A 57,671-nucleotide genomic window follows, 5' to 3' on the forward strand; every position below is an offset into this window, starting at 1 on the left:
TGTGCTTTGTACTCAACAAAAAACTTGGTAATCCGCCTCTTCAGTTTGATTTGCTTATTTCAAGTTGAGAGTGGGGTAAGTTTATATTGTTGTACGTTGTTGTCTATTGTAACGTGTTACCGACCAGTTTTAATTGCATCTAGTCGAGCCACTATAAAATAAACATAGTACTACTGGGATGAATTTTTCGTCGCCTCTGTCAGCTTAGACACAGCAAGTAAGGAAAATTTATACCAGTGGCGCATTATAATACTTATACTCATTTTATTTGGGACTGACTATATTGCCGTTTGACTACCGTGAAAAATAAAGGATGCTGTCAAGCAACAGGCAAATTCTGCGCAAAGAGTGGGTTCGTGTCTGCTAGCGATTCAGGTATAATCGCCCATAATATCGTTGCACCTGACACGACTATAGGGTTAAAGTGCTATCTAATAATGACCACAGTTAGCATAAAACGGAGTGATAACAATCGTTCCCAGTGGTGCATCGGGGTGAGGTGCGCTCAGCAATTAATAGTCAAATACTGGGCTAATTATAGCAATTTTACCACCCTAAAGTAGACAAGCAGACAGACGGTCAAACCTAAATATATTGAGCACAAATGAAATTTTTAGTTAGTAATGATGATGGGGTACATGCGCCAGGATTGTTAGCGCTGGCGCAAGCTTTATCAAAGGTTGGTGAGGTGAAGGTGGTCGCACCTAACAATGAGCAGAGCGGCTGCAGTAGCGCCTTGAGCATCTCTCAGCCGTTGTATACTCAGCAGTTGCCGTCGGGGTTTATCGCGGTCAATGGTTCGCCTGCGGATTGTGTTTATTTGGCGTTACACGAGCTGTATCAAGACACGCGCTTTGACTGCGTGATTACTGGTATCAATTCAGGGGCCAACTTGGGACAAGATGTATTGTTTTCGGGTACTTTTGGCGCGGCATTGACCGCCCAACTCTTTGGCTTACCGGCGATTGCGACTTCTCTGGTAGGGGCGAGAATAAAAGGCGACGAGCAAGACCAAGCGCACCGCTATCAAATGGCCGCCGATGAAATAGTCAAACTGTTGACCGAAACATCTATAGTAGAGGCATTCAAAAGTTTGCCCTATCATGTATTAAACGTTAATATCCCTGATGTAAATGATGCTGATGATATTAAAGGTCGAAAAATCACCTGTCTGGGACATAGTCAGATAGCACGGCCTGTACATCATGTGGTAGATCCACGCGGGAGAGATGCCTATTGGCTATCGCTACGTAAGCGGCAACATGAATCGTCACTAGAAACTGAAGATATTCAGTCATCGGCCATGAACATGACGGATGACCAAGCGGTGGCAGCGGGTTATATTAGTCTATCTCCAGTGCGCCTGCATCATACGCCAGCTGACACCCTTAATACGTTGTCGGCGTTAATGCTATAATTTGGTGCTGCCAAATCCTAGCTGCCAAATACTAAACGGTATAAAAGTTAGCAAAATGCTTGTGATTAGCACAAGGAGTTTGTGAGTAACATAAAGAATAGGAAATCTTGTATGAAGAAGCTTATTGCTGGATCGCGCTTGGCAACAGTAGCATTGATAGGAACGTTGACAGCAGCATCGTTAACGATAGTAGGCTGTGCGACGAAGCCTACTTACCAATCAGCTAACCAAGTGGGACCTAAGATTATTACCAATGCGCAAGGCGTTCCTAACTATCATCGCGTGCAGCGTGGCGATACGGTCAGTCAAATCGCTGAACGCTATCGCTTGAGCTATCGTCAAATTGGGGCGATGAACGGTTTGGATAGTAAATATACCATCTATAGCGGTCAGTGGTTGAAGCTATGGGAAGGCGCGCCAGTAACGGCAGCTAGCAACAATCGCTATAATACTTATAATGGTGCTAATACTTCTGCTCCGTCACAGCCGACTTATACCCCTCCTGTCACCAGCACGCCAACGCCAGCATATGAAGTAACGGCCAACGCGACATCGGGCTATGATTATCCAAGTCGTAACCAAGTGGTTCGCAACTTTGATGCGGCAGCCGGTAACATGGGCATGTGGTTCGCTGGTAACGAAGGTGATCCTGTGCTTGCCAGCCAATCTGGTACTGTATTGTATTCGGGCAATGGTCTACCAGAGTATGGTAACCTCATCATGATTCGCCACAGCGATAATTACATCACCGCCTACGCTCACAATAGTCAATTACTGGTTAAAGAAGGCGAGCAGGTACAACTTGGTCAACGTATTGCCAGTATGGGTAGCAGTGGTCAAACCAACCAAGTCGGTCTAGAATTTCAAGTTCGCTTGAATGGCAATCCTATCGATCCACGGGCTGTACTCGGACGTTAAATGCTTTGATTTTAAATGCTTAGACGTTAAATTTGATGAACGGCTGCTAATTGTTGCCGCTAATCGCTAAGTTACTTATCCATACTTGAGAGTTTTTATGATGTTAAAAAAACAGTACATTGCCCTTTTCCCTGCCTTAGTAATGGTCGGTTGTACCAGTCAACAGGCGATGCAAAAACCCAGCAAGCCTGTGCGTCAAGGTAATGTACAGATTACCCAGACCCAAACCATTCAAGTAAAGCCAACACCGGCACCGGTCGTCAAGCCGCAGCCAGTGGCAAAACCAAGTTACAACAGCTTTTCTGATTGGAAGTCTGACTTCTCCATGCGCGCGCTGTCATCAGGCTATGATGCCTCAACGATTCGACGTCTGATGGATTCTGCTTACTTAAATCAGCAGGTCATCTCGCTTGACTCAGGACAGCCAGAGTTTTCAAAAATGCCGTGGGAATATGTTGATTCTGCGGTATCAGATGGGCGTGTGAGTACGGGTAAGCGCAAGTTTGCTGAGCAACGGGCATTTTTGTCACAATTAGAATCGCAGTATGGGGTAAGTGCAGAAACCATCGCCGCGATTTGGGGCATGGAGTCGTCATACGGCGTGGTGACTGGCAATAGCGATTTACCAAGCGCGCTCTCTAGCCTTGCTTATGACGGTCGTCGCCAAGAGTTCGCCGAAACGCAGTTACTATCATTAGCGACGCTATTGCAGCGTGGTGACGTGTCGTGGTCACAGTTAGAAGGCTCTTGGGCTGGCGGCATGGGACAAACGCAGTTCATCCCAGGTACTTGGTCAGAGCATGGTGTCGATGGTGATGGTAATGGTCACCGCAACCCATGGTCAACAGGCGATGCCTTAGCCTCTACGGCCAATTATCTCAGCAACTCAGGCTGGGTTCGCGGTCTGGCGCCTTTTTATGAGGTAACGGTTCCATCTTCATTTGATTATTCAGTGGTCGGTAGCAAGCAACCTGCAGCCAGATGGGCGGCGCTTGGCGTTGATACCATAGATGATGTGTATCTCGATGCCAATACGCAAATGGAGCTATGGCTACCAGCGGGTAAAGATGGCCCAGTGCTATTGTTAAGCCCAAATTTTGATGTGATCAAGGTTTATAACAACTCATCGAGCTATGCGCTGGGTGTGAGCTTGCTGGGTAAAGCACTGGCTGGGCAAAGTGGTCTACGAAAATCATGGCCGCGCTATGAAAACCCATTATCGACTTCTCAAGTGACCAGATTGCAGCAGCGCTTAACCAGTGCAGGTTATGATACCAAAGGCACGGATGGTATTATCGGTACCAACACGCGCAAAGCATTCCAGCGTTGGCAAGCCGATAACGGGCAAACGCCAGATGGTTTTATCAGTCAGCGGAGTGCTTCTTCATTGACATCATGGTGAAGTTGGTTGCTGGCGCTATTATGTAATAATCAACGCCACCGTTTTTGACGACTGTGTTCATAATTTTTTATAGTGATGACTCTAAAAAAGCACCTAGATTAAGGTGCTTTTTTATGCCCTATCTAAAGGCATTGATTTACAGGTAGCAGCTTACTTAAAAGGTACTGAGTTAAAAGGCTCGCATTGAAAATTAAGCAGTTAAAATTAAGTACTCACTATTCGGGCATGTCATCATTTTAAAAATGGCGATAAAAATGAGATAAATGGTAGCCAAACAAGAAAAATAGCGCAGATATAGTCAGAGCATTTTTAAACCGCTACGGTGTTGCCCGCCCTAGATGTACTCAGTGTACTATCTGCGGTCGGTCGCCTTGTAGCGATTCTAAAATTCCTTGACTATAGTATCGAGATATTGACCAGCTATTTGATACAATTTGGTAGTATTTAGCCTGTTTAGTCTCTTCCGTTCAGATTGAGGACATGCCCTAATATCGATTATCTGTTAGTGTTTAACGAGCAGGGTGCTATATGAACTTATTTGTATGGTGCTATCAAAAACTTAAGTACACTCGCATTGAAAATATATAAAATCGACTACAACTAGTAGAAGAGATGCAATTAACGCTGATAGCAAAAAATACGGGCTACAGATGATAAACTGTTAGCAATGCCTCACTATAATGTGATACTAATAACAACCGACAAACTGAGTGTTCTCCTATGATTACGATGGAAGCGTTACAGACAGCGATAAAGCTGCGCGTAGATACTTATAATAATAATGACTTTCCATTGCCAACAAGGGTGCTCAACACCTGTGAGCTGCTAGACAGTCGTAATCAAATACTGGCGCAAGATATCACCGCAACATTCGATATACCAAGACAGAATCTATCAGCGATGGATGGTTATGCGATCGCTCATGGCAGCGATATATCAAACGACAGCAGCATTCAAATCATTGGCGAATCACAAGCGGGCAGTGCTTATACTGGCGAGTTAACAGCGGGACAAGGTGTACGTATCTTTACTGGCGCCGTCGTTCCAGATAGCTGTGACACGGTCATCATGCAAGAGAATACTAACTTTGCCACTATTAGAGACACAATCGATAAATCAAAACCTTACACGGTGACGCTGTCGCAAACGGCTCAGATCGATAACAATATTCGCAAACAAGGTGAAGAAATCGAATCGGGCGAGGCCGTATTGAAGGTAGGTAAACGTCTTAATGCTGCTGATATTAGCTTATTGGCTAATTTGGGCGTCAGCCAAATCAAGGTGTTTCAGCCATTGACGGTAGGCCTGTTAGCAACTGGTGATGAGCTGGTTGCTATTGGCAATGAGCTGACAAGCTTGGCGCAAATATATAATTCTAATACGCCTACACTCAAAACCATGCTGGCTGATCTGCCAGTGACCATTCGTGATTACGGCATTATCCCTGACAATCTAGAGCAGACGACTGCCGCTGTCAATAAAGCGATGCAAGACTGCGATGTCCTGATATCAACGGCTGGCGTCTCGGTTGGTGATTATGATTTTTTGACTACCGTGATTGAACAGCTGGGTCAAATTAACCACTATAAAGTCGCGATGAAGCCGGGTAAGCCGTTTGTGTTTGGTGAATTAAACCAAGATATAGCTAAGCCCGTGTTATATTTTGGTCTGCCGGGCAATCCATTATCGACGGTCGTTGGGGCGTTACAGTTTGTGATACCAGCATTGTGGCAAATGTCAGGCGCTGATTTAGCAGAGCGACCCATGCAATTGAGTGTCAAAGCAACGCTCACAAACGATATCAAAAAATCAGCTGGTCGTAAGGACTTTCAGCGCGGTGTTCTCACACAAAACGACGCTGGCAGTTATCAAGTTGAGTGCTTCTTAGGTCAGCAATCACATAGAATCAAACAGCTTAGCCGAGCGAATTGCTTTGTTGTTTTGGACAAAGACAGTGGTAATGTGGCATCAGGTGATAGCGTCATTGTGCAGCCGTTCCCTTGGCTACATGCGTAGTGACAGTTTTCTAAATCTCTATAAGATGACTACAAAAAAACTGAAAATAAATCATACAATGGTAGGCCAAACACGAATAATAAAGTAATGCTGCCCACAAGCACTACTGATGGTAGGAAAATATGAGTGATGACAACATTAAGATAGGCCATGCACAACTGTATTCGCCTAGTATGTCTACATTAACAGCCGCTACGGCTTTTGATAATTATCAAGCCCCGTCTGTAGCAGCACCTACCGAGCAAGATATTGAGCACTCTCAACCGTTAACTGATGGTTTTGCTCGACGTCTTACCTATCTGCGTTTGTCTATTACCGACTTCTGTAACTTTCGCTGTGAATACTGTTTGCCGAACGGCTATCAAGGCAAACGTCCTGATGATGAGCTTAGTGTTCCTGAGATTGCCACACTGATACGCGGCTTTGCTCAAGTCGGCACCAAAAAAGTTAGAATCACTGGCGGTGAGCCCTCTATCCGTCGCGATGTCGTCGAGATTATTGAAACCATCAAACAAACTGATGGCATTGAAACGGTGGCAATGACCAGTAATGGTTATAAGCTGGGTAAGCATTTAGCCAGTTGGCAAGCAGCTGGGCTCGACCAGTTAAATATCAGCATGGACAGTTTTGATGCCGCTACTTTCCATAAGATGACAGGCTTTGATAGCTTACCGCAACTACTTGCTGACATGGATACGTTGCTACAAACCACGAATATCAAGCTCAAAATCAACAGTGTGTTGATGGCAGAGACCGCCTTTGAAAATCTGATAGATGCCATCGACTACGTCAAAGATAGGCGAGTGACTTATCGATTTATTGAATTCATGCAGACCAGCGACAATAGCGATCTGTTTTTTGCTCAGCATGCCCAGTCCGATATTATCACCGATTATTTATTAGAGCATGGCTGGCAGCCACATGAGCGCGGCAGTAGTGATGGTCCAGCGGTAGAGTACAGCCATCCTGATTATATGGGACGCATTGGTATGATTGCCCCTTACGCGGCGCATTTCTGTGATACCTGTAATCGCCTGCGGGTGAGCAGTCAAGGCAAAGTGCATCTGTGCTTATTCGATCAAGGCAACTATGATATTCGTCAGCATCTACAGACTAACGATGTGCAAGGTTTAGTCAATGATCTATATAGCTTTATGCCGATTAAACCTGAGCACCATCATTTGCATGATGCCAATAGCGGCATTATGCATAACCTGTCAATCATTGGCGGTTAAATTAATAAGCACGTTACGCTTTTTTAAACATTAACATCACCTTCTCGAGGAAACTCTATGAGCAAACCCGCTACAGCATTTACACCGCTTAATATTACCGTATTAACCGTCTCTGACAGTCGAACACTTGCAGAAGATACCTCAGGACAATACTTGGTAGACAGCTTAACCGAAGCAGGGCATCATTTAGCAGACCGTCAATTGATCTCTGATGATATCTACCAGATAAGAGCGGTGATCAGTGGTTGGATTGCAGATCCAAAGGTTCATGCAGTGATTACGACGGGCGGTACGGGATTTTTTATCAGAGATAGCATGCCAGAAGCGGTAAAAGTACTGTTTGATAAGTCGATCGATGGCTTTGGTGAAATGTTTCGTCTCATCTCAAAAGATGAAATTGGCATGTCTACGGTACAATCACGAGCGGTTGCTGGCATGGCAAATGGCACCGGTATATTTTGCTTACCGGGCTCATCAGGCGCGTGTCGTACTGGCTGGGAAAATATCTTAAAAGAGCAGTTCGATAGCCGTACTCGTCCATGCAATTTTGTGCCGCACTTTTTGGCACAAAATCCTAGCCATGACTGATATTCAATGATGGTTGATACTGCACCACATCTAAATAGCTTGGGAGGCGTAGTCATCTTAGCGGGTGGTGCGTCCAAGCGTATGGGCACGCCCAAAGCGGAGCTCACTCTGTCGACAGGTGAGCGGCTATTAGACTATCATGTGCGTCATGCCCTTGAACTAACAGCGGCTGATTCAAATGCCGCTGATTTCAATATACTGATTATGATTGCAGACAATGAGCGCGGTTTTACGGTTGATTTAGATTTAACTGTTAGTAATATACAATCTCCAATTATGCATATTACTGATTACACTCCTATGAAAGATGACAAACAGAGCGATAATGGCGGGGCTTTGGTTGCTATTGAATCAGCTCTGCAGACATTAGCTAAGCTCACTGATACAACGCCAAACCAAAAATCCGGCTCCTCATGGTTACTCGTTATTAGCTGCGATAGCTTAATACCGGCAACTGATTTGTGGCAAAAATTACAACCAGTGATTAGTCAAGCGGCCGATAAAAAAGTGGTTTGTCTAACCGATGATAGCCATCTATATCCATTATTGGGGCTGTATCAATTAAGTGTTGAGCCTGATCTGAAGGCTTATGTTGATAGCGGTCAACGCCGTGTCATGTCATTTATCAAGCCTCTTACGCAAGCGGTGCCTTTGACAGAAAATTGGCAGCATCTGACCAACTTTAATACCCCTGAAGATTTTCAACGTGCCTGCGCAGTGTTAAGCGATTTATAAAATTTTATCAAGAGACTTTATCAAGAGACTTTATCAAGAGACTTTATCAAGAGACCTTATCAAGAGACATTAGCAATGAATAGCAATAATCAGGAAAGCAGACAATCTAGCTTATCGCATCTAGACGGCAACGGCGATATTACCATGGTCGATGTCAGTGGCAAGACGGCAACGACGCGAGAAGCCAATGCAGTCGGACAAGTGCGTTTCCCAAGCGAGATTTATGCGCAAATCAAAGCTGCTGATGGTATGACCAAAAAGGGTAGCATTACTCAGACGGCGCATATCGCCGGTATTATGGCCGCCAAGCGCACCCACGATTTGATTCCACTGTGTCATCCATTGCCGCTAGACAAGATTGGTCTAGCCTTTGCTTATGATGACGACCTAAATGCCATTATCGTCAGCGGCACTGTCAAAGTCACGCATAAAACTGGGGTCGAGATGGAAGCCTTAACCGCCGTTAGCATTGCTTGTTTGACCATCTACGATATGACCAAAGCGCTATCGCATGATATCGTTATTGATAATATTCATTTGGTGACAAAAACAGGTGGAAAATCAGACTATCGTCATGCTTAAAATCACACTTAGAATAATGAAGTTTTTTATAACGATGAGCATTACCCGATGAGCAGTAATATATAGTCAAAATATCCTAAAATCGCTACGGTACTGCTGATATCAATTTTTTGAAGCCTCTGTCTGCGCAGGCATAGCAAGCAAAAAAAATAGATATCAGCAGTGCGTGATGTGTCGATATTACTTTTAACTGACTATAGTTATAAAGCTCGATAGTTTGCACAGAATGGAAGGTTTTTATGAGTAATATTGACGTAGCACCAAACACTGAAGCAACGATGACTATCAACGTCTTGTATTTCGCCAGCTTAGCGGACGAAGCCAATTGCCAAGAAGAAGCGGTCAGCGTTGAGCAGTCGACCTCATTGACTGAGCTATACGAACAACTCAGTCAAAAGCATCGCTTTAGTCGCCCGCAGGCAGAGCTACGCGTGGCGGTAAATGATTACTTTGCTAAATGGACAGACCAGATCTATGATGGTGATAGTGTGGTATTTATCACCCCAGTTGCGGGTGGTTAAATTTTAGTAGATCGCTTCCTAATTAAAAAGACAGCAAATAGAGACATCAAATGACAGATAACGTCCACAGCCACTCAATGAGTATCAAGCGTAGTATCGATGAAGCCTACCTAATCGCTGAGCGTGATGGCTTTGCGTTATTAGACGTAGCGATTGATGAAGGTCGACTAAAAAATACCCTCGATGATGATAGCTGCGGTGCTTTTGTTTGCTTTGAAGGCAGAGTGCGTAATCATAATAATGCCACTAGTGTTGAACGCTTGACCTATTATGGTTATGAAGACTTAGCGCTGAATCAAGGTCGCGCAATTATCGAAGAAGCTAAAAAGCGTTTTGAAATCACTCATGCCATTGCCATTCATCGTATCGGTGCTTTAGAGATAGGCGATGTCGCTGTGTGGGTTGGTGTGGTTTCTGCCCATCGTTATCCCGCTTTTGATGCTTGCCGCTGGATACTCGATACAATTAAGGCAGATATTCCGGTTTGGAAGCAAGAATACTACGACAATGATGTTTCCAAGTGGCTTAGTAACAATGGTTAAGAACGAGGATGGTTAGTAATGGCTAAGTTGATGGCGGTGACACCTATCTCTGCGTTTTTACTAGTAGCGTTAAGCGCTTGCACAGCAGAAAATACGGTTGACACGGATTCTGCTAGCCAGACACCTGAGCAAACCCAAACCCTACGTATTGCTGCTGCTGCCAATTTATCGGATGTGTTGCCTCAAATTGTTGATGGTTATAAAGTAGATAAAAATTTAGTGGCGCAGGATATTGATGTGACTTATGCCTCGTCAGGCAAGTTATACGCGCAAATAAAAGCAGGCGCACCTTACGATATATTCTTATCTGCCAATCAAGAATTCCCTGCCAAACTGGCGGCTGAAAGAGTCGTAGACAACGATAAAAATAATGAGAGTTATACACCATTTACTTATACGCAAGGTCAGTTAGCCTTATATAGCCTGACTAAGTCGTTGGACAAATCTGATCCGGCAGCATTGAGTGACTTACTTATAAATGATGCTAACGGCAAAATAGCCATTGCTAACCCCGAACTTGCCCCTTATGGCGCCTCTGCACAAACCTATCTAAAATCGCAAAATTTATACGATAGCCTAAATAAGCAAAAACGCCTGATACAGGCCGAAAATATTGGCCAAGCATTTCAATATGCGCATACGGGCAGTGTGGATTATGGTTTTGTCGCACAATCACAAGTTATAGCAATTAAGGCCAAACCTGAACGATTTATCACGTTAGCACCAGCCTCTTATCCAGCAATTTTGCAAGATGGAATTGTCATCAGTGACGCACCCATCGCCGTAGATTTTACGGATTATCTGCGTTCAAAAGCAGGACAACAATATTTCTCGCAAGCGGGCTATTTAATGGTTAAATAACCAAGCATTATCCTTATACCAAACCCAGAAATACGATTAGCTGTGTCAAAATCGCTTAGCCTACAATGCATAGTACTTGCACTCTTTTTACTTGCTACTCTAATTTTTGTGAATGATATTACTTGTTACGATCAGTAATGGCTAAGCCAGTAATGACTAGGAACGACCAGAAAAGAGCAGTGACGTTATGATAGCCCAATCTCTTATGGCAGATATGCTCAGTCCATTATGGGTAAGCATTAAGCTTGCTAGTGTTACGACCTTGTGCTTATTATTATTTGCGACGCCTATTGCTTATTGGCTCGCGAAGCCAAGCCGTGGACGAATGCTTGGTCGTCTTAAGGTCTTATTAGTGGGCATCATCGCGTTACCGCTGGTATTACCGCCTACCGTGATTGGCTTTTATTTATTACTGCTATTAAGCCCCAACGTCGGTATCGGTAGATGGCTCGCTGAGCATAACATCAGCCCATTCATCTTTACCTTTGAAGGGCTTGTCATCGGCTCTATTATTTACTCGTTGCCCTTTTATATTCAGCCTGTCTACGCTCAGTTTTTACGCATTCCACCAAGCGTCATCGAAGTGGCACATTTATTAGAAACCAGTCGTCTCAGGCGATTTACGAAAGTGGCATTGCCACAAGCGCGCGTTGGTATCATTCTTGGCAGCTTAATTAGCTTTGCCCATACCATTGGCGAGTTCGGCGTGGTATTGATGATAGGTGGCAGTATCTCCGGTGAGACCAAAGTCGTCTCGATTGCTATCTATGAGCAAGTCGAGGCACTGAATTATGAAGCTGCACATATGATGTCCGGCATTCTTATTATCATTGGTGTGATCATGGTCGCCTTGATTGCCACTGTCAATAAGCTAAATCAACGCTGATGCTCGATTAACGTCGATAAAAGCGACGCAAACAGCATTTTTGAAACACTATAATTTCTAGCGATTCTCATCTGAGCGCTTAATACTGTCTGGGCTTGTTTGATAAACAGCATCTAGCTCATCCTCTGTTAGATACTTTTCTACGACAGGATATAGTTCGCGCTCCTCAAAACGAATATGGTCGTATAGTAACGTGCCAAGCTCTCTAACTTGTTCTGTCGTTATAGACTGATTCGCTGTTTTTTGTCCCGTATCTATCAGGGTCTGCAAGCGTTTATGCTGACCAGTAAGCGTCTCTAATACCGATGCTACTTCAGGTTGAGATGCTCGATAAGGCTCTAGGGCGTTGGCAATTAAATTGTCTTCAATCTGAAAATGATATTGCATATCGTCGATATAAGCGGTGAGATTATGCCAGTGCTTGGCAATCTCGTCAGTCGTGTCAGCGCATTCTTTCGCATGACGAGACAAGTTGAGACCAAGATGATGCTGGCGAGATAATGGCTGTAGTTGATTGCTGCGTTTCATAATTGAACCCCTTCATAAGTCTACAAACGATTAGGTAAAATACTTTTGAAACAAAAGCTTTTGTTTCAAAAGCTTTTATTTTTAACACTGTCATTCTAAAAATCATGATGCTGTTACTATCAGCATACACAAGCATCAAGGCAGGTTGTTATTTCATTTTTATCTCTACTTTTCAAATGAGGACACGCCCTAGAATTATATAAATATAATTGAATTACTATAAAACCAATAGCACTGGTAATATCAGCTTATCGATTTTATGTAAAATTGACTATAGAATCGTCTTTGCATTGGCTCTATTTTAAAAAGGCCTAATAATTTTGAGAAACTGCTCCAAACGACAAGTATTGTTCTAAAAATAAGAACTATAATTTGCGTTTACCCCTGTTTATTTGCGGGTCGTCAACACCTATAATAGTGTTATCGAATAAAGACAACCGAGCAAAAACATAGGAAGATGATTATGACTACTACAAATAAAATCAATGATAATCTTACCCCACTACAACACCGTACCGTGATGCATCAACTACCTGGCATGCCAACCTCTGATGGCGCTGGCGTGAAGCTCACGCGTATTATTGGCACGCCGCATCTGGATACGTTGGATCCGTTTTTGATGTTAGATTGCTTTGAGAGCGATGATGCTGATGATTATGTGGCAGGCTTTCCTACCCATCCGCATCGCGGCTTTGAGACCGTGACCTATCTGCTCAATGGTCGTATGCGTCATAAAGACAATGCAGGTAATGAAGGTGTCATCGAGCCGGGCGGTGTGCAGTGGATGAGCGCTGGGCGTGGCATCTTGCATTCAGAGATGCCAGAACAAGAAGGGGGCTTGTTAAAAGGCTTTCAGCTATGGGTCAACTTGCCTGCCAGCGCTAAAATGAGTGAGCCGAATTATCAAGAGTTTCCACCAGAGTCGACGCCACTTGAGTGCCGCGACAATGGCACCGAAATTCGCGTCATCGCTGGTGAGACTAGCGAAGGTACGGTTGGACCTGTTATCAATAACTATACTTATCCGACGTACTTGGATGTTACCTTACCGGCTAATACCAGCTTTGAGCAGGCTTTGGCAAGCGAGCACAATGCCTTTATCTACGTGGTAGAGGGTGAGTTACAAGTACGAGATGCTGAAGGAAATGTCAGCAAAAATAATACGGTACGTGCCAAAAACCTTGCTGTATTAACCAAAGGTGATACTGTTACTGTGGATAGCGCTAATGATGGCGCGCGGTTTTTGTTAATCGCAGGCCAGCCGCTTAACGAGCCAGTCGCTCGCATGGGGCCGTTTGTGATGAATACTGAAGCCGAGCTACATCAGGCGGTCAATGACTTTCACAATGGCAAGTTTGGACAACCTGCTTAAGCGTGATTGTGAGTATCAACGCGTTAATGATAAAGTAGCAAAGCCCGCTAAATTAATTTTAGCGGGCTTCTTTATTGAATACTAAGAATGATAGGGTGGATTATTTACGTTTTTTATTCAGCACTTCCACTAGCAGGAGTTGCTTCAAATTCAGCCAGCATAGCGCTAATGCGCTTGTCTTTTTGCTGCCACATCTCTTCTATCCAAGCAAACATCTGCGCCTTGATGGCCTCATCATTCTCATAACCGCCATTTTTGACCGCATCAAAGAGCGCATCAGGTATCTCGACATGTCGTACGTCGACACCTAAGCGTTTGATATTGCCTTTCCACAGATCACTGTAAGTCGGCACCCCATCAGGATATACGATGGTCATATCCAAGATGCCATCCATCTCTTTACCCAACGCATTAATTGCTAATGATAAACCGCCCGCACGTGGCTTGAGGAGATACTTGTAAGGTGACTGCTGTTTGTCATGCTTGTCTTGGGTAAAGCGCGTGCCTTCTAAATAGTTCAATAAGGTAAAAGGTTTGTCTTTGAGTAGGGCGCATGCGCGTTTGGCTTCTTCGATATCTTTGCCTTGTAAAGCTGGGTTTTTAGCAATTGCCTCTTTAGAATGGCGACGCATCATAGGAAAGTCTAAAAAATAAAACGCTTGGCCGATAACAGGAATGTATATCAGCTCAAACTTGGTAAAAAAGCGCGTTAATGGCAAGCGGTTTTCACTAATGTATTGCACGATACTGGTATCTACCCATGACTGATGGTTGCTCATCAGTAGATACTTGCCTTGGGTATTGACGTCGTCAGGTAGGCTGATGCGCCAGTCTTTCTCCGGCAAGATATTATCGATTAAGGCGTTATTACTATTTATCCAATAGTTAGTCACTTTGATCATCGTGTCATCAGCGATCGCGGCACCGGTCACGACTTTAGTAGCACCCATTAGCCATACCGGTAGTGCAACGATTAGGCTGTTACCAGCAAGTACCCCTGTGGCCGTTGCAAGCGAGGCAACTTTGCCAAGTTTAGGGTTGCGTTTGTGCATTTTTTGCATGAATGATGACAGTCGCATATTAAATCCTTTTATTCTACTAACTGATAATGACTCCAGTTCACTGAACGCGCGTTAACCATAGTCGGTTAAATATAATTTGGATACAAGGAAGGCGGGTGAAAGCACTACAAATAGTAGACTAAACGAGCCTGAGACCATATCTGATTTATAGGGTACTGACTATATCTGGTTTTTATGAGCGTATAAACTGGACTTGAGAAGAATTGAGCTATCATTATCCACTTGCTGACGATATTTTCTAGCGTTTTTGAGTAATCTCTAACGCACTTGAGTAAGCGAACAAAGCGGGAGCACCGCCCGTATGCCAAAATAACACACGATCCGTTTGCTTAATTTTACCTGTGCGAATCATATCTATTAACCCGCCCATCGCACGACCCGTATAAACAGGATCTAACAAGATTCCCTCTGTTTGCGCAGTCATCTCAATGGCTTCGTTTTCCAAAGCACCAACCACGCCATAACCGCCGCCTACATAATCAGAGTTAAGTATTAAATCGCTCTCTGAAAATTGATGGTCGGCTGCGATAAGGACAGCGGTGCTATTGGCAAGCGCGACGGTATACTGATCAAATGGCACTTTGTCTGTTTCGCCTTTATCGATATTGATACCCACGATCTGCGCAGGCGAGTTGAGCATTTTCTTGCCAAGCATCAAGCCGGCTTGTGTCGCACCAGAGCTAGAGGCAAAAACAATATGAGTAAATGAGACGTCCATGCTGGTACGTTGCGACTCTAACTCTTTAAAGGCTTCTACAAAGGCCAAAGCACCCAATTCATTGGAACCACCATAAGGGATGACGTAGGGTTTTTTGCCTTGTGTTTTTAACTGTTCGACGATTTTAGGAATGTCTTCCCCTTTGCGATGGGCGCCTGCCCAATGAATATGACACCCGAAAATCTTATCCAATAATAAATTGCCACTTGCTTGCTCAGGTTCTTCTCCGCCTAATACTAAATGGCAGTCAAGTCCCAAGCTTGCAACGGCAGCAGCAGTTTGGCGACAATGATTAGATTGTGCAGCGCCTGCCGTAATCACGCAATCAGCACCCTGAGCAAGGGCGTCACCCATTATAAATTCAAGCTTACGGGTTTTGTTGCCACCCAATGCCAATCCTGTATTGTCATCTCGTTTCATAAAGATAGTAGGGCCGCCGAGTTTGTCACTCAATCTGGTGAGCTCTATCAAAGGGGTGGGGAAGAAGCCTAATGATTGTCTGGGTATGTGGTTATAGTCCATGTGTTATTCGCTTTATGGGTAGAGAAATTATGAGCTTGGAAGCTATCCTATGATAGTAATTATTGAATATTAATACCATACAATATTTAGCCATGAGAATAGCTATTTTTAGAGTATTAAATATATAATTTTGATAGATAAGTCTGCTCATTGATGACACGTCCTAGCCCAAGTTGCCCGTTTCAATCCATAGAGACCGTTTTAATCCATAGAGACCGTTTCAATCCATAGAGAATAGGCATTAAGTAAAAACACTGTCTTATCTTCAATTTCTAGAAAAATAGTTATCAGACCAATTTTATTCATTTGGCTTATCAAACAAGGCTTCGATAGGTTTGCTGTGAATCTTAGAGGCGTTAAACAGAGATTTATTAGCCGTATCGCCCTCTGTCCAAAAATTAATATTAAACTGAGCATCTTCACTCAGCTCTACTCGATGCCAATACTGTGGCGGACTAACTGCAAACTGTCCCGCTTTAATGACGATGGTTTGCTCTGGTTCGGTGGCTGCTTCATTGGCAAATCCGTAAAAAGTGACCTCTCCTTGCATGACACAAATCTGACCATACACGCCCTCCGCAGTATTGTGGTGAGTGAGTAGGGCTTTGGGTACTTTATCCTTGGTAAAGAAATGGGTAGAGCGTTTTACTTTCCAATGACTGGGGATGATTATATGGTTCATGAGAACTCCTTGATTGAGTAAACAAAGTGATTTTTATCAAATTTTAATAATCATTAAGCTTAGCATTAGCAGATGTAGCATTGACTTGTTTCAACAATTATACGATCAGCTTGAATAGTTTTTAAAATTAAATCAAATGTTGTTGAGATAAATTATAACATTCATTTAAAATGAATGTTATAATTTATTTTTAAGGCTTTGGTGGACTGCGATTACTGAGACAGCAGTGTTGCTGATTATTGAAATAACCTTAGGTGTTAGCTATTTAACCGCATGACTTATTAGCAGTATAGGAATCATATAGTCAATTCGACATAAAATCGATACGCTAATATTACCAGTGCTACTGGTATAAATTTTACTTGCGTGCTGTGTCTGCGCTGACAGAGGCTGCGCAAAATTCATCCCAGCAGCACTGTATTTTTTTATAGTGATTCAACTATATTTTAAATAAGTGATGCCTTAAAACACTCTTAAACATTCATTATTAATATATTTTTAAGGGTTATGACCTATTTGCAAGGAGGAGCGAGACATGGGTGAGTACAAGAAGTATTGGTTCGGTTTACTGGCCGTGCTAATCGTGACATTTATATTTTTAGGGTGGGGCGGTGTTGAAATCTATCGCACAGCACCACCAATACCAGATCAGTATGTCGATACTACTGGTCAGGTTTTATTAACAGAAGAGGATATCTTAGATGGTCAGTCTGCATGGCAACGCACAGGCGGTCAGCAGCTTGGTTCGGTATTGGGTCATGGTGCTTATCAAGCGCCAGATTGGACCGCGGACTGGCTGCATAGAGAGCTGGTAGCATGGTTAGATATTAGATCCGAAGAGCTATATGGCAGTAATTTTTCTGACGCATCTGATGATCAAAAAGCGGTATTGAACGCGCAGCTGAAAAAAGAATATCGTGGTAGCGTGGTCAATGATAGCGAGCAAGTCGTGCTATCAGACACGCGGATTGCCGCTATCAATCAGATAGCGCCTTATTATATGAGCTTGTATGGTGATGACCCTGCATTGCAAGAGTCTCGAGAGAACTTTGCGATGAAGAACAACACCATAATGGATGCTGCTGATAGACAAAAACTGACCAACTTTTTCTTTTGGACCGCGTGGATTGCTTCTGCTGAACGTCCCGGTACTGATGCTACCTATACGAATAACTGGCCGCATGAGCCGCTTATCGATAACGTACCGACGTCAGAAAATATTATGTGGTCTATCGCCAGTATTGTCTTTTTAATCGCTGGGGTAGGGTTTTTAATTTGGGGCTGGTCTTTCTTACGTCAAGAAGAAGAGGTTAAACAAATCACGCCAGATGCTGACCCATTAACCAAAGTTGCTTTGACCCCTTCTCAAAAGGCGCTCGCAAAATACGGCTTTTTAGTGGTGGCACTGTTTGTATTTCAGGTATTTATCGGCGGTTTTGTCGCGCATTATACGGTCGAAGGTCAAGAGTTTTATGGTATTCCAGTTGCAGATTTTTTTCCTTATGCGCTAGTACGTACGTGGCATATTCAGTCGGCCTTATTTTGGATTGCCACTGCATTTTTGATGGCAGGGCTGTTTTTGACACCGCTTATCAATGGCGGTAAAGATCCTAAATATCAAAAACTAGGCGTCGATATATTATGGTTTTCATTAATTATCGTGGTAGTGGGGTCTTTTGCCGGTCAGTATTTTGCTTTAGCAGATATAATGCCCGCAAAATATAACTTTTGGTTTGGACATCAAGGCTATGAGTATATTGACCTAGGCAGATTTTGGCAGATTTTAAAATGGGTTGCCGTACTGTTTTGGCTATTATTAATGACCCGTGGTTGTTTACCTGCCTTTAAAGAACAAGGTGATAAAAACTTACTCGCTATCTTCTTTGCCTCCGTCGTTTGTGTTGGCTTATTTTATGGTGCAGGCTTGTTCTATGGTGAGCGCACCCATTTAACCATCATGGAATACTGGCGCTGGTGGGTTGTGCATTTATGGGTAGAGGGTTTCTTTGAAGTATTCGCTACGGTCTCGCTTGCTTTTATTTTTTATAACTTGGGCTTGGTGAATAAGAAAATCGCCACAGCCAGCTCTATTGCCTCTGCCGCGCTATTCCTGCTTGGCGGTGTACCAGGCACATTCCATCATTTGTATTATTCCGGCACGACCACACCGGTGATGGCAATCGGTGCATCATTCAGTGCGTTAGAAGTGGTGCCATTAGTGGTCTTAGGTTATGAAGGCTATGAGCATTGGTCTATGCAGCGTCAAGCGCCATGGATGAATAAATTAAAATGGCCTATCATGTGCTTCGTCGCGGTCGCCTTCTGGAATATGTTAGGGGCTGGGGTGTTTGGCTTTATGATTAATCCACCGGTATCATTATTCTACCTACAAGGATTAAATACCACTGCCGTGCATTCACATGCTGCACTGTTCGGGGTATATGGATTTTTAGCGATTGGTTTTGTATTACTGGTAATGCGATATATTCGTCCAGACTATATTTTTAGTGAAAAGCTCATCAAAACTGGCTTTTGGGCATTAAATATAGGCTTGGTATTGATGATTGCGACCAGCTTGCTACCCATCGGTATCTTCCAAGCGCATGCTTCCATGACCGAAGGTTTATGGTACGCGCGTAGTGAGGGCTTCTTACAACAAGACTTGTTACAAACGTTACGTTGGGTCCGTACCTTTGCCGATGTCATCTTTATCATTGGTGCTATTTGTGTGGCATTGCAGGTGGTCAAACTGGCGTTTGCAAAACCGTCACACTCTAATTATCAGCCGAACAAACCAGTGAACGATTGATGATAGGGCGTAGGTATTGAAGATAGTGTTTGAGTAAAAATCCCTGTCTAGTAGCGGGGATTTTTATTATTTTGAAACTGGTTTTTAGAAGGGTTTTATCACGAAGTTATGGATTTTTCACTAAACCTCTTCATACATAGATTTGCTAAATTAAGGGTCACTACCACCAAACTTTAACCATCATGGTCACAAAATGGTCACCGTTTGGTCCCTGAGAAATTGGTCACCGACTTCCACAAGATAGAGTGCATGTGCAAAAACTTATCATTCATGCATTTTTGAAGAGTAGATTTTTTGGTAAAGGTGAAAAGAGAGAAAGCATCCAACCCTTATAAAGAAAAGGTTTAAGTGGAAATTCAGACACAAAAAAACCTCAAACAAAGTTATGTTTGAGGCGAAACTTGCTCAGATTTAACATCCGAATTCGTTTTAAATATGGCGCAGCGGACGGGACTCGAACCCGCGACCCCCGGCGTGACAGGCCGGTATTCTAACCAACTGAACTACCGCTGCTTAGGTCGTTTTTAGCATCTTCTCTTATTACAGAGACACTCGCTAAAAAGAGTGGTGGGTGATGACGGATTCGAACCGCCGACATTCTGCGTGTAAGGCAGACGCTCTACCAACTGAGCTAATCACCCTGAGAAGCGTATAAAAATTGCACTGCAATTTTAGCTTCGCAAGAGAAATCCTTTAAATAGGATTTCTTAAAAGTTCTACTATCTAAAGGTGTCACGCTCTAGAATCATAAAAACTTTCAACAACATAGAACTTAATTAAAGCCCCTTGCTGTGGGTGTGTATTATATAGATTTACACCTGCCTGTCAAATATTATTTTAAGTATTTTATAAATTGATGATTATCCTAGTTTTATGGTCGTCATTGTAGCGCTTGTTTAGCCCATATAGTGGCTACACAGTTACCTATTGTGTGTGTGCTAAAAGCTATTATACTGATAATGCTTTGTGGCACGTGCATGTATTGAATTATTTGATTGGTATTAATTGATTGGTTGATGGAGGCGGGCATAGACACTTTTGCTATTGAAAAGTACTTTACGACATGGTCTTTTGGCGACTTTGCAGAATTGGGACTGATATTACATGTCGTGCTCATGATATTAATGACGCTACGGATTGTATCGGTACAGCGCAATATTGGTGTATCGATTGCTTGGGTTGCCGTGCTTTATACCTTGCCTGTGGTAGGATTTATTGCCTATATATTGCTGGGTGAGCCAATGATCGGACGCCGCTATCGTGAACGCGTGGATCAAGCCAGCCTGCTGATGAATGATATGGCAAAGCGGGAGCATTTGGTCTTTGACAAGGGGCAAGATTTGTTGCCCGACAACTATCGCGGTGTCAGCCAAATAGGGACGCGCTGGACAGGCTTTGGGGTGTTCTCCGATCATCAGATGCAGCTATTAACCGCGCCCAACGCTATTTTTAAGCGTTTGATCGATGATATTGAGTCAGCAAAGAGCATCATCTTGATGGAGTTTTATATTATCTATCCGAAGGGGCAGGTGGTAGAGGTGATAGAGGCATTGGTCGCTGCCGTACAGCGCGGGGTCGAGTGTCATATATTGGCGGATAGTGTTGGCAGTTTCAGCTTTTTTAACAGCAATGAGCACCGAATGTTAGAGCGCGCGGGTGCCTTTGTCCATCAGTCGCTACCAGTAGGCTTGTTCAAGACCTTATTTAAACGTTCAGATCTGCGTAACCACCGCAAGATGGTGGTCATTGATGAATACATTGGTTATATCGGCAGCTTTAATTTAGTCGATCCTAAGTTTTTTAAACAAAACAAAAACGTCGGACAGTGGATCGATGTGGCGATACGTAGCGTTAGCCATCGTACCATTAGTATAGCGACGGCGATGGCCAAGGTGGTGGTTACCGATATCGGTGCTGAAAACAAAAACAATCTAGACGAGCTAAACCAGCGGATAAATAACTATACCCGTAAACTATATGTGATGGATCCGACCATCAATGACATCAATAGCCGGGTGAAGTTCTTAGGTGATAGTATCGCCGCTGATGAGCCGCTACATACGGGCTCAACGTCGATAGTCATACCTCAGATGCCTATAATAGAAGGCGTGGTCGCGCAGTTGATACCTTCTGCACCACAGGTGACGGCGCATGTTATTTACAATACATTGGTGACGGTTATTCATCGCGCCAACAAACGTATTTGTATTACCACGCCGTACTTTGTGCCTGATGAGGCGCTATCAAGTGCGCTGACGATCGCGGCTAAGCGCGGGGTAGAGGTGACGATTATCGTTCCCGAAAAGGTTGATTCGTTTTTAGTACAGCATGCATCCCAAGCGTATTATGAGGAGTTACTAGAGGCAGGTGTGACCATTGCGCTATTTAAAGGCGGGCTGCTGCATGCTAAAACTGTGGTCATCGATGATGATTACTGTTTGTTCGGTACGGTAAATATCGATATGCGCAGCTTTTATCTCAATATGGAAGTCAGCTTGGCGATTTATACCCCAGAAATGGTCGCTCAAATCACTGACTGCCAAGAGACTTATCTGCAAAGCTGTCATTTTTTGACTTTAGCCGAATGGCAGCAGCGTGCAGGTTATGAGCGTTTGTTCGATAATGTGGTACGCTTGTTTAGTCCTTTATTGTAGCGCCTTAACTTTTAGGTTAAGGTAAACTATCTACACATTGCATTACTGTCGCCATCATAACGATGTCATCCTATTCATGACCTATTGAACTGTAAAAGGACACGCTTGCCTTATGTCTGCATCGCCTTTAACGCCACTTGATTATATCGCCGCAGGCTATTGGCAAGATTTCTTAGCGAATCGTCCGGTCGCAGGCGGCATTGCCTACGAAACTCAGCTACGTGATTGCGTTTTGGATGAGTCGCTGGCAAGCTTGCAACGGATAGACACCTTGCTGTCGCAGATACGTCGCGATTTGATTAAAGCGGGTCATTGGGATGAAGAGACGCTGCTAACGGATGAACGTTATCGCAATTTCATGATGTTTTTAGCGTTTTATGCAGGCCAAGTATTGGCACGGCACTGGCAAACCACAGCGCATTGGTATGGTCAGTTCGAGCTGCGCAAACGTTATCCAACATGGTCACTGAGCGCCGATGACTTTTATCAGCATATGGCAGTACTGTATGGCGACAATAACAATGCCAATATTAATGACAGTGTCAACTCACCGATATTTTTTGCCCTAGAACCAGTAGGGTTGCGTTTGTTCGGTCATATTGACCGGCCGTTTGTCGCTGTACAAGGCGGGCAAGTTGCTAGTGGCTTGTATCAAGCGGTCAGTGCCAGATTGCCAAGCGCTGGCAATAATCACACGTCTGCAACGAGCCATCAGAATAATAAAGCTGATATTACGTCCCATACAGCTTCGAATCCCAATACAAATTTAAAAGCAGGTTTAAGCCCGATTCGCATGAAGAGTAGTTCTCAGACAGTCGCTACTAGTGAACACTCTTTAGTAAAGCAGAATATAACGGCTACATCAGCAGATGCTTTAAATAGAGCTGATTTGAATAAAAATGCTTTGAATGAAGCTACTGCTCCACAAATATTGGATCGACTAAGCAATAAAGACTTATCGAATGAACAACAAGGTGAGATAAAGCCTGAGCTGTCTAAATTGGAACCGGCATTAACGCAAACCAAGTCAGATCGCTCGCCGTCAGTCCCTGTCAAACCCTCGCCAACCCCAGAAATTTTTAGCCAGTTATTGATAGAATTAGATGAGATTGAACAGCCACAAACTGCTGGTAATGCTGAATACCAGCAAGCTTGTAAAGTGCTAGAGCAGTTTGAACAGCACATTGCCAAGCAAAGCAAACCACGTGCACAAGTTAGTTTTTCAGAGCGTCATTTGGCAGCAAAAGAGCAAGCGTTGTTAAAACTACGAGAAGCCGCGCATGCTGGTAATACCGCTGCTATGCTACGTCTAGCGATGTATGAGCTACTCGGTGAAGGGTTAGCTACGGATAAAATCACTGGCACAGAGGCAGGTGTTGAATGGGTTAAGCAGGCCGCCAGCAAAGACGACAGCCGAGCGCAGCGCTTACTCAGTAGGATGTATTACCAGGGGGTTGGTATAGTGCAAGATATCAATAATGGTAAGTATTGGCTAGAGCAAGCTGCCCAAAATGGTCACGTAGAAGCAGCCAGCTTGGTGGCGCAGTGGCAGCAAGCGCAAGCGTTGATAACGACACAAAAGCAAGAACAACACAGTATCAAGCGCTATCAGCTGTTGCTGGCGATAGTCACAATAATGGCAGTGCTAATATTAATTATTGTCTAAACGATTTTTGTTAGCTCATACTGCGTAAAAGCTTATTATTAAGCAGAAAATTCAGGTAGAATTGTCGCGTTTTTTACCATCAGTTTTTTGAGAATGGTATTATCTGATTCATTACTAATCTGGGCTGTTCTATGCCATCTTCTCCTACGCCATTCAAGCCCTCTACTACCGCGTCTCCATCTAACGCGTTATCCAGTCGAGCGGTGTATCAACCACCCTTTTATTATCAATGTATCATTGGCTTACTCAAGCCGCTATATCGTCTGCAAGTCTGGCGACGCTCACACAAGCGCGATAACTATCAGCAAGAAGTGGCGCAGCGTTTTGGCAAGCACTATCCTGCAGCGCCAACAGCGGATATCAAAGCTGAAATGCACCATAAAGCTGAGATGGATAATAACGTTATCTGGTGCCACGCGGTGTCTTTAGGTGAAACCAATACAGTAGCGCCGTTGCTTGACATGCTATTGGCGCAGGGTTATCAGATTTGGCTGACCAATACCACGCAGACAGGTTTTGCCCGCGGTGCCAGCCGTTTCGCTGCTGACATTGCTCAAGGTCGGCTTAGCCATAGCTATGTACCTGTAGATAGCCCTGCTGTTATTGAGACGTTTTTAGCGCATGTGCAGCCAGTCGCGGCCTTATTTGTAGAGACCGAACTGTGGGCGAATATTTTAGCCAAGCTATCCGAGCATTGTATTCCGAGCATCTTAGTCAATGGTCGTCTATCAGCCAGTTCATTTACAAGCTATCAAAAAATCGCTGCTGTCAGCGCCAGTATGATGAAAAATCTGACGTTAATTATTGCGCAAGACAATGAGTCTGCTAAACGCTTTCGCCAGCTGGGTGCTCATAGTGCGCAAATTCGGGTGGCGGGCTCACTCAAGTGGGTCATTAATAGACCAATGCTTAATAATGAAACGATTGATAGCAAAACTGATGATGTACAAGCGATTGATAGCAGTGCTGCTAAGAAAGAACATGAGCGTGCCACTATACAAAAGCAAAAGAGCGGTATTGCCGTCGAGTTGGGCATAGCTGATCGTCCTATTTGGGTCGCGGCCAGCACCCATAGCGGTGAAGAAAGCATCGCTCTGTCATTACAGCAGCAGCTATTGTCCAACCCAGCGCTGGCAGATACGCTATTGATTATCGTGCCCAGACATCCTGAACGCTTCGATGAAGTAGCGACACTTATCCAAAACAGCACGTTGATAATGGCACGGCGCAGTAACGAAGAAGTAATCAATGCGGACACGCAAGTCTATTTGGCAGATAGCATGAGCGAGCTGATGACATGGTATGCATTGGCGGATGTGGCGTTGGTGGGCGGTTCTTTGGTCGATGTAGGCGGACACAACCCAGTTGAGCCAGCGAGTGTGGCAACGCCGGTGCTAATGGGACGCCAAACCCAATCGTGTCAAAGTGTGGTCGATAAGCTGGCGAGTGTCGGCGCGTTATATCAGCCAAACAATGCGTTTTATCGTCCAATTACGATAAAGCCAACGACGATAGAGAATGTTGCTACCAATAATGAAAATATCGCCAATTCAGCTATCAGTAGCTCAGATATCAGTAGTTCAGAGATAAAGGGTAAGCAAAAATCCTCGCGCAAAAAATCCTCATTGGCTGCTAACGATACGGCGCTCATTTATGATCAACTACAGTCTTGGCTTAGCCATCCGCTATTAGCCAAACAGGCAGGGCAAGCTGGCGAGCAGATGACCGTACAGCAGCAAGCAGTATTAACGCGCCAGTTTGCCATGATTGAAAAGGTAATTGAGCAGCATGCAAGCCAAGAGACGCTATGAACTGTCTATTACTACCTACCGAATATTTTTCGCAAGATTCTGCGATAATCAATAATCTGTTGCAAATCAACCATGTCAATCATGTATTGGCAGCAAAAGTGGGCGACACGCTGAAAATCGGGCAACTCGGTGGCAATCTTGGTACGGCGATTATTGAGGAGATTGCTGCTCGCTGTATTCAGCTAGGTGATGTCCAATTGTCAGTTGTGCCACCTGCTAAGTTAAATCTGACTGTTATCTTGGCATTGCCACGTCCAAAAGTGCTGCGCCGCTTGATAATGGATATGACGGCGCTTGGTGTGCGTGATATTATCCTTATCAATAGCTACCGTACACAAAAGAGCTATTGGCAAAGTCCGATGTTGGGTCGCCTCGATGAGTTTGTATTAGAGGGCTTACAACAAGGGGTAGATACTGTTGCCCCGCGCATCACTTTGCAAAAGCGCTTTAAACCCTTTGTCGAGGATGAGCTGGCAAGTCTAATCATCAACCGCGCTATTGTCGCGCATCCTTACAGCGATCTTTCATTTTCGCAGTATGTACAGCAGCAAACACTAGCAAAGCCACGTCAAGATAAAACATTGTTTGCAGACACCAACTTATCTAATAGCGCCTCATTACCCAGTCTCGTCTGTATCGGCGCAGAAGGGGGCTGGATTGACTATGAGGTTGAGCTACTTACCGCGCAAGGCTGTCAGGCAGTGCATATAGGTCCACGCATATTACGTACTGAAGCAGCAGTCAATGCAATTTTAGGTCAGTGGTTATTATAAGTTTGGGGCAATAGCAGCGATAAAGATGGATTAAATAAACAACTGCTGAGCAGAAATTAAGTCAAAAATTGCGTTGTAAAAGCAAGGGCTTAGCCAAATAAATACCAGTTTATCCAGTTAAATAAATGTATTGATAATTAATCTCATTTCTATTAGTATGTTGTTTTCAGATATTATGCGGTTATTAATCTTGATTATTAGTAATTGATAACGATTTTTTATCTCAATTATCTGTAGCACCATTAATGGGGAAAACTATGTCATTGAAAGCTTTCAGCGCAAATTTACCTTCTACCAAGCTTACTTTACCTATTGCCGTATTTGGCATGATGTTAGGACTTGCAGGTTGTAGCAATTCCTCTACGACGGAAGAGAGCGTTGAGGCGGAAGGCTCAGCAGCGAGTAGCGAGCAAGAAGTGACGAATGATGGCGCGACGAGTGCTGAGGGACAGACGATTACGATCTACTCATCACGTAACGAGCAGCTGATCAAGCCCTTGCTAGACCGCTATACGAAAGAGACGGGCGTCAATATTGAACTGGTGACCGATAAGAGTGGTCCGCTGATGGCACGTTTGCAAGCGGAAGGCAAAAATACGCCAGCGGATATGCTATTGACTGTAGATGCAGGTAATTTATGGCAAGCGGCTGAGCAAGGTTTGCTCCAACCAGTGGCATCGACGGTTTTAGAGGCCAATGTGCCTGCAAAATATCGTGATCCAAAAGGTCAGTGGACGGGTCTGTCATTACGTGCGCGTACTATCATGTATGACCCAAGTAAAGTCAGCGCCGACCAGTTATCCACTTATGCAGATTTGGCCGACCCAAAATGGAAAGGCAAGCTTTGTTTGCGCACCTCAAACTCTGTATATAACCAGTCATTGGTTGCCAGTATGATTGAAAACTTAGGCGAAGAAAAAACCGAAGCCGTCATTCGTGGTTGGGTAGATAATTTGGCAACTGACGTCTTCAGTGATGACACTAGCATGCTAAAAGCTATCGCTGCCGGTCAGTGTGAAGTGGGCTTGTCTAATAGTTATTACTATGGTCGCTTGCTCGATGAGCAGCCGAATTTCCCTGTCAAAGTCTTTTGGGCAAACCAAGGCACTACTGGTACTCACGTGAATATCTCTGGGGCGGGTGTGGTCACAGACTCAGACAATCCTGATGGCGCGCTTAAATTGATGGAATGGTTGTCGTCGGATAAAGCCCAAGGTCTCTACGCCAGCTCTGATAAAGAATATCCAGTCAAAGAAGGCGTCGATGAGTCAGATATGCTCAGATCATGGGGCGAATTCAAAAAAGACGACATCAGCGTGCAAAAGTTTGGCGAGCTGCAAACCCAAGCGATTCAAATGATGGACAAAGCAGGTTATAAATAGAGCCTCTTAAACCCTGCCATACCTAAAAAGCACAGTAGCCAAAAGACAAATGCAGCACTACGTTTAGTAGGCTAAATGAGTTTGACAGTGTGAACGTGCTATTTGGGTATGCGCTGGCTAAGTTAGGATCTCTATGCGTATGACACGGTAATAATGATATGATCACAACGCCAGACGCGTCTGTTCGTCAAGATGAAACAGTCAACGACAATAACAATAGCAATAATGGTAACCATAGTAACCAAGCTGTTAGTCAAGACCATGCCGTTCGCAAACGTATCCTCTCAAAATCAGTCCTAGGACTGATTTCGTTGTTTATGCTGGTACCAATTCTCATCGTCCTGCTGTCATGGACGCAGCCAGTGGCAGACATCTGGACGCATATGCGCGAGTATGTATTGCCGCAAGTTTTCAAAAATACCGCGATTTTATTGGTCATGGTGACGGTCATTTCTGGCAGTATCGGCACTGCACTTGCTTGGCTCACCAGCATGTATCGCTTTCCCGGACAGCGCTTTTTTTCGTGGGCTCTGATGCTACCGCTCGCGATACCGGCTTATGTGCTGGCATTTGTCACCGTTGGTATTGTTGATTTTAGTGGACCGCTACAGACAGGTTTGCGAGAACTGGGTATCGATACAGCTATTCCGTCGGTACGCAATGTCTGGGGCGCAGGCTTGGTGTTGTCACTGGCTTTTTATCCCTACGTTTATTTGCTGGCGCGTCAGGCCTTTTTATCACAAGGCAGGCGGGCGATTGAAGCGGGTCAAATGCTTGGTTTAAGCCGCAGTCGCGTGTTTTTTCGCTTGGCATTACCACAGGCCTTGCCGTGGGTCATTGGCGGCTTGTTACTTGCCAGTATGGAAACGCTTGCAGATTTTGGCGCGGTTTCAGTCTTCAATGTTGATACCTTTACGACGGCTATTTATAAGGCTTGGTTTGGCTTCTTTAGTCTAACGACAGCCGCCCAGTTGGCCGCTTTGTTAATCGGTGTGGTATTTATCGTGGTATTGTTTGAGCAGTATTGGCAAGGCAAACGCGGCAATACAGTGACTCAAGGCAATAATCAACGTTTTGAAGCCAGCACGTCTGCTAAATTGGCTATGACGTTACTGTGCACACTGGTGTTTTTGCTGGCCTTTTTAATACCGTTCTTGCAGCTCATCTACTGGACGGCGTTAAACTTCCGCCAAGATTTTGACGCTCGTTATATTGATTTTGTCACCAACAGTCTCATGATTGCGAGCATGACCACCATTTTTATTGCTTGCTTGGCAGTCATCATTGCGTGGATTAAGCGCCAATATCCTGATAAATCAACCAAGCTCATGACCACTTTATCCAATCTAGGCTATGTGGTGCCGGGAACAGTATTAGCTGTTGGCATATTTATTCCGATTGCTTGGCTTGACAATCAGCTGATTGCTTTTGGTATAACCTCGCAACAAGTGCTGTCTGGTAGTGTGATTGTAATGCTCCTTGCTTTATCGACGCGCTTTATGACTGTAAGCTTTCAGCCAGTCGATCGGCAGTTACAACGACTGACTGTCAATCAAGAAGCGGCGGCTAAATTGCTCAGTGACAGCCCTTATCAGCGCTGGCGACAAGTGATGTTGCCCGTACTCAGCCCTGGGGTGCTAACGGCATTACTGATGGGCTTTGTCGAAGTGATGAAAGAGATGCCAATCACCTTGATGACAAGGCGGCAGGGCTGGGATACGCTAGCAGTGCGGGTGTTTGAGATGACCAGCGAAGGCATGTGGGGCAGGGCAGCATTGCCAAGCTTACTGATTGTGCTGGTCGGTCTTATCCCTGTTTGGATATTGCTACGTCAAAGTGATAAGCAAAGGTAAGTTGAGCGCAGTTTATTATTTAATAAGTTAAAGACAGAGTTGCTCGCGCTCAAGGATTCATTAGCACCATAATTTTTACCGTTTTATTTATTGGTTTTATTCACTAATAGCTTACTGGTACCGTCTATGTATACTGACTTGATTAAAGACTCAACAGACCCAGCCAATCCTAAGTCGGCTACGGCTAAAATGGAAGTGCGTGCTGGCAATGTAAAAAAATCACCAGTATCAACAGATGAAGCCTATCAAGTACAGCATAATAATATCGCTAAGCATGATGGTCATTCTAGCGCACATACTGAGACCAATATCGCCACCAATCCTTACTTTAGCGTCCAAGATTTAATTGTCGGTTATGACGATACCATCATCGTTAATGGACTATCGCTAAGCTTGCAGCAAGGTGAGATTGGCTGCTTTTTGGGTTATAGCGGCTGCGGCAAGACCACAGCATTACGAGCCATTGCAGGGCTAGAGCAAAGTCGGCGCGGCACGATTGGCTTAAATAACCAACGCTTGACAGAACAGACACCGACGACCTCGTTCGCCGTCGCGCCAGCCAAGCGTGGCATGGGCATGGTGTTTCAAGATTATGCGTTATTCGGGCATTTAAGCGTGGCAAAAAACATCGCTTTTGGTCTCAATAAATGGTCAGCAGCCGACAAAAAAGCCCGCGTGGCTGAGATGCTAAGCCTCGTTGAATTGACGGAGCATGCTAATAAACGCCCCAATGAGCTCTCAGGTGGTCAGCAACAACGCGTTGCTTTGGCACGCGCGTTAGCACCGAAGCCCAAGCTTTTGCTACTCGATGAGCCGTTTTCTAATTTGGATGTGGTGCTTCGCGAGTCATTGGCCATGAATGTCCGCGATATTCTCAAACGTACCAATACTACCGCTATTTTGGTGACTCATGATCAAAACGAGGCTTTTGCGCTGGCAGATAAAGTAGGGGTCATGGATAAAGGTCGACTGGTACAATGGGCGACACCAAGCGAGCTATATCATGAGCCAGTCAGTCCGTTCGTTGCTGAGTTCGTCGGCGAAGGCGCAATGATAGACGGCATCATCAAGGAAGGTCACGTTGAGACTGCACTTGGTGATATCTATCGTCGTATGGAAGTCTATGATGAGTCGGGACAGCCGCAGTATTGCGAGTACGACTATCCCAACGGCACACCGATTAAGGTGCTGGTCCGTCCTGACGATATTATTCATGATGATGACAGTCCCCGAACCGCTTTAGTAGTGGGGCGTGTCTTTCGCGGTGCTAATTATCTGTATCGCTTGCAACTCGATGATGGGCAGACGGTTTTGTCCTTGGTCGCCAGTCATCATAATCATGAGATTGGCTCGCAAATTGGGATTTTGCCCATACTTGAGCATGTCGTTGTCTTTGATGAAAAAGACATCAATGCGACGACGTGGTCAGAGTACGATCGGTCCGAGCGCGTGGCAGAAGCCAGATAGTCGCTTTAACAAACGCTACTTTAGATGCTCGTTATCATTCCACTTAAGCAACTTGCCGAGTTGCCATGATATGCAGATAGCGACCTAGCCATTTATACGGCTCTCGTTGTGAGTAGCGTAGCTCCATGCGTATGACTGCATCAGGATCGTTGTGACCGCCGCGTTTGAGCGGCGCATAATCATGAAACACGCGCAAGCCACTGGTTAGAATCGTTTGGTAATGATGAGCTTCTAACCAAGACTCGACTTCTTCCTTGGCGACTGGATGATTAGGGGTCAGGCTTTTTTTATTGTCAGCCTTATAATCCGTGTTATCGAGCAGATTAAAATTACCCATAATCAGATTACGATAGTCAAAGCTCGCTGGATTATAAAAGCAGAGCGACAGTGCGCCATGCTCAGCCAATTGGCGGTCAAAAAAGTCCATGATAGCGGCTGGTTCTGCGAGCCATTCGAGTAGGGCGTGTGACATTATCAAATCAAACTTAGCTGCGTTTTCAGTATTATCAGCCCCACTGCCTTTATTTTGCCAGTTGTCTATTGCCAGTTTATCTATCGCCAATTTGTCCTCAAGCGCTTGATACGGGCAAACATACCAGCGTATATGTAGATTCTTATCGATTTCTGCGGTGCTCGCTTTTGCTTTCTCTAACATATTGGCAGAGATGTCATTGATGACCACGCTATGGCCTTGAGCGGCAAGCTCAATCGCAATCTGAGCCAGCCCCGCACCCACATCTAAAATCCGTAAAGGCCGCCCAAGCTCTTTGCTCATCTGCGCCGTATAGTCAAAGATATCACGGCGCAATACTGCCAGCCGAATGTCGCCTTTAAGACCACCGTAGACCTTTTTTTCAAAATGATCGGCAATCGCATCGAAGCTACGATCACTGCGCATCTCTTCTGCTTGGATAGAGTGTTGCAGAGATTCTGTTATTGCTTGCTTGTCGTTTGTACTGTTTTTCATATCACTTGGCATAAGGGTTTACACTGTCTAAGGAGTAGGGGTTGGGTGGATAGTATCAAGGCAAAATCATGTAAACAAAGCCTATGACATGTAAGCAGGAGTGCTGACCTCTCTGGTATCGTGAACCTCATGGCTAAAAGTATTAGCGTTGCGAGGACAATTGTGATGTTCAAGAGCATGTTTTCCGGTAGCTTTTGCTCACTTTTTACGGTATATATAGTAAGGTATCAGACACATTGCTGATGCATTAACTGTCATCAAATACTCTGATTAAATCAACACTGTCAAACGACTCCTATCTACTGCCAAGGACGCTTGGCACTCTTCTGTTTTATTACTGCTAAGGATAGCAATTATGATTATCGCCTCTTCCTCTATTATAAATAAGCCTGTCATGTCACGTTGTTTGCTCTCAGTTGCCATTGCGAGTAGTTTATTACTCGTCGGTTGTGGCGACGATAACGATTTTGACGCTGTTGATTCAGATACCTCGTCAGCCACGTCAAAGTTTGTAAAAAGTTTTAGTACGAGCCAAATAGACAGTGGCTTTGGTAATAGCGCAACGCCAGCGGCCAAATGCGGCGTGACTATAGAAAAGGTCAGCTATGATACCAAAGGTGCTGCCGATGAAGATACCACAGCGACAGCGGCATTGATGGTACCGACTGGCGATGCGGCTGAATGCCAAGGCGACCGTCCAGTATTATTATATGCCCATGGTACGACCACTGAGAAGTCTTATGACTTTAATCAAGTAGGCAACCTAAACAATCCGGCGGTTGGCGAATCGACGTTAATCGCTGCGAACTTTGCTGCCCAAGGTTATATCGTCGTAGCGCCAAACTATGCAGGCTACGATGAATCAGAGCTTGATTATCACCCTTATCTGGTTGCCCAGCAACAGTCTACGGATATGGTCGACGCCTTAGACAGCGCCCGCTCAATCATTGACAGAAAAAAACGTGCCAACGATGCCAATTACCTCAAGATTGATGACTCAGGTAAATTGTTTCTCGCTGGTTACTCGCAGGGTGGCTATGTGGTTATGGCAACCGCTAGATTGCTAGAGTCACAAAACAAACCTATTACGGCGATAGCACCATCTTCCGGCCCTTATGCCTTGGCGGCCTTTGGTGATGACATCTTTAGAGGCAATGTCAATATTGGCGCTTCTCGGTTTGCGCCCTTGCTTGGTATTGGCTTGCAAGAAAAGTACGGCAATATCTATCAAGATAAATCCGATATCTTTTTGGATAAGTATGCCAGTGCGCAATTACCAAGTGATTCACCATTTGGCGAATTGGTAGCGGCTGGTAAATTACCAAACAATGCGTTGTTTCAAAAGACGCCGACGAATCCAGTATTGGATGGTTTGTCCAAAGGTTCTATATTCTCATTTTTGGGTGGTTATGATGACAATGATTACTTGATAAAATCTGATTTCCGCGCGGCTTATGTGACGGATACCATCAACAATCCTGATGGGCTATTTGCAGAAAATGGCAATGATTTACCTGCTGCCAATCCGCAGAATAATCTGCGTAAAGCGCTAAAAGACAACGACCTACGTGGCTATGTGCCAAAAATGCCAACACTCATCTGCGGTGGTAATCAAGATCCGACCGTCTATTATGATATAAACACCGGCTCTATGGCAAAATTATTGCAAGCAGCCAGTACCAACAATCCTGCAGTTAAACTTAATGTGACGGTATTAGATGTAGATACCGATAATGCGGATAGTCGTCCAGACCAGCCGAGCCTTACAATGATTGGTCAGGCATCAATGAACAAGTGGAATGCCAACACTGTGGTCACCAGTGTGCAAACCAACTTTAGTAGTAGTGTGGCTAAAGTGAAGGCAGATGCCGAAGCACAAGGTCAAAACAGCTTACTGGCTTTTTATAGCAACTATCATGGTGGCTTAGTCAGTCCTGCCTGTACGCAAGCTACCCGTGAGTTCTTTGCGCAAAATTTTAACCAATCTTAAGAATATTTGGGCATAAAGGGTTTAAGCGTAAAGAGTAAAGACATACCATAGACTAAAAGACTGCATCCTAGTGGGTGCAGTTTTTTATGGGTAAACCAATGAGCTTTTGGAAGAATAAAACGATGAAATCAATGATGCTATCTTTGCTGGCCCTGACCTTTGTACTGTCTTCTATGAGCCAAGCACAAGCAAAAAATACCCCTTGCTCTGGTAAGATGGGCGGCATCTCGCATTGCTCAAAAGAGGGCAAGTTTGTATGCAAAAATGGCAAAATTAGCCAGTCTAAACAAGTATGTCGTTAAAGTCGTTTTGGTAGATATTACCAGATTAAAAAATTAGCGCTAATGAGCTGTTTTGCTTGATTTTTATGACAGTCAGAACCCCCTAAATCAACAAATTTGTGCTAAAATGGCTTCTTTTATTAAACATTACTTTTAACAAAAACCGTATCGCCATTTTCCTATGGTTTTGCCCGTCTGATGGTGCTTTTCAGCGTTGATAAAGCAATCATAGTTGCGCGTTTGTGCCGCTATATTTTTGTATCAGCGTAAGCACTTTTGAGGCGCGCAACCTATAGCGAAAGTATGTGAGTGAAGGAGTGTATATGAGCGACTCGATCAGTCCTATTGCCATCGTGGATGAATTAAAGCAGTCCTATTTGGATTATGCGATGAGCGTGATCGTCTCGCGCGCGCTGCCTGATGTGCGTGATGGGTTCAAGCCAGTGCATCGCCGTGTGATGTATGCGATGCACGTATTGTCTAATGACTATAATAAAGCTTATAAGAAGTCGGCGCGTGTGGTCGGTGATGTCATCGGTAAATATCACCCGCATGGCGATAGTGCGGTCTATGATGCGATTGTACGGATGGCGCAGGACTTTAGCTTGCGTTACCCGATGGTTGATGGTCAAGGTAACTTTGGCTCGATTGATGATGATCCACCGGCTGCCATGCGTTATACCGAAGTACGTATGACCAAGCTGACCCATCAGATGCTGGCTGACTTGGACAAAGATACCGTCGATTGGGAAGACAACTACGATGGCTCTGAGCGTATGCCAAGCGTGTTGCCAGCGCGTGTTCCTAACTTGCTGGTCAATGGTGCGACTGGTATTGCGGTCGGGATGGCGACCAATATGGCGCCGCATAACCTAACCGAGGTCATTAATGCCTGCTTAGCGTATGCCGAAAACCCACAAATATCAGCCGAAGAGCTGATGACGCATATCTCTGGTCCTGACTTTCCTACGGGCGGTATCATCTATGGTCGCGCTGGTATTTTAGATGCTTACCGCACTGGTAAAGGCCGCCTGCATGTGCGCGGCCGCTATATTATTGAAGCGATGAGTGATACTGGTGTCAACCGTGACCGTGAGCGTATTGTCTTTACCGAAGTGCCTTATCAGACCAATAAAGCCAAGCTGATTGAGCGTATCGCCGAGCTGGTACGTGACAAAAAAATCGAAGGTATTACTGAGATTCGTGATGAGTCTGATAAAGACGGTATGCGTATAGCCATTGATTTACGTCGCGGTGAAACAGCCGAAGTCATCGTCAATAATTTGTTCCTGCAGACACCGCTTGAATCTAGCTTTAGTATCAATATGGTGGCATTGGATAACGGCCAGCCTAAGCTTTTGACCTTACGTCAGTTAATTGCCGCCTTTGTCCGCCATCGTCAAGAAGTGGTCACGCGTCGTACCATTTATGAGCTTAATAAAGCACGCGTTCGTGGTCATTTGCTTGAAGGCTTAACCGTTGCACTTGCGAATATTGATGAGATTATTGCGACGATTAAATCCTCTGCAAACCGTGGCTTGGCACGTGAAAACCTGCTAAATAATACATGGGGTTCAGGTAGCGTCGTGGCGATGCTTACGGCTGCTGGTAGTCAATCAGTACGTCCTGAGTTTATCGATGGTGAAGATCCTAAAGCGCCGTTTGGTCTGATCGAAGGCGAGGAGCGTTATCGCTTGTCACTTGAGCAGGTCAATGCGATTTTAGACATGCAGCTGCATCGTTTGACGGGTCTTGAGCAGGACAAATTAACTGAAGAATACCAAGACTTATTGCGTGAAATCGCGCACTTAGAATCTATTCTTGGTGATTTCGATAAGCTGATGTCCATTATCTCAAATGAGATGATTGAGATTCGTGAAAACTTTGGTGATGAGCGTCGTACCGATATTATTGACTCACGTATGGACTTTAATCGTGAAGACCTTATCCCTGAGCAAACCGTGGTAATGACGGTTTCTCGTACCGGTTATGCAAAAACGCAGCCAATTGATGATTATGTGGCACAAAAACGTGGTGGTAAAGGCAAGTCAGCCACTGCAATGAAAGAAGACGATGTGATTGATCACTTAGTTGTGACCTCAACGCATGCCACCGTACTTTGCTTTACGGATACCGGTCGCGTCTTTAGCCTACGTGGGTTTGAAGTGCCGATTGCCAGTCGCGGTGCCCGTGGTCGTCCATTAGTGAATTTAATCGGATTAAATCCTGATGAAACCGTGACAACCATCTTGCCTATTCCAAAAATCGTAGAAGAATTGTCGGTAAAAGATGAGATGTCATTAACAAGCGCTCTAGTAGACGGCGATGACAGCTTATCAGAAGATAATAATTTAGAGGATAGCACGCAAGCAGAGCCACCTTTTGTATTCTTTGCAACGGCCAATGGCACAGTGAAGCGTGTCGAGCTTAAGCAATTTGCCAATATTCGCTCGAATGGCTTGATTGCCGTTGGTTTAGAAGACGGTGATAAGTTGGTAAGCGCGCGTATCACTAGCGGTAGCCAAGAAGTCATGCTATTTGCTTCAAGTGGTAAAGCCATTCGTTTTGATGAAAATGATGCTCGCGCTATGGGCCGTACCGCTAAAGGTGTCCGTGGTATGCGTCTGGCTGCTGATGAATTTATCAAATCATTGGTTGTCATTGAAGATGATGTACTCGAAATCTTAATTGCTTGTGAAAATGGCTTTGGTAAGCGTACCTTGATCGATGAGTTCAATACGCAAAATCGTGGCGGTGGCGGTGTTATCGCTATCAAAACTAGCACGCGTAATGGGGCATTAGTACGGGCGACCAAGGTTGATCCTGAAGACGACATTATCTTAATCTCTGACAAAGGCACATTAGTGCGCACGCCAGTCCAGCATGTGGCCAGCTCTGGTCGTAATACGCAAGGTGTCACGCTGATTCGTCTGTCAAAAGATGAAAAACTGGTGGCGATGGCGCGTGTTGATCATGAAGAAAGTGACGACGAGCTAATCGATGCCATGAGAGAAGACGGTACGTTTGATGTGGAAGGTCAAGAGCAGATAGATATTGATGCGGCAACTGGCGACACAGCGACGACTGATGTCAACGATGTTATCGATATTGCCAATGATCCTACCTTGGATAATGACAGTACTGACAACGAAAACACAGACGATGACGAATAAATGTTTCAGTGCCTAGCTTTTTAGTTTAGTTTTCATAACTGTTCTATCAAAAAGCCTCTGACGTTATCGTTGGAGGCTTTTTTTTGTTGCTTCGTTTAATTCGTCATTCTGATTTATTCGTTTTGCAATTCTATTTTTTGAGATTCTGTTTTTTGAAATGTGTTGCACAACTCTATTTTTAACTCTTAATAACTCTACGTGGTTTTATAAATAATGCCAACAAAGTGTTTTATTTTCTAAGGCTGTTGTTATGCTTACGACCAATCAAACTTTTCAGGGAACCCTAGCATCGGTATCATCCAGCTTCTTATTCTCCATGATGTTCTTGTTTGGGCTGTTTATGCTGCCCTTGTCAGGCACACAGGTAGCCTCATGGCGTGTGCTCATGATGCTGCTCAGTTTGGTATTATTGGTCAGTTTCACAAAGCAATGGCAGCACGTTTTTGATTATTTAAAGACTTTGAAAACCCCAAAAGAGTGGCTGTTATTTGTATTGCCAACCCCGATTTTGGGTGGGCAAATCTGGCTATTTATGTGGGCGCCGGTCAACGGCTTTGGTCTTGATATCACCTTGGGCTATTTTTTATTGCCGCTGGTGATGATAGTAGTCGGACGCTTCTTTTACCATGAGCATATGAGCGCGCTGCAGTGGGCCGCAGCGTTATTTGCCGCAATGGGTATCGGCTATGACATAGTGCAATATGGCACGATATCTTGGGTGACTTTGTTTGTATGTTTGGGCTATCCACCTTACTATCTACTGCGGCGCAAGCTTGCCGTGCCACCGATTACTGGCTTATTGTCTGACTTGACCTTACTGACGCCAGTGGTGCTCATCATGCTTTATGTCAGCGGTGGTTTTAGTATGGCTGCTCAGGAGGCTAAGTTCTGGTATTTATTGCCGCTACTGGGTGCTTTTAGTGCGCTTGCAATGTCGCTGACGATGATTGCCAGTAGTAAGTTGCCGGTCTCGTTATTTGGGGCATTGAGCTATGTAGAGCCGATGCTGTTGTTTGTATTATCCGTCACGGTATTGAGTCAAAGTCTCGATGAAGGCGGCTCGCTGTTTATGTATGGCATGATTACGCTGGCATTACTGGTCATGCTGTTAGACAGTGCTATGGGCTATGTGACCCGTAAGCGTGACAATCATTTGCATGGTTACCGAGAGCCGCAAGTGGTCAGCTTTCCACCGCGCCGCCGTTTGATAGAGCGCCGTATCGATGGGGTGCTACAGGCGCATCGCTTCCGCAAAATTCGTCGTTACCAACATAAGATGAATAAGCTTAAGCAAAAAATTGAGCAGCTAGACTCGATGTAAGTATGTATGATATAAAAATCAGTGAAGTGGGCGGTTGTTATGAGCATCTTTATGTCGATAATTGGCTTAACTGAATCACACGTTTGATAGACTAGTCTTACAGTTGTATTGCTTATCCAGAATGACTTTGACATAATGCTGCTCATTATATAAGCACGATAAAGTTATCGTAGCTCTTAGCAACAAAAGCCTCCGACGTTCGCGTCTGGGGCTTTTGTTTTTTTTCAAAATTGCCAAGGAAGTGCGCCAATCTGTACAGGCTGTCGTTAATTATGCTCACTACGAATCAAACGTCGCAAGGCGCTATCGCTGCGGTGGCGGCAAATTTTTTATACTCGTTGTTATTTTTGTTTGGTCTGTTGATGCAACCATTATCAGGTACGCAGGTGGCGTCATGGCGCGTGCTAATGATGCTACTAAGTCTGCTATTGTTAATCAGTGTCTTAAAGCAATGGCAACATATTTTTGACTATTTAAAGACCTTAAAAACCCCAAAAGAGTGGTTTTTGTTTGTATTGCCAACCCCGATTTTGGGCGCGCAAATTTGGATATTTATGTGGGCGCCCATCAATGATTTGGGTCTTGAGGTGACGCTAGGTTATTTCTTATACCCGCTTATCATGATTATGGTGGGTCGGTTTTTTTATAATGAAGACATGAGTGTGTTGCAGTGGCTAGCGACTTCATGCGCAGGCGCTGGTATCGCTTATGATGTTTTCCAGTATGGCACCATATCTTGGGCGACGTTATTTGTCTGCTTGGGTTATCCGCCTTATTATCTATTACGTCGTAAATTAGCGGTACCGCCGATTACTGGCTTGGTCTCTGATCTGATCTTGCTGTCACCCGTTGTCATTATTGCTCTGTATATGAGCGGTGGGTTTGAAGTAGCCTTTGATACCAGTAAGCTGTGGTATTTCTTACCGTTATTAGGGATTATCAGCGCCGCAGCCATGTCGCTGACCATGGTCGCCAGTCAAAAATTGCCGGTCTCTTTGTTTGGCACTTTATGCTACCTTGAGCCGATATTTTTATTCGTATTTTCTATTACTATTTTGCATCAAAGCGTGGATGAGGGCGGCTCCTTATTTATGTACGGTATGATTTTTGCCGCCTTGATGATTATGATTGTCGATAGTGCCTTGGGGTATTGGGGACGTAAACGTGATGACCGTCTGCATGGCTACAATGAGCCACAAGTGGGCAGCTTTCCGCCGCGCCGTCGCCTAAAAAATCGCCGTATCAAAGGGGTGTTGGCCGCGCACCGTTTTCGCAAAATCAGAAAGTATCAGCAAAAAATAGACAAAATGAATCGAAAAATAGACGTACTGCACGCCAAATAAGCAGGGGTCGTCGTAAACCCCAAAGTTGACTTGATAGACACTGTTTTTCGTAACCGCTCTACACAGTTGTGGTGTCAAAGCCGAGTTAAGTGCGCTATTATCAATAGCAGTATTATCACGCTCGACCTAATTTGGCACATGATATCTAAAATAGTATAGCGGACTCACAATCATTTATTACCAATTACTAGGATGGTTTATGTTACACCTTTATCATTTAGCAAACTCACGCTCGTTTCGTATCTTATGGTTACTAGAGGAGCTCAAAGCCGATTATCAACTGACGTGCTACGAGCGCAATAAAGCTTATCGTGCGCCTGATAGCTTAAAAGAAGTGCATCCACTCGGTCATGCACCGATATTGGAAGTTGACGGTCGCCCGCTGATTGAGTCAGGGTTTATCATCGAGTATCTGCTCAAGCATTATGATAAAGCGCATCAATTCAAGCCTGCGGATGATAATGAAGCCGCATGGGAAGCTTATACATTTTGGTTACACTTCGCTGAAGCATCAGTTATGCCGCCGCTGGTCATGCGCTTAGTATTCACCAAAGTGGTTGAGCAATCGCCGATGCTGATTAAGCCGGTTAGCAAAAGCATCAGAACCCAAGTCGAAAAAAGCATGATCACCAATAGCTTAAATAAGATACTCGACATGATGGAGCAGCATCTACAAGACAATCATTGGTTTGCCGGTGAAGACTTTAGCGCCGCTGACATTCAGATGCATCTAGCAGTCGTAGGTGCCAATGCTGGCCCAGGATTGGATAAGAGTAAATATACCAACATCTTAAATTGGCTCAAGCATTGTGAAGAACGTGATGCCTTTAAGCGCGCAGAAGAAAAGGGTGGTCGTCTGACGTTTTAATTGCCAGCGTTTATACTTCTATAAATGCTTGATTTGATATTTTGCCCAAAGGTTTTGTTTATTCGTAAACAAAACCTTTTTAGGATACAGTAATGACTGACTTGAATAAATCTGATAACAAAAATATCGATGCCAATACCGATGGCAATGCTAACCCATCGCTTGCTCGTCAAGAAATCAACCGCCAGCAGGTGTCGATAAAAGCCTGGTCACAAAAACTGCTGGTCGTTTTGTTGTGTGTAGCGAGCTTTTATGGTGGTTGGAAATCCTACGAGTCCAACATGGTTAATGAATGCAGTGCTAATGGTGGACAGATGGTAGCAGGCGACCGAACCATGATGTGCCAATTGTCATAAGCCGTATCATTTATTAATAATTTTGTACTATGAGTGCTAAATCATGCTCAAACTGACTTTTTTAGGTACCTCAGCAGGAGTGCCAACCAAACAGCGCAATGTCACGGCGCTGGCAATTGAGTGCCTGAATCCTTATCTATCTGGCGCTAGCCCGCAGCCTAAAAAATCGCGTCCTTGGGTTTTGATTGATTGCGGTGAAGGCACGCAGCAACAATTGCTGCAGACCAAGCTCTCCTTACATCAATTAACCGCCATTTGTATTACCCATGTGCATGGCGACCATTGCTATGGTTTGCCAGGATTGCTGGCGAGCGCGGCTATGTCTGGACGCCACGAACAACTAATGCTTATTGCACCAAAAGCCATCGCCAAACTCCTCGATGCCATTACTTTGACGACCGAGCTATACTTTCCCTTTGCCATCAACTTTATGGCGATAGAAGATGTATTATCAAAAGACAGTGAAGATGAGGGCAAGGTCAGTTTCAGTTTCGGCAGCCAGCATCAGCTTGATATTGATATCACCCCGCTATCACATCGTGTCGCCTCATACGGCTTTGGTATCACGCAAAACATCAGTCAGCGCACGCTTAATACGGACAAGTTGACCGCAGACGGCATTCCAGCAAGTGCACTGTGGGGCAAACTGCAGCAAGGTACAGATGTCATGACCGAAGATGGTCGCCAGCTTCGTTCAGCAGATTATGTCGATAATGCGGTGAAGCGTACACGGGTGGTAGTAGCAGGGGACAATGGTACGCCAGCTTGTCTCAGCGCTGCGCTGGTCGATACTGATTTGTTGGTGCATGAAGCCACTTATATTCAAGAAGTTTTAACCAAGATTCAAACCAAAAATCCAGACTTTGATCCTATGCATAGTAGTGCGCAATTGGTGGGCAAGTTTGCCCAAGATGTCGGACTTAAGAATCTAATTTTGACCCATTTTAGCGCGCGTTATCAAAGCTTTGATAACCCAAATAGCAATACGGCAAACATGGGACATATTCGCTTAGATGCGCAACGTGCGTATCAAGGTAATCTATGGCTGGCAGCGGATTTCGCTCAATATACAGTCGATGGTGCTGCTGATTTGGCAAGCAGTCAAGAGGATAACAGCGTGCAGTATCTAGGCTCTGCACGCGATAATGAAACGTGATTTATAGCTTGTTATTTGCCAGATTATTAGTCGTCAATTGAATCTACGATAGCCAATTGCGTTTTTCCGCTCCAATAGCGACTGAATTGATAAGCGACCCGTCCCGAGCGCCCACCACGTTCCGATGCCCAGCGCAAGGCATCGGCCCTGATAGTATCAGGCAGATTTTCACCTGCCAAATCAAGGGCAGTATCAGTATCATCAAGACTGGCTGAAATTTTCTGTTGCTCTAAATTCAGATAATGCTGAACAATATGTAAATAAGTCGTCTGATCCATGGGATGAAAGGTCAATGATAAGCCAAATCGATCCGATAACGACACGGTTTCATCAATCGTTTCATAGGGATTGACTTCATCTGTCTGCCCATTATAAATGTCAAGATTGTCTTTCATCATCTGCGGTAGGAGACGACGGCGATTACTGGTGGCATAGACCAGCAGTTTGTCTTGCTCAGAGTCGAGCGCGCCATCAAGCACACTTTTTAGCGCCCGATAACTCTCGTCTTGACCGTTAAACGCCAAGTCGTCACAGTACACCACATAGCGACAACTACAATCTGCGGGCAGCTCATTGATCGCTGCACGAATCTTGTCTAGCACTTGTAGGTCATCCCGAGCAATCTCAATAATGCGCAAGCCTTCGCTATGATAAGCTTGTAGCAATGCGCGAATCAGTGATGATTTACCCGCACCGCGTGTACCCGTCATCAGCACATGATTGGCGGGATAACCTTTTAAGAACTGGCGCGTGTTTTGTACCAATTTTGCCTTTTGCGTATCGATACCATGCAAGTCGTCCAAGCTCAAAAACAGATTGACTGCCAACGGCTTTAAATGTCCGGTGCGGCCACCAACCCAGCGATAAGCGAGCTGAGCAGGATCAATCTCGATAGCTGGCGTGACTTGCTCTTGCAGATATTGACTGAGCAGCGCTAACAAAGGCGCGGGCAGGGCGTAATGAGCAGACGGATCAGAGGCTTCAGATGAAGGAAAAGGCTGAGATGTATTGGCTGATTGCGGCATAATGACTCTAACGGTTAAAGGTGCGTTTACATTAGGAATAGCGGTTTGATAAAGGTATCACCATATCATGAGAAACTGGTCAGATGAAAAAAATACTATGGAAAATAGTGCCAGTAATCTGTCGAATATACAAGCGTTGCAAGCGCACGCTCAGCAAGTATTGCCACTAATTACTCAAGCGTTGTCAGCAAAGCATTATCGTGAAATAGTGCATCAGCGTATTAGTAGCCAGCAAAGTAAGGGTAGCGAGACGGACTATCAAGGCTTAACGCGCGCTCAGCATTCAGAGTTCGGTAGGGTGATGATTAAATGGCAGTTAAATGAGGGTTCTGATCAAAATTTCGCTGATTTAAATCATGAAGCTAAGGTTTTGACATCTTTAGCTTCTTTAACAAAAAATAATCTGACCGCTATTGCTCCGCCCATCCTAGCCTATGACAACTCAACCATTCCCGCATTAAACCACTCTCAGCAGCTAACGATAATTGTCATGCCTTATTATCTCAATGCTAGCTTAGCAAGGCGGATCAATGCTAATAATCATTCGTTATTGACCGTTCAACAAAAGCATCATTTTATCGTGCAGTCTGCTCATCTCATCACTAATTTACATAACGTTGGCTGGCTACATAATGATATTAAACCCAGTAATATTCTGCTAGATGGTCTGTTGCCAAATAGTGCGGATAATAGCAGGGTAATGCCTGATTTGTTATTGACAGATTTTGCCTTAGCGCAGCGTTTTCATGCCGCCAAAAAGTTACATCATCTTGCAGGCACATCAGCGTATCTCGCACCTGAGCGTTGGCAGGGGCAGGGCGCAACGGTGCAAAGCGATATTTATGCGTTTGGCATAATGCTGTATGAGATATTAATGGGCGAGCGACCGTTTAAGATAAATACTCAAAGTAGCGATGTATTAAACGAGTGGGCGACACAACATTGTCAACAACCGATTCCAAGACTGCCACTAGAGTATAGTTATTATCAATGTATTGTTGATAGAGCATTGGCGAAGCGGGTGGAGAAAAGGTATCAGATTATGGATGAGATGTTGGAGGGTTTAGAGCGTTTGTGATAATAAATGCCATATTTCAGACACAAAAAAACCTGCTAAAAAGCAGGTTTTGATATTTGGTCTAAGATGTACTATCCGAAAATGGTGGGGCTGGAGAGACTCGAACTCTCACACCTTGCGGCGCCAGAACCTAAATCTGGTGCGTCTACCAATTCCGCCACAGCCCCATTTTCGTTACTCTATCATTATTGGCGTTTAAATTCAAACACAACATAGATAGTTAACTGATTCGGTAGTGCGTCTCAGTGGTTGGCTATTATATAGAGTTTGAATGGTTTGACAAGCCCTTTTCGCAATTATTTTTAATTATTTAACGATTATTTTTGCTTGCTATGATAAATAACTGATTTTACTAAATTTTTAATTTAATGATTTTGCATTTTTATTACTCTTTGGTCTGTGTGTCTGCTGCTGACATATCAAGTTGCTGTAATTTGCGAGTCAGCGTATTACGTCCCCAGCCGAGTAAGTTGGCAGCCGCTATCTTTTTACCACCGCTGTGATTGAGTGCCGCTGTGAGCAACACTCGTTCAAATTCAGGCGTTGCCGTTTGCAAGATGTCAGTTTCGCCTGTTTGCAGTGCGTGCTGAGCCCACTCTGCTAGTGCTTGCTGCCAGCTTGGGTTTTTAGCACCATTCTGAGTTTGATTGCTCTGAATAGAGTTGTCTTGAATAAAGTTATTTTGATGACGGCTATGCAGGCTAGCACTGTGTTGCTGATGATTGTTTTGAGCAAATTCAGACGAGGACAACGTTTGTTGTGTCTGCAGCTCTGTGTTCGCTGGCATCCCTTCAAGCAGCTCTGGCGGTAAGTCATCAATCATGACCGTATCACCAGTCGCCATGACCGTCAGCCACAAGCAGACGTTTTCAAGTTGGCGGACATTGCCGCGCCAGTCGAAGGCTTGCATGATTTGTAGCGCGTCAGGTTGTAGCTGCTTGGATGCGGTATTCATTTGCTCAGCCGCGCGTTGCATAAAATAACGGGTTAAGGCGGGAATGTCTTCGCGGCGCGTCCGTAGCGGTGGCAGCGGTAGGCGAATGACATTGAGGCGATAAAACAAATCTTCACGGAATCGGCCTTGTTTGACCAGCTCTTCCAAGTTTTGATGGGTGGCGGCAATGATGCGCACGTTCACTTTGACCGGTTGCTGTCCACCCACACGGAAAAACTCACCGTTGGCCAGTACTCGTAGCAGCCGCGTTTGGGTGCTAAACGGCATGTCGCCGATTTCATCCAAAAATAATGTACCGCCATCTGCTTGCTCAAAACGACCTTGCCGTGTCGTCGTCGCGCCAGTGAACGCGCCTTTTTCGTGACCGAATAATTCCGACTCAATCAAATCGTGTGGAATAGCCGCCATATTTAGGGCGATAAAAGGCTGCTGGCTACGCGGTGAATGCTGATGTAAAGCACTAGCGACCAGCTCTTTCCCTGTGCCTGATTCACCAGTAATCAAAACGGTAATAGGTGAGTGCGCCAATCTGCCAATGGCACGAAACACTGTTTGCATCGCTTGTGATTGACCGATGATACCGCTGGGGTTGTCATTGGCTGGTGTCTCAGCTTTAATCTCAGCCTTATTTTTAGCGGTCTTATTGGTTTTGTCTGTCGTGTTAACTTTGCGTGCAGATTTGGTTTGCGGCTTTGCGTCAGTATTGAGCTTTGAATGAATATCAGACTTTGCTTGAGTAGCATCGGCTGTCTCAGTGGCTCTGTTAGTCACAGACGCGGTTGCGTGAGTGGCTATCGGCATATTCGGTTGAAAATTAATCGCTTTATAAATCGTAGCGACGGCATCATCTAAGTCAAAGGGCTTAGGCAGATATTCAAATGCCCCTGTCTGGTAGCTATTGATGGCAGAGCTCAGGTCTGAATGCGCGGTCATGATGACAATTGGTAGCGTAGGAAAGTGGTCGTGCACCCAATCGCTAAAAGACAAGCCGTCCATCATTGGCATTCGGATATCGGTCAATATCACATCCGGTAGCTGCGTGGCTGACTCGCGCTGTTGCAAGATATCATTGAGGCGTGTCCATGCTGCTTGTGCTTGGGTAAAGCTGACAACCGTCAATCCAGCGTCTTCAAAAGTATCTGCCAACACCAAGCGCAGCGCTGAATCATCATCGATGAGCCATAAGGTCGCAGGGTTTTCAGCAGGCGCGTTATTGACCGTTACTTTTATGGTCTGACTGTTAAGTGCTTGGCTATCAGATATTTGGTTGTCAGAGATTTTATCATTCGAGCCTTGATTGTCACTGTTAGCTTTGAAGTTGTCGTTATATGCAGTCATGTATCAGGCCTAATGAGCAAGTGATTCAGGGTTGTTGTTTGATAGATTCAGTCGTATTTACGCATCGGTTGCGGGCTGATTAAAAGGCAAGTACAGCGTAAAGCGTGTCTGACTGTTATTGTCATTATAACTGGGATTATAGTTTGCATTGGCGCCTTGTGTTTGATTCGAGCTGACGTCAATCATACCATGATGACAGCTGATGATATCTTGCACAATCGATAGGCCAAGACCAGTACCGGCGGCACGGCTGGTTACCATCGGGAAAAATATCTGTCCAATCAGCGCAGGATCTATCCCTGAGCCATTATCGGTAATGCTGACTTGCAACGCTTGTTTGTGCTGTTGGCTGCCAATCGTATGCTGAAAAGCAATGCGCGTTTGAATATGCAGTTTTGGTTGATACTTGGCCTCAATATCAAGATGACTATGCAAAGTATCTAAGGGCAATTGATGAGCGGCGGCTGGCGCGCTTTGTTGCAGAGCTTGCTCAAGCTCAGTCATCGATTCACAGGCATTATTAATGAGGTTTAAAAACACTTGAATCAATTGATCTCTATCAGCGCATAGCTCGGGCAACGACAAATCATAGTCGCGCTGTAGCAGCACTTGCGGATATTGATTAACGACCAAAGACAAGACATGCTCTAACGGCTCATGAATATTCAGCATTTGCCAATTTGGCAGCTGATTAGAGCCAAGAAATTGACCGATAAGATGGGTCAATCGATCGGTCTCTGAGATGATAATGTCGGTATAGCTGCGGAGCTTCTGCGCTGTCTTTTGCAACTGCTTATCGCTATTCGAAGCTGAGTTTGTGCCAGAGCTTATGTCGCTAATAACAGCAGACAGAGGATGATGCAAAGTAGTCGCTTCGCTGAACTTGATAAATTGTCGCTGTAATAACTGCGCCGCGCCGCGAATACCTGCCAATGGATTTTTGATTTCATGGGCAACCGAACGCAGCATATGACGGGCAACGTTGTATTGTTGCTGCTGACGTTGCTCTTCTGAGATGCGACTCTGGCGGTCTTTACCCCACATCTCGATAATAAAATAAGGTTGCTGCTCATAGATGACAGGCGTCACGCTATAATCGATTGAGAGTGGTAAATTGCCATTGAGTGGGGTATTGATGATGTGATCGTGGTCGATAAAGGGCTGTTGATATTGCTTTGCCTGATGAAATCGCTCGGTCAAGGCGCAGTGATTGTCTGGCTTGTCACGGTCGGTGTTATTATTGTCGTTATCCAGAGTCAGAGCCGTGCGCTCATCCCTCTTTAATTTTTCGGACGCAAGCAGAGTCAATATAGATTGATTGAGCAAGCGTCCACTACTAATAGCCAGTAGTTGCTCAGCTTGGGCATTTAGCCACGTAATGACCAGCTCATCACTGACCCACAAGATAGCGGTGAATAAATGCTGAGATATAAATGCTAAGTTCGGGGTTGGTTTTTTGGTGGTTAAATCAGCTGTCATGACTAAAGCCTAGAATAAAGAGGTGCTAGATTTAATATTTAACCATAAATCAACACACTAGAGCGGCAAAACTGGCGGTTTTTGCAAAAAAAACGTACAATGCGCACAGCCATTTTTCTCTAGCAAGGTCAGCCATGCCTAAAACTTCTACCGAGTCGCTTAATACGACTATTACCACCCCACAGCCAGCTTCCACGCCAACAGCTTCTATGTCCAAAGACACTGCCACTATTTTTAATCCTGCCAAGCCGCCAGCAACGCCTGCGCAAAGCTCAACGGATAGTAGTGAACCTTACCACCATAAAGCCAATCACAATCAAAACCGTAGCATTGAACAAAGCAGCAATGTGGTTTCATCGACATCAAATAAAACAACAGCAGCGACTGCTAATGCACCCGTTAGCACAGCACCAAAGATTGGCTTTGTGTCACTGGGTTGTCCAAAAGCCTTGGTGGATAGTGAGCGCATCATCACAGAACTTAGCCGTGATGGTTATCAGGTTGCCAGTGATTATGAAGGCGCAGACTTGGTCGTGGTCAATACTTGCGGCTTTATTGAATCTGCAGTGCAAGAGTCACTGGACGCCATCGGTGAAGCGATTAGCAAAAACGGCAAGGTGATCGTTACTGGTTGCTTGGGTAAAGAGGCGGACAAAATCCGCGCCATGCACCCAGCCGTGCTAGCCGTGACCGGTGCGCATGCGTATGATGAAGTGATTACGGCAGTGGCGCAGCATGTACCCAAGCCGAACCGCAGTTTGGACGCAAACTATGATCCAAAGATAAATTTAATCAATGAAGCGGGTATCAAATTAACCCCAAGCCATTATGCTTATCTAAAAATCTCTGAAGGCTGTAACCATCGTTGTACCTTCTGCATCATTCCAAGCTTGCGCGGAGATTTGGTCTCGCGTCCGATTGATAATGTCATGAATGAAGCCATGGCACTGAAAAATGCTGGCGTGAAAGAGTTGCTGATTATCTCGCAAGATACCTCTGCTTATGGGCTGGATTTGAAGTATAAGACTAGCTTTTGGAACGGTATGCCGCTTAAGTCGAAGTTTTATGACTTATGCCAAGCATTGAACGATTTGGGTATTTGGGTACGTCTGCATTATGTCTATCCGTATCCGCACGTCGATAAAGTCGTTGAACTCATGGGCGAGAAGAAGCTGCTGCCTTATTTGGATATTCCTTTTCAACATGCCAGCCATCGCATCCTAAAGGCAATGAAGCGTCCGGCGCACAGCGAAAACACCTTGGCGCGTATCAAAGCGTGGCGTGAGATTTGTCCAGATATCGTCATTCGTTCGACCTTTGTCGTTGGCTTCCCTGGTGAGACGGAAGAAGATTTCCAGTGCCTGCTTGATTGGTTGGTTGAAGCGCGCCTTGATCGCGTGGGTGCCTTTACCTATTCAGAAGTCGAAGGCGCAGTCGCCAATGATTTGCCAGACCACGTCCCTGAAGCCGTCAAGCAAGAACGCTATGAGCGTTTTATGGCACTACAACAAGACATCTCAGCGCAAAAGCTACAAGAGAAAATCGGCAAAACCTTGATGGTGTTGGTCGATGAAATTGATAGTGAAGAAGGGATTGCGATTTGTCGCAGCTACGCTGACGCCCCTGAGATTGACGGTCATGTCTATGTGGACGATATCAATGCGCAAGTTAAAGTCGGGCAGTTCCTAACCGTAACGATTGACGATGCTAGCGAATACGATTTGTTTGCCAGTTATAAAGGTTAGATGACTGTTATTTAACTGACTGCTAAAAAGATTAGGTGACTAATATAAAAGTTAGACAACCGCTATACAGGTTAAATGACTACGATAATAGGTGAGTGAAAATTGCCCAATGATAGGCAGTTTTTGCTACAATTAGCGCAATTTAGCCTTTTTACACACTGATCACCCAGTATGGGGCGGTAGGTAAATTGCAAGGCTAACTGTATTTGTGTTTTACCGATAATTTTAATTATAATTTAACGAAATAAGGTGACCTCATGTCTGACAAAAACCCGCGTTACTCTCGTATCTTGCTGAAACTCTCTGGTGAAGCCTTAGCCGGTAGCAAAGACATGGGTATTGATACCGAAGTGCTCGATAAGATGAGCTTGTCTATCGCGCATTTGCGAGGGCTTGGGGTGCAAGTCGGTATCGTGGTCGGTGGTGGTAACTTGTATCGCGGTGCCCAGCTGCAAAAAGAAGGCTTGGTTGGCCGCGTCACTGGCGATCAAATGGGTATGCTAGCGACGGTTATGAACGGTCTAGCAATGCGTGATGCGCTTGAGCGTCGCAATATTAAAACACGCTTGATGTCAGCCTTACCTATTGGTGAAGTTACTGAAAGCTATAGCAGCCGTAATGCGATTCGCTACCTAAAAAATGGCGAAGTGTGTATCTTTGTCGCAGGTACGGGCAATCCCTTCTTTACCACTGATACGGCTGCTTGCCTGCGCGGTATTGAAATCGAAGCAGGTTTGATTTTAAAAGCCACCAAAGTAGATGGGGTTTATGATAAAGACCCAAGCTTACATGACGACGCGGTTAAGTATGATGGCCTGACCTTTGATGAAGTGTTAGAACAAAAGCTTGGCGTTATGGATTTAACTGCCATTGCTTTATGCCGTGAGCACAACGTGCCGCTACAAGTGTTCGATATGACCAAGCCTAATGCGTTATTAAATGTCATTATGGGCGAAAACGAAGGCACACGCGTTTTTCATTAATATAGCAAGCGTTGGCATGACTGCTATATGAAGTGATAATTCATATAACAGCAAACACCTTAATAATTTTTACCTTAATAAATTTTTATAACTAACAATAATGAATGATTTGTCGATAGCGATAAATAAGGATACATGATGATCAAAGAGATTAAGCAAGACGGCGAAGCGCGTATGCAAAAGACCTTGGAAGCGCTTGAGAGTACCTTTAGTAAAGTTCGTACTGGTCGCGCGCATCCAGGCATGTTGTCAGGGGTGATGGTCAGCTACTATGGTGCTCCTACACCGCTTAACCAAGTTGCTAGTGTCAACGTTGAAGACTCGCGCACGTTATTGGTACAGCCGTTCGACCGTACCATGGTACAAGCGATCGATAAAGCCATTCGTGAGGCTGATTTGGGTCTGAACCCAATGACGGCCGATGTGATTCGTGTACCGATGCCGGCATTGACCGAAGACACGCGCCGCGATATGCAAAAGCTTGCGCGCGGAGAAGCTGAGAACAGCCGTGTTTCTATCCGTAATATCCGCCGCGATATGATGAATGACATCAAAGAGCTGGCTAAAGAAAAAGAAATCTCGGAAGATGACGAGCGCCGCGCCAGTGATGATATTCAAAAAATCACTGACAAGTACATCGAAACTATCGATGGTCGCCTGAGCAAAAAAGAAAGCGATTTGATGGACGTATAAGTACCGTCTTTGGTTTTTTTTTATAAAAATAAACCAAGCGCTTAAAAATTAAGTCTTTTAATGCAGACAATATCATAATAATAGACAGCTAATGGTCAATCACTATTGGCTGTCTATTGCTATATAGACTGTGATGATAAAAACACTAAGCATTACAGAGTTGTTTTAATTATTTGCCAATCGTCATTAGCCCAATTGCTAGACTGGTTTATGATAAGTTTATGAATATTTGGCATTATGCTTTTTTAATGCGATAGAGCGCGTTATGATTGTTTTACTTCAGCACATTATTCTACCTCAACAATAAGTCGTATCGCCCATGTCTACTCCCACCGTTTTGGCTCCTGCCCTCATTCCTCGCCATATCGCCATCATTATGGATGGTAATAATCGCTATGGTAAAGCCAATGCGCTCGGCAAAGGTCAAGGACATGTGGCGGGTAAAGATGCGCTAGATCCTATCGTGGAGTATTGTGTCGATGCGGGTATTGAGGTGCTAACGGTATTTGCTTTTTCTAGCGAAAACTGGCAACGCCCACCCAGTGAGGTGGCGCTATTGATGCAACTATTAACATCGACCATTCATGAGCAAATGCCGCGTATGAACGAGTACCGCATTCGCTTACGTTTCATCGGTGATCGTAGCCAGTTGAGTCATGATTTACAGACATTGATGGCAGATGCAGAAGCCGAAACGGCTCATTTTGATGCTATGACACTGGTAATTGCCATCAGTTATGGTGGTCAGTGGGACATTGCCAATGCGGCAAAACAACTGGCGCAGCAAGTAGCAGCAGGGGAGTTGCGTGCTGAAAATATCAGTAAAGAAATGCTTGGCGAATATGTGCAATTAGCGGATGCACCCGCAGTCGATATGCTGGTGCGGACGGGCGGTGAATATCGAATTTCTAACTTTTTATTATGGCAATCAGCTTATGCTGAGCTGTTCTTTACTCAAACCCTATGGCCAGACTTTGCCGCCGATGAGTTGGCAGCGATGGTTGCAGAGTTCGCTCAGCGCCAACGGCGCTTTGGCAAAACCAGCGAGCAGATAGTGACAGAGCAGCGCTAGCGTTATTCATTTATCAGTATTACATTGCTCACTGTCAAGTGGCTCATGATTAAATCAGTAGAATACTCGCTGGCATTTATTGATTCAGATAATTACTGTGTTCAAAGAATAGATGCTCAAAAATCTACCAAGCCATTAGTATTACTTGCTTGTGAAATGACAAAGCGCTTTAATTAGCCTCGATCGCGATTAGTAGGCTAATGTAGATTAGCTGCTATAATGCACTCTTTGACCAGACATTTTTCATTATTATAAGGTTCGACAAGTATGTGGCAACGAATTAAGACGGCAATTGTTCTCGTTATTATCGTTGGTATTGCAATGTTTGCGAGCCAAACTCCTATTTTGTTTGCTCCATTATTGGCCATTGGTGTGATTATCGCGGCGCATGAGTGGACCAAGCTGATGCCAAAGTGGCGCCAGCCTGCGGTGTTTGTGGTATTGGTATTGGTACTGACTTTAGTGTCGCTGATGTTCAAAGTCACTTGGTTATTTTGGTGGGTAGCTTCACTGGCTATATGGCTGATGGCACTATCTTGGGTGCGGGTATTTCCAACCCATACCAATTGGTATGGTAGGAAGCTAGCACTGATGGGCGCTGTGATTCTGACAGCATCTATCACCGCTATGTTTTACCTGTGGCAGCTATCAGCATGGTGGCTACTCTATGTATTTTTACTCGTATGGTGTGCCGATAGTGGTGCTTACTTTGTTGGGCGTAAGCTCGGTCGCCGCAAAATGGCACCGAATGTCTCACCTAATAAGAGTATGGAAGGGCTGGCTGGCGGTCTTGTGACTGGTCTGCTCGTGGTTGTTGTTATTAGTGTCTTCAAACTACAATTAACTGGTGTACCGTTAATCGCATTTGTGTCGCTATCAGCCATCACTATTCTCGCCTCTGTACTCGGTGATTTGTTTGAATCAATGCTCAAGCGCCGCGCTGATGTAAAAGACTCAGGAACGATATTACCGGGGCATGGCGGGATACTTGACCGTATTGATTCGCTATTATCTGCGACGCCAATATTTGCGCTTGGCTTTTGGTCGATACAGCAGCTGGGCTTCATCGTCGTTTAAGAAACTAATGCAGGCTAATTGGTACACGTGAATGAATTGGTTTTTGCCAATAGCTCAGTCTTATTAATTATTATTATAATAAAGCATCGACATAATCTAGCATCGATGCTTTGCTATCATTCATACCTTATTAACTTTCCTGATTTTTTATTTAAATTTTAACAGTAACAATATTGTGGGCACTGATGGTTATGACGCAACGCATCGCCGTATTAGGCGCAACAGGCTCGATTGGCGATAGCACGCTAGCAATTTTGGCGGCGCAACCGCTTAATTATCAAGTCTATGCGCTATCAGGCTATCACCGCTTAGACAAATTGTTTGCGCTTTGCCAACAGTTTTTGCCCAAGCGTGTCAGCGTGCCGACAGCCGCAGTCGATGATTTTGCTGAGCGTCTTAGCGCGGCAGGTCTTGATATCGATGTGGTAGGCGGGGCAGCAGGGCTGGTCGATATTGCTACTGATACGCAAACCGATACCGTTGTCGCTGCTATTGTTGGCGCAGCAGGATTGCCTTCTACTTTGGCCGCCGCACGGGCAGGTAAGCGTATTTTACTGGCAAATAAAGAAGCGCTAGTCATGGCTGGTCAGGTAATGATAAAGGCCGTTAAAACCCACAATGCTACCTTGCTACCGCTCGATTCTGAGCATAATGCGATTTTTCAGTGTTTGCCGCTCGCTATCCAACAAGATAATACCCAAATCCATCAGCCAAACCATGGCGTCCGTAAGCTATGGTTAACCGCATCAGGCGGGCCATTTTTGCAGCAGTCATTTGCCCAGATGCAGCAAGCCAGCGTCGCTGAAGCGGTCAAACACCCCAACTGGTCGATGGGCCAAAAGATATCGGTCGACTCAGCAACGATGATGAATAAGGGGCTTGAGTTGATAGAGGCTTGTCATTTATTTGATCTACCAGAAAATAAGATAAATGTCGTCATTCATCCACAAAGTATCATCCACTCAATGGTAGAATATAGCGATGGCAGCTTTTTAGCGCAGCTCGGCAGCCCAGATATGAAAACCCCGATTGCCCATGCGCTCAGTTACCCTGATCGTATCGAGAGCGGCTCACAGCCTTTAGACTTGTTTGCGTTAAGTGCTCTAGAGTTTATTCAGCCTGATTTGCAGAAGTTTGCGTGCTTGCGTCTTGCCCGTCAAGCTATGCAAGCAGGCACACAGGCAACGATTGTACTCAATGCTGCTAATGAGATTGCCGTCGCTGCATTTTTGGACGGTCAGATTCGTTTGACGGATATTGCCGATATTAATGAGCAAGCCTTAGATGATATACAGGTACCACCATTAAGCGACACGGCTGACATAGAAGATATATTAACAATTGATAAGATAGCGCGCCATCTTACTGACAAACTTGTGGCAAAGTTGGCATAATCGTAGCAAGAGTTTCTTAGGGTCTGTTGAACATTCAAATATCAGGACTGCTGATTGCTAAAATCGTCCCAAACCTTTTATCAAATCAGGCGTAAACCGACGATAATGTCGAGACCTTAGCTAGGTTTACAACAACGTTTGGGGTGATTTTAGTATCAGCCTTTCAGGGCAGGGCTATTTTTTGCCAATACATGGCGAAATTATCTAACCTAGAATGACTAGGCGTCAAAAATTTCACTGCGTATTGTCTAAAAAATAGACGCTGCCAGTACCACATTTGAATGTTCAACAGACCCTAGTTTAAAAACGATATTAATAAAAGATGCTAAGAGAAAATACTGAGAAAAGATCATGACGTTTTTATTAACGCTCCTTGCGGCAATATTTGTCTTAGGTCCGCTTATTGCCTTACACGAATGGGGTCATTACATTGTCGCACGGCTCTGCGGCGTCAAGGTGCTGACATACTCTATCGGCTTTGGCCCCAAGCTTTTTGGCTGGACGAGCAAAAAGAGCGGTATTGATTATCGTATCTCAGCGCTGCCGTTGGGTGGTTATGTCAAGATGCTGGATGAGCGTGAAGGCGCGGTAGCCAAAGATGAGCTACATTTGGCCTTTAATCGTCAGCATCCACTAAAAAAGATTGCCATCGTTGCCGCTGGCCCTATCATGAACTTTGTTATCGCGATTGCGTTGTTTTGGGTGTTGTTTATGACGCCTTCTGAGCAGTTGGCGACCAAGATTGGTGAAGTATTACCCGATACACCAGCGGCTATGGCGCAGTTACCCGTTGGTGATAAAATCGTCGCGATTGACGGCCATGAGGTACAAACGTGGGAAGGTATCAATTATCGCCTTGCTGGACGAATGGGCGAGACTGATAATGTCAGCATTACCTTGCAATCAGAGTCACAGGCTTCCAATACAACGAAGACTTATCAAGCACCTGTTAAAGCATTTATGCAAGGCGACGCGCAAGGTAAGGACGCGCTAACCAGCTTTGGCATGCTACCATGGCAGCCGCAGATTGAACCAATCGTTAGCGATTTGAGTGCTGATGGTGCTGCCAGTCGTCAAGGTCTGCAAGTTGGTGATCTCATTACGGCTATCAATGATACAGAAATCAAAGATTGGATCAGTGTCACCCGTATCATCCGTGACAATCCTGAGACCTTGCTTAATTTCACCGTATTGCGTGAGGGTAAACCCGTACAGCTTCAGATTATGCCGCAAGGTAAAAAAGACAATCTAGGTAATGACTTTGGACAGATTGGTGCTATGGTGGCGAAGTCTGAGATTATCGTTCCCGATGCCTATAAAACCACCATCGTATATGGCCCGAGTGAGTCATTGGTTAAGTCGTTTGAAAAGACGGAACAATTGGCAGTGATGACGGTTAGCTCAATGGGCAAGATGCTCTCAGGTATGATTGGTCTAGACAATTTATCAGGGCCGATTACGATTGCTAAAGTCGCCAAACAAAGCTTTGATATCAGTTGGCAGATGGTATTGTCCACCGCGGCTTTGATTAGCCTGAGCCTCGCCGTACTCAATCTTTTACCGATTCCAGTGTTAGATGGTGGTCATATTGTGTATTATCTCATAGAGCTGATACGCGGTAAGCCTCTGTCGGAAGGGGTACAAATGGTAGGGCTAAATATCGGCTTACTCTTGCTGGCAGGTTTCATGGTGTTAGCAATTGGTAATGATATCAGTCGGCTGTTTTGATGAATCGCAGGGCAACCTAAAGGGTAAGCCGCGATACACTAATGGTTTTGCGCGTATCGTGCGCTGATTCTTGGTAGGCGTGCTGCGCTCTTTTGTATCGCTGTCTCTGTACTAATCGTAATTTTTAGTTTATTTTATGATGCGTTTTATATAAAGTGTCCTGAGTCTCCCGCGAGTGAGTGAATCACTTTACTCGAATTGGGCTAGACAACATGCGCTTTTTAACTTAACTTAAGCAAGTTTTTTATTGACGGATAGTGTTTATGCGTACGCCTTTATTTATGAGCGCGGCTGGGTTGCCGTTAGTTGTAGCGATGATGAGTATGCCAGTACAGGCTGCAGAATTTGTGGTCACTGACATCGGTTTCAATGGTCTACAACGACTAACTCCTGATAGTCTCTATCCGGTTCTACCTATTTCGGTAGGTGATACGGTTAATGATAGTCGTTTGGCCGCCAGTATTAAGGCGCTATATGCGACTGATAACTTTGCCGATATTCAAAGCCGTGTCGAAGGCGGTCAGCTACGATTTGACGTCGTCGAGCGTCCAATTATTGCTGAGGTCAATTTTGAAGGCAATAAGCTCATTCCAAAAGAAGGTCTAGAGCAAGGGCTTGGCAACGCTG

At 44.8% G+C, this 57,671-nt stretch carries 46 protein-coding genes and 3 tRNA genes (1 of these 49 running past the window's edge); 38 read left to right on the top strand and 11 right to left on the bottom strand.

Annotated elements, in window-relative coordinates; translation table 11 throughout:
• Window positions 1-604: 604 nt before the first annotated feature.
• From surE to modB, 12 genes are all read left to right on the top strand, one after another.
• Window positions 605-1,417, top strand: a complete 813-nt coding sequence (surE, locus tag AAEY80_RS04070) for a 5'/3'-nucleotidase SurE (RefSeq protein WP_201565735.1) — start codon at window positions 605-607, stop codon at window positions 1,415-1,417.
• A gap of 111 nt (window positions 1,418-1,528) precedes the next feature.
• On the top strand, window positions 1,529-2,335 hold the full coding sequence (locus tag AAEY80_RS04075; protein ID WP_025650571.1) for a LysM peptidoglycan-binding domain-containing M23 family metallopeptidase: 807 nt from the start codon (window positions 1,529-1,531) through the stop codon (window positions 2,333-2,335).
• 97 nt (window positions 2,336-2,432) lie between these two features.
• On the top strand, window positions 2,433-3,737 hold the full coding sequence (locus tag AAEY80_RS04080; RefSeq protein ID WP_350587928.1) for a lytic murein transglycosylase: 1,305 nt from the start codon (window positions 2,433-2,435) through the stop codon (window positions 3,735-3,737).
• 720 nt (window positions 3,738-4,457) lie between these two features.
• Window positions 4,458-5,753, top strand: a complete 1,296-nt coding sequence (locus AAEY80_RS04085) for a molybdopterin molybdotransferase MoeA (protein ID WP_350587929.1) — start codon at window positions 4,458-4,460, stop codon at window positions 5,751-5,753.
• Window positions 5,754-5,875: 122 nt separating this feature from the next.
• The gene (gene moaA / locus AAEY80_RS04090; RefSeq protein WP_201576060.1) at window positions 5,876-6,988 is read left to right on the top strand and encodes a GTP 3',8-cyclase MoaA; all 1,113 of its coding nucleotides are present in this window, start codon (window positions 5,876-5,878) and stop codon (window positions 6,986-6,988) included.
• A gap of 57 nt (window positions 6,989-7,045) precedes the next feature.
• Entirely contained in the window at window positions 7,046-7,576 is a 531-nt protein-coding gene (gene moaB / locus AAEY80_RS04095) for a molybdenum cofactor biosynthesis protein B (protein WP_025650567.1), read from the top strand.
• Between the two features lie 6 nt (window positions 7,577-7,582).
• Window positions 7,583-8,311, top strand: coding sequence for a molybdenum cofactor guanylyltransferase (gene mobA, locus AAEY80_RS04100; protein ID WP_201583314.1), 729 nt, complete (start codon window positions 7,583-7,585; stop codon window positions 8,309-8,311).
• A 75-nt stretch (window positions 8,312-8,386) separates the two neighbouring features.
• Window positions 8,387-8,893 carry a cyclic pyranopterin monophosphate synthase MoaC gene (gene moaC, locus AAEY80_RS04105; RefSeq protein WP_025650565.1) on the top strand — a complete coding sequence of 169 codons (507 nt, stop codon included), beginning with the start codon at window positions 8,387-8,389 and terminating at the stop codon, window positions 8,891-8,893.
• Between the two features lie 239 nt (window positions 8,894-9,132).
• Entirely contained in the window at window positions 9,133-9,414 is a 282-nt protein-coding gene (locus AAEY80_RS04110) for a MoaD/ThiS family protein (RefSeq protein ID WP_025650563.1), read from the top strand.
• A 50-nt stretch (window positions 9,415-9,464) separates the two neighbouring features.
• Window positions 9,465-9,956: a molybdenum cofactor biosynthesis protein MoaE gene (locus AAEY80_RS04115; protein WP_025650562.1), complete on the top strand. Its 492-nt coding sequence runs from the start codon at window positions 9,465-9,467 to the stop codon at window positions 9,954-9,956.
• A gap of 18 nt (window positions 9,957-9,974) precedes the next feature.
• Window positions 9,975-10,817 (top strand): molybdate ABC transporter substrate-binding protein, encoded by an 843-nt coding sequence (gene modA, locus AAEY80_RS04120; RefSeq protein WP_201576051.1) that lies wholly within the window; start codon window positions 9,975-9,977, stop codon window positions 10,815-10,817.
• 187 nt (window positions 10,818-11,004) lie between these two features.
• Window positions 11,005-11,703, top strand: coding sequence for a molybdate ABC transporter permease subunit (modB, locus tag AAEY80_RS04125; protein WP_201576048.1), 699 nt, complete (start codon window positions 11,005-11,007; stop codon window positions 11,701-11,703).
• A 57-nt stretch (window positions 11,704-11,760) separates the two neighbouring features.
• Here modB and AAEY80_RS04130 read toward each other — a convergent pair whose 3' ends face one another.
• On the bottom strand, window positions 11,761-12,231 hold the full coding sequence (locus AAEY80_RS04130) for a hemerythrin domain-containing protein (protein ID WP_201576037.1): 471 nt from the start codon (window positions 12,229-12,231) through the stop codon (window positions 11,761-11,763).
• Between the two features lie 463 nt (window positions 12,232-12,694).
• On the opposite strand from AAEY80_RS04130, the gene AAEY80_RS04135 reads away from it, so the two are divergent.
• Window positions 12,695-13,603, top strand: coding sequence for a pirin family protein (locus AAEY80_RS04135; protein WP_350587930.1), 909 nt, complete (start codon window positions 12,695-12,697; stop codon window positions 13,601-13,603).
• Window positions 13,604-13,716: 113 nt separating this feature from the next.
• Here AAEY80_RS04135 and yihG read toward each other — a convergent pair whose 3' ends face one another.
• From yihG to AAEY80_RS04150, 3 genes are all read right to left on the bottom strand, one after another.
• A complete protein-coding gene (gene yihG, locus AAEY80_RS04140) occupies window positions 13,717-14,682 on the bottom strand; it encodes a 1-acylglycerol-3-phosphate O-acyltransferase, YihG family (RefSeq protein WP_173238958.1) in 966 nt (321 codons plus the stop codon).
• A gap of 241 nt (window positions 14,683-14,923) precedes the next feature.
• Window positions 14,924-15,925: a D-cysteine desulfhydrase family protein gene (locus tag AAEY80_RS04145; protein ID WP_025650556.1), complete on the bottom strand. Its 1,002-nt coding sequence runs from the start codon at window positions 15,923-15,925 to the stop codon at window positions 14,924-14,926.
• A 298-nt stretch (window positions 15,926-16,223) separates the two neighbouring features.
• Window positions 16,224-16,607, bottom strand: a complete 384-nt coding sequence (locus tag AAEY80_RS04150) for a TehB family protein (RefSeq protein WP_101211678.1) — start codon at window positions 16,605-16,607, stop codon at window positions 16,224-16,226.
• Between the two features lie 535 nt (window positions 16,608-17,142).
• Here AAEY80_RS04150 and AAEY80_RS04155 point away from each other — a divergent pair.
• Window positions 17,143-19,416 carry a nitric-oxide reductase large subunit gene (locus AAEY80_RS04155; protein WP_201565722.1) on the top strand — a complete coding sequence of 758 codons (2,274 nt, stop codon included), beginning with the start codon at window positions 17,143-17,145 and terminating at the stop codon, window positions 19,414-19,416.
• Between the two features lie 436 nt (window positions 19,417-19,852).
• Here AAEY80_RS04155 and AAEY80_RS04160 read toward each other — a convergent pair.
• Both AAEY80_RS04160 and AAEY80_RS04165 read right to left on the bottom strand, forming a co-directional pair.
• Window positions 19,853-19,929 (bottom strand) — tRNA-Asp (locus AAEY80_RS04160).
• Window positions 19,930-19,981: 52 nt separating this feature from the next.
• A tRNA-Val gene (locus AAEY80_RS04165) sits at window positions 19,982-20,057 on the bottom strand.
• Window positions 20,058-20,432: 375 nt separating this feature from the next.
• Between AAEY80_RS04165 and AAEY80_RS04170 the strand changes: the two genes are divergently transcribed.
• The 7 genes from AAEY80_RS04170 to AAEY80_RS04200 all read left to right on the top strand — a co-directional run bounded on the left by AAEY80_RS04170 (window position 20,433) and on the right by AAEY80_RS04200 (window position 31,022).
• Window positions 20,433-22,070: a cardiolipin synthase gene (locus AAEY80_RS04170; protein WP_502945550.1), complete on the top strand. Its 1,638-nt coding sequence runs from the start codon at window positions 20,433-20,435 to the stop codon at window positions 22,068-22,070.
• A gap of 112 nt (window positions 22,071-22,182) precedes the next feature.
• Window positions 22,183-23,736 (top strand): tetratricopeptide repeat protein, encoded by a 1,554-nt coding sequence (locus AAEY80_RS04175; RefSeq protein ID WP_025650552.1) that lies wholly within the window; start codon window positions 22,183-22,185, stop codon window positions 23,734-23,736.
• A gap of 131 nt (window positions 23,737-23,867) precedes the next feature.
• Window positions 23,868-25,547 (top strand): 3-deoxy-D-manno-octulosonic acid transferase, encoded by a 1,680-nt coding sequence (locus tag AAEY80_RS04180; protein WP_350587932.1) that lies wholly within the window; start codon window positions 23,868-23,870, stop codon window positions 25,545-25,547.
• Complete coding sequence (locus AAEY80_RS04185) at window positions 25,544-26,320, top strand: 16S rRNA (uracil(1498)-N(3))-methyltransferase (protein WP_350587933.1); 777 nt, start codon at window positions 25,544-25,546, stop codon at window positions 26,318-26,320. The genes AAEY80_RS04180 and AAEY80_RS04185 overlap by 4 nt, the downstream gene beginning before the upstream one ends.
• Window positions 26,321-26,577: 257 nt before the next feature.
• Complete coding sequence (locus AAEY80_RS04190; protein WP_025650549.1) at window positions 26,578-27,702, top strand: extracellular solute-binding protein; 1,125 nt, start codon at window positions 26,578-26,580, stop codon at window positions 27,700-27,702.
• 158 nt (window positions 27,703-27,860) lie between these two features.
• Complete coding sequence (locus tag AAEY80_RS04195; RefSeq protein WP_025650548.1) at window positions 27,861-29,555, top strand: ABC transporter permease; 1,695 nt, start codon at window positions 27,861-27,863, stop codon at window positions 29,553-29,555.
• A gap of 126 nt (window positions 29,556-29,681) precedes the next feature.
• On the top strand, window positions 29,682-31,022 hold the full coding sequence (locus AAEY80_RS04200) for an ABC transporter ATP-binding protein (protein ID WP_025650547.1): 1,341 nt from the start codon (window positions 29,682-29,684) through the stop codon (window positions 31,020-31,022).
• 43 nt (window positions 31,023-31,065) lie between these two features.
• Here AAEY80_RS04200 and AAEY80_RS04205 read toward each other — a convergent pair whose 3' ends face one another.
• Entirely contained in the window at window positions 31,066-31,920 is an 855-nt protein-coding gene (locus AAEY80_RS04205) for a methyltransferase domain-containing protein (protein WP_407074169.1), read from the bottom strand.
• 424 nt (window positions 31,921-32,344) lie between these two features.
• Here AAEY80_RS04205 and AAEY80_RS04210 point away from each other — a divergent pair, with 424 nt between their 5' ends.
• The 8 genes from AAEY80_RS04210 to AAEY80_RS04245 all read left to right on the top strand — a co-directional run bounded on the left by AAEY80_RS04210 (window position 32,345) and on the right by AAEY80_RS04245 (window position 42,477).
• Entirely contained in the window at window positions 32,345-33,979 is a 1,635-nt protein-coding gene (locus AAEY80_RS04210; protein WP_025650545.1) for an alpha/beta hydrolase family protein, read from the top strand.
• Between the two features lie 86 nt (window positions 33,980-34,065).
• The gene (locus AAEY80_RS04215; RefSeq protein ID WP_227502410.1) at window positions 34,066-34,281 is read left to right on the top strand and encodes a YdcA family protein; all 216 of its coding nucleotides are present in this window, start codon (window positions 34,066-34,068) and stop codon (window positions 34,279-34,281) included.
• A 302-nt stretch (window positions 34,282-34,583) separates the two neighbouring features.
• Window positions 34,584-37,433: a DNA gyrase subunit A gene (gene gyrA, locus AAEY80_RS04220; protein WP_350587934.1), complete on the top strand. Its 2,850-nt coding sequence runs from the start codon at window positions 34,584-34,586 to the stop codon at window positions 37,431-37,433.
• 250 nt (window positions 37,434-37,683) lie between these two features.
• Window positions 37,684-38,754, top strand: a complete 1,071-nt coding sequence (gene rarD, locus AAEY80_RS04225; protein ID WP_025650542.1) for an EamA family transporter RarD — start codon at window positions 37,684-37,686, stop codon at window positions 38,752-38,754.
• A gap of 272 nt (window positions 38,755-39,026) precedes the next feature.
• Complete coding sequence (gene rarD / locus AAEY80_RS04230; RefSeq protein ID WP_201615777.1) at window positions 39,027-40,097, top strand: EamA family transporter RarD; 1,071 nt, start codon at window positions 39,027-39,029, stop codon at window positions 40,095-40,097.
• A gap of 199 nt (window positions 40,098-40,296) precedes the next feature.
• Window positions 40,297-40,965, top strand: coding sequence for a glutathione S-transferase (locus tag AAEY80_RS04235; protein WP_350587935.1), 669 nt, complete (start codon window positions 40,297-40,299; stop codon window positions 40,963-40,965).
• 92 nt (window positions 40,966-41,057) lie between these two features.
• On the top strand, window positions 41,058-41,321 hold the full coding sequence (locus AAEY80_RS04240; RefSeq protein ID WP_025650539.1) for a hypothetical protein: 264 nt from the start codon (window positions 41,058-41,060) through the stop codon (window positions 41,319-41,321).
• A gap of 43 nt (window positions 41,322-41,364) precedes the next feature.
• Window positions 41,365-42,477 (top strand): ribonuclease Z, encoded by a 1,113-nt coding sequence (locus AAEY80_RS04245; protein ID WP_201615775.1) that lies wholly within the window; start codon window positions 41,365-41,367, stop codon window positions 42,475-42,477.
• A 26-nt stretch (window positions 42,478-42,503) separates the two neighbouring features.
• Here AAEY80_RS04245 and AAEY80_RS04250 read toward each other — a convergent pair whose 3' ends face one another.
• Entirely contained in the window at window positions 42,504-43,502 is a 999-nt protein-coding gene (locus tag AAEY80_RS04250; protein ID WP_227502409.1) for an ATP-binding protein, read from the bottom strand.
• A gap of 67 nt (window positions 43,503-43,569) precedes the next feature.
• Here AAEY80_RS04250 and AAEY80_RS04255 point away from each other — a divergent pair, with 67 nt between their 5' ends.
• Window positions 43,570-44,580 carry a serine/threonine protein kinase gene (locus AAEY80_RS04255; RefSeq protein ID WP_227691661.1) on the top strand — a complete coding sequence of 337 codons (1,011 nt, stop codon included), beginning with the start codon at window positions 43,570-43,572 and terminating at the stop codon, window positions 44,578-44,580.
• Window positions 44,581-44,662: 82 nt separating this feature from the next.
• Here the strand turns inward: AAEY80_RS04255 and AAEY80_RS04260 are convergent.
• From AAEY80_RS04260 to AAEY80_RS04270, 3 genes are all read right to left on the bottom strand, one after another.
• Window positions 44,663-44,747 (bottom strand) — tRNA-Leu (locus tag AAEY80_RS04260).
• 218 nt (window positions 44,748-44,965) lie between these two features.
• A complete protein-coding gene (locus AAEY80_RS04265) occupies window positions 44,966-46,873 on the bottom strand; it encodes a sigma 54-interacting transcriptional regulator (RefSeq protein WP_201583291.1) in 1,908 nt (635 codons plus the stop codon).
• Window positions 46,874-46,930: 57 nt separating this feature from the next.
• Window positions 46,931-48,352 (bottom strand): two-component system sensor histidine kinase NtrB, encoded by a 1,422-nt coding sequence (locus AAEY80_RS04270; protein ID WP_025650534.1) that lies wholly within the window; start codon window positions 48,350-48,352, stop codon window positions 46,931-46,933.
• Window positions 48,353-48,486: 134 nt separating this feature from the next.
• On the opposite strand from AAEY80_RS04270, the gene rimO reads away from it, so the two are divergent.
• The 8 genes from rimO to bamA all read left to right on the top strand — a co-directional run.
• Entirely contained in the window at window positions 48,487-50,097 is a 1,611-nt protein-coding gene (gene rimO, locus AAEY80_RS04275; protein WP_101211691.1) for a 30S ribosomal protein S12 methylthiotransferase RimO, read from the top strand.
• A 257-nt stretch (window positions 50,098-50,354) separates the two neighbouring features.
• Window positions 50,355-51,080 carry a UMP kinase gene (gene pyrH / locus AAEY80_RS04280; protein ID WP_010200240.1) on the top strand — a complete coding sequence of 242 codons (726 nt, stop codon included), beginning with the start codon at window positions 50,355-50,357 and terminating at the stop codon, window positions 51,078-51,080.
• A 138-nt stretch (window positions 51,081-51,218) separates the two neighbouring features.
• Window positions 51,219-51,773: a ribosome recycling factor gene (gene frr / locus AAEY80_RS04285; RefSeq protein ID WP_025650532.1), complete on the top strand. Its 555-nt coding sequence runs from the start codon at window positions 51,219-51,221 to the stop codon at window positions 51,771-51,773.
• 319 nt (window positions 51,774-52,092) lie between these two features.
• Window positions 52,093-52,845: a polyprenyl diphosphate synthase gene (uppS, locus tag AAEY80_RS04290; RefSeq protein WP_101211692.1), complete on the top strand. Its 753-nt coding sequence runs from the start codon at window positions 52,093-52,095 to the stop codon at window positions 52,843-52,845.
• 267 nt (window positions 52,846-53,112) lie between these two features.
• Window positions 53,113-53,922 carry a phosphatidate cytidylyltransferase gene (locus AAEY80_RS04295; protein WP_101211693.1) on the top strand — a complete coding sequence of 270 codons (810 nt, stop codon included), beginning with the start codon at window positions 53,113-53,115 and terminating at the stop codon, window positions 53,920-53,922.
• 185 nt (window positions 53,923-54,107) lie between these two features.
• Window positions 54,108-55,316 (top strand): 1-deoxy-D-xylulose-5-phosphate reductoisomerase, encoded by a 1,209-nt coding sequence (ispC, locus tag AAEY80_RS04300; RefSeq protein WP_201577988.1) that lies wholly within the window; start codon window positions 54,108-54,110, stop codon window positions 55,314-55,316.
• Between the two features lie 351 nt (window positions 55,317-55,667).
• A complete protein-coding gene (gene rseP, locus AAEY80_RS04305) occupies window positions 55,668-57,044 on the top strand; it encodes an RIP metalloprotease RseP (protein ID WP_201565710.1) in 1,377 nt (458 codons plus the stop codon).
• Window positions 57,045-57,307: 263 nt separating this feature from the next.
• Window positions 57,308-57,671, top strand: partial view of an outer membrane protein assembly factor BamA gene (gene bamA, locus AAEY80_RS04310; protein ID WP_350587936.1) — the start only. It continues 2,060 nt past the right edge of the window; 364 of the gene's 2,424 nt are visible here — the first part of the coding sequence; it begins with the start codon at window positions 57,308-57,310; its stop codon lies off the right edge, out of view.

It is taken from the genome of Psychrobacter sp. 78a-MNA-CIBAN-0178 (assembly GCF_040309625.1).
In the GTDB taxonomy this organism is placed as follows: Bacteria; Pseudomonadota; Gammaproteobacteria; order Pseudomonadales; family Moraxellaceae; genus Psychrobacter; species Psychrobacter okhotskensis.

Bases quoted from the DNA above. Each gene is read 5' to 3' on its own strand.
- AAEY80_RS04170 (WP_502945550.1), top strand. From the start codon at position 20,433: ATGGAGGCGGGCATAGACACTTTTGCTATTGAAAAGTACTTTACGACA.
- AAEY80_RS04110 (WP_025650563.1), top strand. From the start codon at position 9,133: ATGAGTAATATTGACGTAGCACCAAACACTGAAGCAACGATGACTATC.
- moaC (WP_025650565.1), top strand. From the start codon at position 8,387: ATGAATAGCAATAATCAGGAAAGCAGACAATCTAGCTTATCGCATCTA.
- AAEY80_RS04215 (WP_227502410.1), top strand. From the start codon at position 34,066: ATGGGTAAACCAATGAGCTTTTGGAAGAATAAAACGATGAAATCAATG.
- pyrH (WP_010200240.1), top strand. From the start codon at position 50,355: ATGTCTGACAAAAACCCGCGTTACTCTCGTATCTTGCTGAAACTCTCT.
- rarD (WP_025650542.1), top strand. From the start codon at position 37,684: ATGCTTACGACCAATCAAACTTTTCAGGGAACCCTAGCATCGGTATCA.
- AAEY80_RS04200 (WP_025650547.1), top strand. From the start codon at position 29,682: ATGTATACTGACTTGATTAAAGACTCAACAGACCCAGCCAATCCTAAG.
- AAEY80_RS04255 (WP_227691661.1), top strand. From the start codon at position 43,570: ATGAGAAACTGGTCAGATGAAAAAAATACTATGGAAAATAGTGCCAGT.
- uppS (WP_101211692.1), top strand. From the start codon at position 52,093: ATGTCTACTCCCACCGTTTTGGCTCCTGCCCTCATTCCTCGCCATATC.
- AAEY80_RS04115 (WP_025650562.1), top strand. From the start codon at position 9,465: ATGACAGATAACGTCCACAGCCACTCAATGAGTATCAAGCGTAGTATC.
- gyrA (WP_350587934.1), top strand. From the start codon at position 34,584: ATGAGCGACTCGATCAGTCCTATTGCCATCGTGGATGAATTAAAGCAG.
- AAEY80_RS04190 (WP_025650549.1), top strand. From the start codon at position 26,578: ATGTCATTGAAAGCTTTCAGCGCAAATTTACCTTCTACCAAGCTTACT.
- AAEY80_RS04250 (WP_227502409.1), bottom strand. From the start codon at position 43,502: ATGCCGCAATCAGCCAATACATCTCAGCCTTTTCCTTCATCTGAAGCC.
- rimO (WP_101211691.1), top strand. From the start codon at position 48,487: ATGCCTAAAACTTCTACCGAGTCGCTTAATACGACTATTACCACCCCA.
- AAEY80_RS04185 (WP_350587933.1), top strand. From the start codon at position 25,544: ATGAACTGTCTATTACTACCTACCGAATATTTTTCGCAAGATTCTGCG.
- AAEY80_RS04240 (WP_025650539.1), top strand. From the start codon at position 41,058: ATGACTGACTTGAATAAATCTGATAACAAAAATATCGATGCCAATACC.
- AAEY80_RS04245 (WP_201615775.1), top strand. From the start codon at position 41,365: ATGCTCAAACTGACTTTTTTAGGTACCTCAGCAGGAGTGCCAACCAAA.
- AAEY80_RS04080 (WP_350587928.1), top strand. From the start codon at position 2,433: ATGATGTTAAAAAAACAGTACATTGCCCTTTTCCCTGCCTTAGTAATG.
- yihG (WP_173238958.1), bottom strand. From the start codon at position 14,682: ATGCGACTGTCATCATTCATGCAAAAAATGCACAAACGCAACCCTAAA.
- AAEY80_RS04235 (WP_350587935.1), top strand. From the start codon at position 40,297: ATGTTACACCTTTATCATTTAGCAAACTCACGCTCGTTTCGTATCTTA.
- moaB (WP_025650567.1), top strand. From the start codon at position 7,046: ATGAGCAAACCCGCTACAGCATTTACACCGCTTAATATTACCGTATTA.
- AAEY80_RS04150 (WP_101211678.1), bottom strand. From the start codon at position 16,607: ATGAACCATATAATCATCCCCAGTCATTGGAAAGTAAAACGCTCTACC.
- ispC (WP_201577988.1), top strand. From the start codon at position 54,108: ATGGTTATGACGCAACGCATCGCCGTATTAGGCGCAACAGGCTCGATT.
- AAEY80_RS04195 (WP_025650548.1), top strand. From the start codon at position 27,861: ATGATCACAACGCCAGACGCGTCTGTTCGTCAAGATGAAACAGTCAAC.
- surE (WP_201565735.1), top strand. From the start codon at position 605: ATGAAATTTTTAGTTAGTAATGATGATGGGGTACATGCGCCAGGATTG.
- AAEY80_RS04295 (WP_101211693.1), top strand. From the start codon at position 53,113: ATGTGGCAACGAATTAAGACGGCAATTGTTCTCGTTATTATCGTTGGT.
- modA (WP_201576051.1), top strand. From the start codon at position 9,975: ATGGCTAAGTTGATGGCGGTGACACCTATCTCTGCGTTTTTACTAGTA.
- AAEY80_RS04155 (WP_201565722.1), top strand. From the start codon at position 17,143: ATGGGTGAGTACAAGAAGTATTGGTTCGGTTTACTGGCCGTGCTAATC.
- mobA (WP_201583314.1), top strand. From the start codon at position 7,583: ATGATGGTTGATACTGCACCACATCTAAATAGCTTGGGAGGCGTAGTC.
- AAEY80_RS04205 (WP_407074169.1), bottom strand. From the start codon at position 31,920: ATGCGCAGTGATCGTAGCTTCGATGCGATTGCCGATCATTTTGAAAAA.
- AAEY80_RS04130 (WP_201576037.1), bottom strand. From the start codon at position 12,231: ATGAAACGCAGCAATCAACTACAGCCATTATCTCGCCAGCATCATCTT.
- frr (WP_025650532.1), top strand. From the start codon at position 51,219: ATGATCAAAGAGATTAAGCAAGACGGCGAAGCGCGTATGCAAAAGACC.
- AAEY80_RS04135 (WP_350587930.1), top strand. From the start codon at position 12,695: ATGACTACTACAAATAAAATCAATGATAATCTTACCCCACTACAACAC.
- moaA (WP_201576060.1), top strand. From the start codon at position 5,876: ATGAGTGATGACAACATTAAGATAGGCCATGCACAACTGTATTCGCCT.
- AAEY80_RS04145 (WP_025650556.1), bottom strand. From the start codon at position 15,925: ATGGACTATAACCACATACCCAGACAATCATTAGGCTTCTTCCCCACC.
- AAEY80_RS04085 (WP_350587929.1), top strand. From the start codon at position 4,458: ATGATTACGATGGAAGCGTTACAGACAGCGATAAAGCTGCGCGTAGAT.
- rseP (WP_201565710.1), top strand. From the start codon at position 55,668: ATGACGTTTTTATTAACGCTCCTTGCGGCAATATTTGTCTTAGGTCCG.
- AAEY80_RS04180 (WP_350587932.1), top strand. From the start codon at position 23,868: ATGCCATCTTCTCCTACGCCATTCAAGCCCTCTACTACCGCGTCTCCA.
- rarD (WP_201615777.1), top strand. From the start codon at position 39,027: ATGCTCACTACGAATCAAACGTCGCAAGGCGCTATCGCTGCGGTGGCG.
- AAEY80_RS04270 (WP_025650534.1), bottom strand. From the start codon at position 48,352: ATGACAGCTGATTTAACCACCAAAAAACCAACCCCGAACTTAGCATTT.
- AAEY80_RS04265 (WP_201583291.1), bottom strand. From the start codon at position 46,873: ATGACTGCATATAACGACAACTTCAAAGCTAACAGTGACAATCAAGGC.
- AAEY80_RS04075 (WP_025650571.1), top strand. From the start codon at position 1,529: ATGAAGAAGCTTATTGCTGGATCGCGCTTGGCAACAGTAGCATTGATA.
- modB (WP_201576048.1), top strand. From the start codon at position 11,005: ATGATAGCCCAATCTCTTATGGCAGATATGCTCAGTCCATTATGGGTA.
- AAEY80_RS04175 (WP_025650552.1), top strand. From the start codon at position 22,183: ATGTCTGCATCGCCTTTAACGCCACTTGATTATATCGCCGCAGGCTAT.
- AAEY80_RS04210 (WP_025650545.1), top strand. From the start codon at position 32,345: ATGATTATCGCCTCTTCCTCTATTATAAATAAGCCTGTCATGTCACGT.